45 protein-coding genes (2 of these 45 running past the window's edge) are annotated in these 57,671 nt (G+C 65.1%); 27 read left to right on the top strand and 18 right to left on the bottom strand.

Annotation, left to right across the window (positions count from 1 at the left end):
• On the bottom strand, positions 1–426 hold the start of the coding sequence (locus tag AC56LR_RS00665; protein WP_497126336.1) for a tetratricopeptide repeat protein. Its footprint begins 840 nt before the window's first position; 426 of the gene's 1,266 nt are visible here — the first part of the coding sequence; it begins with the start codon at positions 424–426; the stop codon falls past the left edge of the window.
• Positions 423–2,219: a CHASE2 domain-containing protein gene (locus AC56LR_RS00660; protein WP_497126334.1), complete on the bottom strand. Its 1,797-nt coding sequence runs from the start codon at positions 2,217–2,219 to the stop codon at positions 423–425. Before AC56LR_RS00660 ends, AC56LR_RS00665 begins: the two co-directional genes overlap by 4 nt.
• A gap of 323 nt (positions 2,220–2,542) precedes the next feature.
• Here AC56LR_RS00660 and AC56LR_RS00655 point away from each other — a divergent pair, with 323 nt between their 5' ends.
• From AC56LR_RS00655 to AC56LR_RS00630, 6 genes are all read left to right on the top strand, one after another.
• A complete protein-coding gene (locus AC56LR_RS00655; RefSeq protein WP_497126332.1) occupies positions 2,543–3,898 on the top strand; it encodes a FecR family protein in 1,356 nt (451 codons plus the stop codon).
• A gap of 352 nt (positions 3,899–4,250) precedes the next feature.
• Complete coding sequence (locus AC56LR_RS00650; RefSeq protein ID WP_497126330.1) at positions 4,251–6,230, top strand: DUF4214 domain-containing protein; 1,980 nt, start codon at positions 4,251–4,253, stop codon at positions 6,228–6,230.
• A 235-nt stretch (positions 6,231–6,465) separates the two neighbouring features.
• Positions 6,466–8,274 carry a type I secretion system permease/ATPase gene (locus AC56LR_RS00645; protein ID WP_497126328.1) on the top strand — a complete coding sequence of 603 codons (1,809 nt, stop codon included), beginning with the start codon at positions 6,466–6,468 and terminating at the stop codon, positions 8,272–8,274.
• Positions 8,274–9,626: an HlyD family type I secretion periplasmic adaptor subunit gene (locus AC56LR_RS00640; RefSeq protein WP_497126326.1), complete on the top strand. Its 1,353-nt coding sequence runs from the start codon at positions 8,274–8,276 to the stop codon at positions 9,624–9,626. The genes AC56LR_RS00645 and AC56LR_RS00640 overlap by 1 nt, the downstream gene beginning before the upstream one ends.
• A 1-nt stretch (position 9,627) precedes the next feature.
• Positions 9,628–10,983 carry a TolC family outer membrane protein gene (locus AC56LR_RS00635; protein ID WP_497126324.1) on the top strand — a complete coding sequence of 452 codons (1,356 nt, stop codon included), beginning with the start codon at positions 9,628–9,630 and terminating at the stop codon, positions 10,981–10,983.
• A gap of 171 nt (positions 10,984–11,154) precedes the next feature.
• Entirely contained in the window at positions 11,155–11,733 is a 579-nt protein-coding gene (locus tag AC56LR_RS00630) for a DUF4214 domain-containing protein (protein WP_497126322.1), read from the top strand.
• A 73-nt stretch (positions 11,734–11,806) separates the two neighbouring features.
• Here the strand turns inward: AC56LR_RS00630 and AC56LR_RS00625 are convergent, their stop codons facing one another.
• Positions 11,807–12,697 carry a sulfurtransferase gene (locus AC56LR_RS00625; protein ID WP_497126320.1) on the bottom strand — a complete coding sequence of 297 codons (891 nt, stop codon included), beginning with the start codon at positions 12,695–12,697 and terminating at the stop codon, positions 11,807–11,809.
• Between the two features lie 140 nt (positions 12,698–12,837).
• On the opposite strand from AC56LR_RS00625, the gene AC56LR_RS00620 reads away from it, so the two are divergent.
• The 3 genes from AC56LR_RS00620 (at position 12,838) to dnaE (ending at position 20,792) form a co-directional block, all read left to right on the top strand.
• Positions 12,838–13,956 carry an acyltransferase family protein gene (locus AC56LR_RS00620; RefSeq protein WP_497126318.1) on the top strand — a complete coding sequence of 373 codons (1,119 nt, stop codon included), beginning with the start codon at positions 12,838–12,840 and terminating at the stop codon, positions 13,954–13,956.
• 316 nt (positions 13,957–14,272) lie between these two features.
• Positions 14,273–17,188, top strand: coding sequence for an Ig-like domain-containing protein (locus tag AC56LR_RS00615; RefSeq protein WP_497126316.1), 2,916 nt, complete (start codon positions 14,273–14,275; stop codon positions 17,186–17,188).
• 106 nt (positions 17,189–17,294) lie between these two features.
• Positions 17,295–20,792: a DNA polymerase III subunit alpha gene (dnaE, locus tag AC56LR_RS00610; protein ID WP_497126314.1), complete on the top strand. Its 3,498-nt coding sequence runs from the start codon at positions 17,295–17,297 to the stop codon at positions 20,790–20,792.
• Between the two features lie 13 nt (positions 20,793–20,805).
• Here dnaE and AC56LR_RS00605 read toward each other — a convergent pair whose 3' ends face one another.
• Positions 20,806–21,861 (bottom strand): DUF5694 domain-containing protein, encoded by a 1,056-nt coding sequence (locus AC56LR_RS00605; protein WP_497126312.1) that lies wholly within the window; start codon positions 21,859–21,861, stop codon positions 20,806–20,808.
• A 112-nt stretch (positions 21,862–21,973) separates the two neighbouring features.
• The gene (locus AC56LR_RS00600; protein WP_497126310.1) at positions 21,974–22,819 is read right to left on the bottom strand and encodes a glycosyltransferase family 2 protein; all 846 of its coding nucleotides are present in this window, start codon (positions 22,817–22,819) and stop codon (positions 21,974–21,976) included.
• Between the two features lie 57 nt (positions 22,820–22,876).
• Here AC56LR_RS00600 and AC56LR_RS00595 point away from each other — a divergent pair, with 57 nt between their 5' ends.
• The gene (locus AC56LR_RS00595; protein WP_497126309.1) at positions 22,877–24,142 is read left to right on the top strand and encodes an O-antigen ligase family protein; all 1,266 of its coding nucleotides are present in this window, start codon (positions 22,877–22,879) and stop codon (positions 24,140–24,142) included.
• The gene (msbA, locus tag AC56LR_RS00590; protein WP_497126307.1) at positions 24,132–25,853 is read left to right on the top strand and encodes a lipid A export permease/ATP-binding protein MsbA; all 1,722 of its coding nucleotides are present in this window, start codon (positions 24,132–24,134) and stop codon (positions 25,851–25,853) included. The genes AC56LR_RS00595 and msbA overlap by 11 nt, the downstream gene beginning before the upstream one ends.
• A 151-nt stretch (positions 25,854–26,004) precedes the next feature.
• Here the strand turns inward: msbA and rfbD are convergent, their stop codons facing one another.
• Positions 26,005–28,269 (bottom strand): dTDP-4-dehydrorhamnose reductase, encoded by a 2,265-nt coding sequence (rfbD, locus tag AC56LR_RS00585; RefSeq protein ID WP_497126305.1) that lies wholly within the window; start codon positions 28,267–28,269, stop codon positions 26,005–26,007.
• Between the two features lie 246 nt (positions 28,270–28,515).
• On the opposite strand from rfbD, the gene AC56LR_RS00580 reads away from it, so the two are divergent.
• Positions 28,516–28,752 (top strand): hypothetical protein, encoded by a 237-nt coding sequence (locus tag AC56LR_RS00580; RefSeq protein WP_497126303.1) that lies wholly within the window; start codon positions 28,516–28,518, stop codon positions 28,750–28,752.
• 18 nt (positions 28,753–28,770) lie between these two features.
• On the opposite strand, the gene AC56LR_RS00575 is transcribed toward AC56LR_RS00580, so the two are convergent.
• Positions 28,771–29,847, bottom strand: coding sequence for a substrate-binding domain-containing protein (locus tag AC56LR_RS00575; RefSeq protein ID WP_497126301.1), 1,077 nt, complete (start codon positions 29,845–29,847; stop codon positions 28,771–28,773).
• A gap of 122 nt (positions 29,848–29,969) precedes the next feature.
• Here AC56LR_RS00575 and AC56LR_RS00570 point away from each other — a divergent pair, with 122 nt between their 5' ends.
• The 7 genes from AC56LR_RS00570 to AC56LR_RS00540 all read left to right on the top strand — a co-directional run bounded on the left by AC56LR_RS00570 (position 29,970) and on the right by AC56LR_RS00540 (position 39,277).
• Positions 29,970–31,616 carry an OFA family MFS transporter gene (locus tag AC56LR_RS00570; protein WP_497126299.1) on the top strand — a complete coding sequence of 549 codons (1,647 nt, stop codon included), beginning with the start codon at positions 29,970–29,972 and terminating at the stop codon, positions 31,614–31,616.
• 107 nt (positions 31,617–31,723) lie between these two features.
• Positions 31,724–33,427: an NAD(P)H-dependent oxidoreductase subunit E gene (locus AC56LR_RS00565; protein WP_497126297.1), complete on the top strand. Its 1,704-nt coding sequence runs from the start codon at positions 31,724–31,726 to the stop codon at positions 33,425–33,427.
• A gap of 6 nt (positions 33,428–33,433) precedes the next feature.
• A complete protein-coding gene (fdhF, locus tag AC56LR_RS00560; RefSeq protein WP_497126295.1) occupies positions 33,434–36,235 on the top strand; it encodes a formate dehydrogenase subunit alpha in 2,802 nt (933 codons plus the stop codon).
• Positions 36,232–37,101, top strand: coding sequence for a formate dehydrogenase accessory sulfurtransferase FdhD (locus AC56LR_RS00555; protein ID WP_497126293.1), 870 nt, complete (start codon positions 36,232–36,234; stop codon positions 37,099–37,101). The genes fdhF and AC56LR_RS00555 overlap by 4 nt, the downstream gene beginning before the upstream one ends.
• 2 nt (positions 37,102–37,103) lie before the next feature.
• On the top strand, positions 37,104–37,805 hold the full coding sequence (locus tag AC56LR_RS00550; protein WP_497126291.1) for an ABC transporter permease: 702 nt from the start codon (positions 37,104–37,106) through the stop codon (positions 37,803–37,805).
• Positions 37,802–38,455 carry an energy-coupling factor ABC transporter ATP-binding protein gene (locus AC56LR_RS00545; protein WP_497126289.1) on the top strand — a complete coding sequence of 218 codons (654 nt, stop codon included), beginning with the start codon at positions 37,802–37,804 and terminating at the stop codon, positions 38,453–38,455. The genes AC56LR_RS00550 and AC56LR_RS00545 overlap by 4 nt, the downstream gene beginning before the upstream one ends.
• A gap of 15 nt (positions 38,456–38,470) precedes the next feature.
• Positions 38,471–39,277, top strand: a complete 807-nt coding sequence (locus AC56LR_RS00540; protein WP_497126287.1) for an ABC transporter substrate-binding protein — start codon at positions 38,471–38,473, stop codon at positions 39,275–39,277.
• Between the two features lie 20 nt (positions 39,278–39,297).
• Here the strand turns inward: AC56LR_RS00540 and AC56LR_RS00535 are convergent, their stop codons facing one another.
• Positions 39,298–40,083: a sensor histidine kinase gene (locus AC56LR_RS00535; RefSeq protein ID WP_497126285.1), complete on the bottom strand. Its 786-nt coding sequence runs from the start codon at positions 40,081–40,083 to the stop codon at positions 39,298–39,300.
• A 340-nt stretch (positions 40,084–40,423) separates the two neighbouring features.
• Here AC56LR_RS00535 and AC56LR_RS00530 point away from each other — a divergent pair, with 340 nt between their 5' ends.
• From AC56LR_RS00530 to AC56LR_RS00520, 3 genes are all read left to right on the top strand, one after another.
• A complete protein-coding gene (locus AC56LR_RS00530) occupies positions 40,424–40,843 on the top strand; it encodes a response regulator (RefSeq protein WP_497126283.1) in 420 nt (139 codons plus the stop codon).
• A gap of 77 nt (positions 40,844–40,920) precedes the next feature.
• Positions 40,921–41,577 (top strand): MEDS domain-containing protein, encoded by a 657-nt coding sequence (locus AC56LR_RS00525; RefSeq protein ID WP_497126281.1) that lies wholly within the window; start codon positions 40,921–40,923, stop codon positions 41,575–41,577.
• Between the two features lie 16 nt (positions 41,578–41,593).
• Positions 41,594–44,041, top strand: a complete 2,448-nt coding sequence (locus AC56LR_RS00520; protein WP_497126881.1) for a hybrid sensor histidine kinase/response regulator — start codon at positions 41,594–41,596, stop codon at positions 44,039–44,041.
• A 33-nt stretch (positions 44,042–44,074) separates the two neighbouring features.
• On the opposite strand, the gene rng is transcribed toward AC56LR_RS00520, so the two are convergent.
• From rng to AC56LR_RS00475, 9 genes are all read right to left on the bottom strand, one after another.
• A complete protein-coding gene (gene rng / locus AC56LR_RS00515; protein ID WP_497126279.1) occupies positions 44,075–45,538 on the bottom strand; it encodes a ribonuclease G in 1,464 nt (487 codons plus the stop codon).
• A 193-nt stretch (positions 45,539–45,731) separates the two neighbouring features.
• Positions 45,732–46,349, bottom strand: a complete 618-nt coding sequence (locus AC56LR_RS00510; RefSeq protein ID WP_497126277.1) for a Maf family protein — start codon at positions 46,347–46,349, stop codon at positions 45,732–45,734.
• 5 nt (positions 46,350–46,354) lie between these two features.
• Entirely contained in the window at positions 46,355–46,825 is a 471-nt protein-coding gene (rlmH, locus tag AC56LR_RS00505) for a 23S rRNA (pseudouridine(1915)-N(3))-methyltransferase RlmH (RefSeq protein WP_497126275.1), read from the bottom strand.
• A gap of 18 nt (positions 46,826–46,843) precedes the next feature.
• Positions 46,844–47,521: a ribosome silencing factor gene (rsfS, locus tag AC56LR_RS00500; protein WP_497126272.1), complete on the bottom strand. Its 678-nt coding sequence runs from the start codon at positions 47,519–47,521 to the stop codon at positions 46,844–46,846.
• A complete protein-coding gene (locus AC56LR_RS00495; protein WP_497126270.1) occupies positions 47,521–48,195 on the bottom strand; it encodes a nicotinate-nucleotide adenylyltransferase in 675 nt (224 codons plus the stop codon). Before AC56LR_RS00495 ends, rsfS begins: the two co-directional genes overlap by 1 nt.
• Positions 48,192–49,103: an oxygen-dependent coproporphyrinogen oxidase gene (gene hemF / locus AC56LR_RS00490; protein ID WP_497126267.1), complete on the bottom strand. Its 912-nt coding sequence runs from the start codon at positions 49,101–49,103 to the stop codon at positions 48,192–48,194. The genes AC56LR_RS00495 and hemF overlap by 4 nt, the downstream gene beginning before the upstream one ends.
• A gap of 150 nt (positions 49,104–49,253) precedes the next feature.
• A complete protein-coding gene (gene purD / locus AC56LR_RS00485) occupies positions 49,254–50,519 on the bottom strand; it encodes a phosphoribosylamine--glycine ligase (protein WP_497126264.1) in 1,266 nt (421 codons plus the stop codon).
• Positions 50,520–50,534: 15 nt separating this feature from the next.
• Positions 50,535–51,260 (bottom strand): YebC/PmpR family DNA-binding transcriptional regulator, encoded by a 726-nt coding sequence (locus AC56LR_RS00480; protein ID WP_497126262.1) that lies wholly within the window; start codon positions 51,258–51,260, stop codon positions 50,535–50,537.
• A 129-nt stretch (positions 51,261–51,389) separates the two neighbouring features.
• Complete coding sequence (locus AC56LR_RS00475; protein ID WP_497126260.1) at positions 51,390–52,166, bottom strand: copper chaperone; 777 nt, start codon at positions 52,164–52,166, stop codon at positions 51,390–51,392.
• Positions 52,167–52,403: 237 nt separating this feature from the next.
• On the opposite strand from AC56LR_RS00475, the gene AC56LR_RS00470 reads away from it, so the two are divergent.
• The 4 genes from AC56LR_RS00470 to AC56LR_RS00455 are packed head-to-tail and all read left to right on the top strand — an operon-like array spanning position 52,404 to position 54,872.
• On the top strand, positions 52,404–53,324 hold the full coding sequence (locus AC56LR_RS00470) for a DMT family transporter (protein ID WP_497126258.1): 921 nt from the start codon (positions 52,404–52,406) through the stop codon (positions 53,322–53,324).
• Positions 53,321–53,743: a methylglyoxal synthase gene (locus AC56LR_RS00465; protein ID WP_497126256.1), complete on the top strand. Its 423-nt coding sequence runs from the start codon at positions 53,321–53,323 to the stop codon at positions 53,741–53,743. Before AC56LR_RS00470 ends, AC56LR_RS00465 begins: the two co-directional genes overlap by 4 nt.
• A gap of 14 nt (positions 53,744–53,757) precedes the next feature.
• Positions 53,758–54,732, top strand: a complete 975-nt coding sequence (locus AC56LR_RS00460; protein WP_497126880.1) for a quinone oxidoreductase family protein — start codon at positions 53,758–53,760, stop codon at positions 54,730–54,732.
• Complete coding sequence (locus AC56LR_RS00455; protein ID WP_497126253.1) at positions 54,729–54,872, top strand: hypothetical protein; 144 nt, start codon at positions 54,729–54,731, stop codon at positions 54,870–54,872. Before AC56LR_RS00460 ends, AC56LR_RS00455 begins: the two co-directional genes overlap by 4 nt.
• A gap of 177 nt (positions 54,873–55,049) precedes the next feature.
• On the opposite strand, the gene AC56LR_RS00450 is transcribed toward AC56LR_RS00455, so the two are convergent.
• Positions 55,050–55,700, bottom strand: coding sequence for a DUF4136 domain-containing protein (locus AC56LR_RS00450; RefSeq protein WP_497126251.1), 651 nt, complete (start codon positions 55,698–55,700; stop codon positions 55,050–55,052).
• 188 nt (positions 55,701–55,888) lie between these two features.
• On the opposite strand from AC56LR_RS00450, the gene pepN reads away from it, so the two are divergent.
• Positions 55,889–57,671, top strand: the 5' portion of a protein-coding gene (pepN, locus tag AC56LR_RS00445; RefSeq protein ID WP_497126249.1) for an aminopeptidase N. 863 nt of this gene lie beyond the right edge of the window; 1,783 of the gene's 2,646 nt are visible here — the first part of the coding sequence; the start codon lies at positions 55,889–55,891; its stop codon lies off the right edge, out of view.

The following is a 57,671-nucleotide window of genomic DNA, read 5'->3' as shown; positions in this document are numbered from 1 at the left end:
GTTGTCGTCGATGCCACGGCCGAAATTGATGCCGGCCGAGCTGGCCGGGGCCACCGGCTTGCAGCCGCTGTCGCGCGCTTCGCCGATCAGCTCCAGGATTTCGCGGGTCGGCGAAAAACGGGTCTCGATGGTGGCGAACAGGCGTTCTGCCTCGTCCGCATTGCCCAGGCTGCACTGGATCAGCGCCAGGTCGATCAGCGCGCCGGCGTGCTGGGGGGCCTGTTCGATCAGGCGCGCCAGGGTTTGCGAGGCGTCGGTCTTGCGGCCTTCGGCCAGCGACTGCAGCGCGTTCTGGTAAAGCGCGTCCTGGTGCGCACCGGCGGCGTTTTCCGATGGCGTATCGGTGCCGATGTCCTGGGCCGGCGCCAATGCCGGCGCCCAGGCCAGCAAGCCGGCGAGAAGATGAACGGGAAACCGCGGCATCATGCGAGCGGCCCTGGTGCGGCAGCCGCTGCCGCCTGGGGCGTGGCCGGATGGTTCATGCTGGAATCGAAGGTATACAAAGGCGTTGGTTTTTCTTTACCGCGCAGCAGGCGCTCGCCCAGGGCGAGGAAACGGTGCCGGCGCGCACGTTCGACGGCGCCGGGGCCGATGATGACGTTGTGGGGGAAATCGCGGGCGACCTGCTCGAGCCGGGCCGCCGTGTTGACGCTGTCGCCAACCGCAGTATAGATGCTTCTGAAGCTGGTGCCAAAGTCGCCGGCCATCGCGATCCCGCTTTCGATGCCGATCCGCACACGCAGCGGCTTGAAACCGGCGCGTTCGCGCCGGCGGCTCAGGGCGGCCACCCGGCGCGTGATGGCCTGGGCGGCGTCCAGCGCCAGGTCGGCATGCTGCTCCATCGGCAGCGGCGCACCCCAGAAGGCCATCATGCCGTCGCCGGTGTATTTGTCGAGGGTGCCCTGGTGGTCGATCACGGGACCGGTCAGGCAGTCGAGGAAGTCGCGCGTGAGTTGCGCCGCCTCGGCCACCGGCAGGGTCTCCACCTGGCCGGTATAGCCTTCCATGTCCGCCACCAGCGTGGTCACGTCGCGCTGGCGTGGGCGTAGCGGGTCTTCTTCTTCGCTGCGCAGCAATTCCTCGACCACGGCCGGGGCCACGTACTGGCGCAGCGTCTGCAGCAGGTGGCGCGAGCGTCCTTGCGCCACCTGCCACTGGTAGGGCACCGCCACCGCCAGCAGGAACAGATTGGTGGCCAGCGGCCCCACCGGGGCGAAATCCGGGTCGTGGGCGCTCACCACATAGGCCAGCGCCAGCCACACCGCCGATCCAACGGCAAGCAGTCCGACGCTGGCGGCGGCCGACAGGCGCGGGAACAGCAGCATGCAGGCCACGACCGAAACCAGCGCGTACAGGCAGGCGATCAGGCGCCCGGGCCAGGGCGCAGGCAGCTTGCCTTCCTGGCGGTCGAGCAGGGCGGACAGGATCGTCGCCTGCACGCCCAGGCCCGGGCGGCTGGCCGCCAGCGGGGTCTCGACCCGGTCGGCCATGCCCAGCGACGAGGAGCCGACGATTACCAGGCGCCTGGCCGCACTGGCGGGCACGATGCGCTGGGCCAGGATGTCGGCCGCGCTCACCACGGTGTATGCCGACCAGTCGCGCCGGTAGGGTACGCGCATCAAGCCAGTGTCCTCGATTTGCAAGGGACCCTTGCCCGCGCAGCAGTTCACCAGGGCCAGCGCCAGCGCCGGATAGTGGCGGCCATCGAACCGGGTGACGAGCGGCACGCGCCGCAGGGCGCCATCGGGGTCGGGGATGAAACCGATTGCGCCGATGTGCGGCGCCTCGGCCAGGGCAGGGTAGTTGCCGACGTAGCCGGTGGCGGGAATGCCGCTCTTATATAGTGTGGTGGCGCCGCCCAGGCGCCCGTCGCGCACCCGCTGCTGGGCGAAGTCGAAGGCCTGGGCCGGCACCACCGGGCCATGCCGGGCCAGCAGGGCCAGGCGCATGTCCCCTGGCGTGCCGCTGGCGGATGGCAGCACGATGTCGAGGGCGACCCCGCGCGCGCTGTATTCAGTCAGGAGGATCTCGACCAGGTGGGCCAGGCGCTCACGGGGCCATGGCCAGGGGCCGAGTTCGGTCAGCGAGGCCTCGTCGATGTCGACCACCAGGATGCGGGGTTCGGGCGTATCGCTGACTTGCATGCGCAGGAAAGCGTCGCGCAGGCGCTCGTTGGGCAAAAACAACAAATCAACGCCCGTGCGCGCGGCGTTTGCCATGCCGTTGCTTGGCAACGACAGTTGCGCCAGGTTTCCATACTGCGACCACAGGGTCACCAGGAAGGCCAGCGTAGCAATGACCCAGCGTCCGCGGGGTCGGGCTTGTGATCTCGGTTCAGCCACGCGCAGCAGTGTACAGGCGTACTTTCAGTTAAACGAATAGGGCAGTATAACGCGCGTAGTTGCTGCTGTGCATTGTTTTAATTGAACTACTACGAAATGTAATACTTTGGAACGAGCCCATCCTTTCCGATAAAATGTGACAGTCATCACAGAACCGCCTGCTGCCCGCACGGTACATTGGAAGGAAAAGGGGAATCATCTTGCAAAAACTATTACTTACTGCGCTGCTCGTCGGCGCGGCGCATGCGGCCCATGCGGCCGATGCGGGCAAGATCATCTTCGTTGCCGGCAATGCCAAGGCGGGCGAGGCCTCGGCGCGCGAAGGCGCGGCGGTAGCCGAAGGCCAGATGCTCAGCACGGGCGCCGACGGCTTCATCTATGTGAAGACGGTCGACAACGGCCTGTTCATCCTGCGCCCGAACACCAGGGCGCGGATCGTCACCTACCACATCGACCAGAAGAACCCGGCCAACACCCGCATCAAGCTCGAGTTGCTCAGCGGTGTCGCGCGCAGCAAGTCGGGCGAGGCGGTGAAACTGGCGCGCCAGAACTTCCGTTTCAATACCCCGGTGGCGGCGATCGGCGTGCGCGGCACCGATTTTACCGTCTTCACCAATGACGACACCTCGCGCGTGGCCGTGATTTCCGGCGGCGTGGTGGTCAGCGGCTTTTCCGGAGGCTGCCGCCCGGATGGCGCCGGTCCCTGCGAAGGCGAGGCCAGCCGCGAGCTGAGCGCCGCCCAGCGTGGACAGCTGGTGCAGGTGCAGCGCGGCCAGGCTGCCCAGGTCTTGCAGAGCAGCCCCTTGTCGCCGGACCAGGTCTCGCCGCCGCGCGGGGACGAGCCGCTGGCCAAGAGCGTGACCGGGGCCAGCTCGGCGCAAGCCAGCGCCAGCGTGGAAGCAATGAAAAGCGCCGGCTTGAATTCCGCTATTGAAAAGCTGGCGATCGCCAACCCCGCCCCGCCAGCACCACCTGCTCCACCGGTCCCGCCCGGGGTGCCCGTGCCACCGCAGCTGGTCGAGGTGGGTCCAGATTTGCCGGAGCGCACCGCAATCTGGGGACGCTGGCAAACGGTCATGAATCGCTACGCCAGTATTAATTTCTCAGAACTTGGGAAAAGCAACGAATTGCTGGGGCTATACGGCTATTTCGCGCTATTCCGCTCGTCTGGTAAGGATTATGTCGCGCCGAATAACGGTACGGTAGGATTTGGATTGCGTGGCAGCGAAGCTTATGTAACAACCGAATATGGCTTCGGCAGTACCGTCGTCGCACCGGCGACCTTATCCAACGGCAGGCTTACGATCGATTTCGGTGCCCGTACCTTCGAGACAGGCATGGATGTTACTACCTTCACCGACGAGGTCGTCCGCATCCGCTCCGACGGCACCGTCACCGGCGACGGCCGCATGTTCGGCAATGACGCAGGAGGGCGCCATGGCGTGGTCAATCTTCATGGCCTGCTGTCGAACGAGCGCGGCGGTACTGCCGCCACTATTTTCGAAGGCCGACTGGACAACACCAGGACGGTGAATGGCGCAGCCACCTGGCGTTGAGCGTATTGACGGTTCCCGCTAAAAACCCCGGCTGGTCCGGGGTTTTTGTTTGCTTCGAATCACAGTTATTTACATTAATGAATGTGCAAGCGGTCTATATGTAATAGCAAGCAAATTGACTCTTTTTTTGTAAAATCTTTAATAAATTTCATTTGTAACGCGTAGATTCTGGTCGAATTGTATGGATTTTGTCGATTTATGAAAAAACTTTGTCGGGAATGTGATGGTCGTCACATATTGGCCGGCTGCCTTCTGTCATGATGCGGTCCGTTGGGCTTACAGGTGTGAAATCTGCACTCTGCAACTTTGATTCAACACTCGATCGATCGAACTTTCTTTTTTGGAGCAATACATGGCAATCGTCACCGCACACGTTCAGGCTGTTCAGCAACTGTACGTCGCTTATTTCAACCGTCCGGCTGACTACGCTGGCCTGGACTACTGGACCAACGTTGTCGCAGCTCAAAAAGGCTCGACCACCGCTGTGTCGGCTGCTTTCGCTGCCGAAGCAGAATACAAGACTGCCTTCGCAGGCATGACCAACGCACAGATCGTCAATCAGGTGTACCAGAACCTGTTCGGCCGCGCTGCTGAGACCGCTGGCCAAACCTACTGGGCTGACCTGATGACCTCGGGCAAGATCACCATCGACAAAGTCGTCGCTGAAATCGCCAAGGGTGCACTGACCACCGACGCAGAAGCCTATGAAAACAAGGTTTCGGGCGCAAGCGCCTTCACCGCCCAGCTGGATACGGTTGCTGAACAGAACGGTTACCGCGGCGCCGACGCGAACGCCCAGGCTAAAGCATTCATCACCAGCATCACCACCGACGCATCGCTGGAAGCAGCTGTTGCTCCTGTGGCCCTGGCCACCACGGTGACCAAGGTCGTCGCCGCCGGTACCCCATTCACCGTCGTAGGCGCCCTGCAAAGCCTGGACGCTGCAGTCGCGGCCAAAGCGTCGTTCCTGGTCACCGCTGACGGCGACGGCAAAGCTACCACCAGCGCCACCGATCTGACGCTGAAAGCGTCGGTCGATGCAGCTGCCCTGAAGGTCAAGGAGCTGCTGGGTACGCCAGCTGCTGGCGACGCCATCGAAACCATCTACGCCGACGGTTCGGCTGCAGTCAAGGCCGCCATCATCGCCGACCAGCAAGCCGCCAACGCCAAAGCCCTGGCCGACGCGCAAACTGCCGCCAACACCGCCAACGGCAATGTCGCCAAGGTCGCTGGCCTGCAGTCGGCAATCGCTAACGCAGCCGCTGCCGTGACCGCAGAAACCGCCGCCAAGGCAACCCAGAAGGCCGCCGGCATCGATCTGGCAACCAAGCTGGCGACCTACAATGCAACCAACGGCGCTAGCGCGACCGTTGCTGCCGACGGTACCGTCACCGGCCTGATCGCCCTGAACAGCAGCGGCGCACTGGTGCTGGCATCGGGCGTGACCGAAACCTCGAAGCCAGGTGTGACCGCGCTGCTGAACGCATCGATCGCCCAGGAAGCCGCTGACGCGAGCGTGATCAAGGCAGGCAACTTGGTGACCGTGACCCAGAACACCGTCGACTACCTGGACACCACCAGCGCCGAGAAGACCGAACTGACCGACCTGAAGGCGCAGTTCGTCGATGTCACGGTCGCTGCTGGCGCACTGCCGACCGAAGCCCAGATCGCCGAGCAACTGGCCATCTTCAAGGCCAAGGACACCACCACCTCGAGCACCTTCGAAACCTTTGAAGCTGCCGTGAACGCGTTCTACGCACAGACCGACGCTGGCGACAACCCGCTGGTCGAAGCAATGACTGCCGCCACCGCAGCAGTGACCACCGCGAACACCAACATCAAGAACTTCAACGATGCCCTGGCAGCACTGGCCAAGGCTGAAGCCCTGGTCGTGCAGAGCGATGCACTGCAAGTGGCCGTGACTGCCGCCAACAACGCCTTTACCACCCGTAACTACGTCATCAACAACGTTGATACCGCGTCGGAAATCGGTTCGTCGTCGTCGGACATCTTCAAGGCAGTTGGCGCGGATGGCAAGCTGATCACCACTGTCAACGCGGAAATCAACCTGTTCAACCTGCAGGGCGTCGACCAGCTGTTCATCGGCTCGGCCTACACCCTGAACCGTGGCGCACTGACCACCGGTAACAACGCTGTCCTGGAAGCCTTCGTGACCCAGAGCGGTTCCAACACCGTGATCTCGCTGGAGAAGTCGGTGTTCGGTTCGAGCGCTGCTACCCCGGAAGTCGTCACCATTACCCTGATCGGCGTGGACGCAACCACCATCCAGCTGAACAACGGCATCATCACCTCGGTCGCTCCGACCGTCTAAGTAAGCTGCCTGGGCAACCAGGCTGATTACTGAAGAGCAAAACCCCGTCTTCGAAAGAAGGCGGGGTTTTTACATTCCGACGCAGCTTTGCCACAATTGCGTTACTACAGTAACAATTAAATGTGACGTGCGTCACAAATTCTAAGCATTTTCGTTCATAATATGAGAGCATTCAATTTCCAACAAGAAGTACTTCGAGTAGTAATCACTGCGCTTCCAAGCCACCGTAGACCATATGACCAAATTCCTGGATCCACAAACTGAAATCGGCCGTGCCCTCCTGGCGTTCAAGCAGACGTTCTGGACCATTGGCGTCTTCAGCGCCATCATCAACCTGATGATGCTCGTGCCTTCCCTCTATATGCTCCAGGTCTATGACCGGGTGCTGGCCAGCCGCAACGAGATTACCCTGCTGATGCTGACCTTGCTGATGCTGGGCGCTTACCTATTCATGGGGGGGCTGGAGCTGATTCGTTCCTTCGTACTGGTGCGTGTCGGGGCGCGATTCGACATGATGCTCAACAAGCGTGTCTACACTGCCTCGTTCGAACAGAACCTGAAGCAGGCTGGCGGTAATGCCGGTCAGACCCTGAACGACCTGACCAACCTGCGCCAGTTTCTCACCGGGAATGCCTTGTTCGCCTTCTTCGACGCGCCGTGGTTCCCGATCTATCTGTTCGTGATCTTCATGTTCCAGCCTTCGCTGGGCCTGTTCGCCCTGTGCGGCACCATCATCCTAGTGATCCTCGCCTATGTGAACGAGCGAGTGACCAAGAATCCGCTGTCCGAAGCCAATACGATGGCGATCTCCGCCAGCACCCTGGCGACCAACAACCTGCGCAATGCCGAGGTGATCGAGTCGATGGGCATGTTGCCCAACCTGATCGGGCGCTGGTTCAAACTGCACGGCAAGTTCTTGAATTTGCAGGCGGAAGCGAGCCAGAAGGCCGGCACCATTGGTGCCGTTACCAAATTCTTCCAGACCGCCTTGCAGTCGCTGGTACTCGGCTTCGGCGCCTTGCTGGTCCTCGAAAACAAGATTACGCCGGGCATGATGATTGCCGCTTCAATCCTAGTGGGCCGTACGCTGGCGCCGGTGCAGCAGGTGATCGGCGTCTGGAAGAGCTGGGCGAGCACGCGCAGCGCTTTCGACCGCCTGACCAAGCTGCTGGAAGCCAATCCTGCACGCCCGGCCGGCATGGCGCTGCCTGCACCGCAGGGCCAGCTGGTGCTGGAAGGTGTCACTGCCTCGCCACCGGGGATGCGCAATCCAGTGGTGAGGAACGTGTCTTTCGGCATCAATCCTGGCGACGTGCTGGGCGTGATCGGCCCTAGCGGTTCCGGCAAGTCGACCCTGGCTCGCCTGCTGGTCGGTGTCTGGCCTGCCATGATGGGCAAGGTGCGCCTGGATGGCGCCGACATCTACAGCTGGAACAAGGCCGAGCTCGGTCCTTATATGGGCTACCTGCCGCAAGACATCGAGTTGTTCAGCGGCACCGTGAGCGAAAACATTGCCCGCTTTGGCGACGTGGATCCGGAAAAGGTCGTGCAGGCGGCCAAGCGCGCAGGTGTGCACGACATGATCCTGCATTTCCCGGAAGGTTACGATACGCGCCTGGGAGACGGCGGCGCGGGCCTGTCGGGTGGGCAGAAGCAGCGCTTGGGCCTGGCGCGCGCCATGTATGGCGATCCGTCGCTGATCGTGCTCGACGAGCCGAATTCGAACCTGGACGAAGCCGGCGAAGCGGCGCTGACTGCTGCCGTGAGCGACCTGCGCCAGCGCGGTAAGACGATTGTCCTCATTACCCACCGTCCAAGTGCGATCGGCATCACCACCAAGCTGCTCTTGATGCGTGAAGGCGCCGTCCATATGTTCGGCCCGACCGCGCAAGTGCTGGCGGCCCTGCAGGAAGCCAATGCCAAGGCCTTGCAGGCTGCGCAGGTGCAGGCGGCCCAGGCCGCCCAGGCCGCGGCCGCCGGCAAGCCGCAGCCAGAAAGCGCCCAGGAAACGCAGTCGGAAGTTACTAGCGGAGAGACCAAATAATGAAGTTGTTGAAGAACCAAGCAACCGAGGTTGTTGCCCATGACGCCTCGCCCCTGGAAGTGAACACCGATGCGCGTGCGTTCAGCCGGCTCGGCTGGATCATCGTCCTGGTCGGTGTCGGCGGGTTCCTGCTGTGGGCCTTGCTGGCGCCGCTGGACAAGGGCGTGCCCTTGAGCGGCACCGTGGCCAAGGAATCGAATCGCCAGGCGGTGCAGCACCAGTCCGGCGGTACCGTCCAGGAACTGCTGGTGCGTAATGGCGACGTGGTCAAGGCCGGCCAGACCCTGGTGCGCATGAATTCGGTGATGGCCAAGTCTGGCGTGCAAGCGACCGAGAGCCAGTACCTGGCTGCGCTTGCAGCCGAAGCGCGCCTGTCGGCCGAGCGCGATGGACGCAAGCAGATCACCTTCCCTCCGGAGCTGGAAAAGCGCCGCAACGAACCACAGGTTGCTGACCTGATCAGCCTGCAAAATGCGCTGCTGTCGTCGCGCCAGGCCTCGCTGCAAAGCGAAATCGGTGCGCTGGACGAAAGCATTGCCGGCTTGAAGCTGCAAATTCGCGGTCTGGAAGAATCGCGCAACAGCAAGAAGGAGCAAGTCGCCTTCCTGAAAGAGCAGCTGGGCGGTATGCGTGACCTGGCCAAGGAAGGTTATGTCGCGCGAAACCGCCTCCTCGAACTGGAACGTACCTATGCGCAGCTGGGCGGATCGATTTCCGAGGACATCGGCAATATCGGGCGCTCGCAGCGCCAGGTGACCGAGCTTACTCTGCGAAAAATGCAGCGCATGCAAGACTACCAGAAGGAAGTGCGCACCCAGCTGTCGGATGTGCAACGCGAGGCCCAGGGCCAGGGCGCGCGCCTGCAGGCGCAGAACTTCGAGCTGTCGAATGTCGAAGTCAAGTCGCCGGCTGACGGCACTGTCGTCAACCTGGCCGTCTTCACCAACGGCGGCGTGGTCGCGCCGGGCTTCAAGATGATGGATATCGTACCGACCAACGATGCGCTCGTGGTCGAAGGCCAGCTGCCGACCAACCTGGTGGACAAGGTGTATGCCGGACTGAAGGTCGAACTGATGTTCTCGGCCTTTAATACTAACCGCACGCCGCATATCGAAGGCGAAGTCGTGAGCGTAGCGGCCGACCGTAACGTGGAGGAGCGTACCGGCATGCCGTATTACGTCGTGCATGTAAAGGTAACTCCGGCAGGCACCAGGAAAATTGCCCAGCACAAGATGGACATCCGGCCGGGCATGCCCGTGGAATTGTTCGTCAAGACCGGCGAGCGCACCATGATGAACTATCTGCTCAAGCCGCTGATGGACCGTGCCCAGACGTCGATGAGCGAGGACTGATATGCGCCCAACCATCACGATCCGTAACCGAAAGGCGAGCGTGCGCGCCGGCATACTCGCAGTGTTGCTGGCCGCTACCGGCGGCGCCGGCGCAGTTACACTGCAGCAGGCCTTCGACGCCGCCATCAAGCACGACCCGGTGTTCAGGATGCGCTTTTACGAGAACGAGTCGGGCAAGGAAAATCGCATCCTGGGCCGCGCACAGCTGCTGCCCCAAATCGCGGCGAATTACAACTACGGCAAGAATGTGGCCGATCAAGAATACCTGCGATTGGGCCTGATCCCGACCACCGATCACCCGAAATACACCAGCCGCTCGGCCGTGGTCCAGTTGCGCCAGCCGCTGCTCAACATGGAAGCGATCGCGCGCTACCGCCAGGGCAAGGTGCAGTCGGCGCAAAGCGAGGAGGCCTACGAGGCTGGCATCGACGAGGTGTCGATTCGCGTCGTAACCGCCTACCTCGACGTGCTGTTCGCCCAGGACCAGCTGGCGCTGGCCCGGGTCCAGCGCGATGCCAATGTAGAGAGCCAGAAGGTCAACCAGCGCCTGTTCGAAAAAGGCGAGGGTACCAAGACCGACATGCTGGAAACCCAGGCCAGGCTGGACCTGGCCGAAGCGCAGTTGATCGAGTCGCAGGACAACCTGCTGGCGGCGCGCAACACGCTGCACGGCGTGATCGGGATGGATCCTGGCGAGCTGGACCAGTTAGGCGACAATTTCCGTCCTCCCGAGCTGAACCCGGCCTCGTTTGAGGACTGGCGCAAGCTGGCGCTCGAGCGCAATAACGTGCTGGCTGCGTCCCGGCTGGCGGCCGAGAATGCACGCCTCGACATCAGCCGCAACCGGGCCGGACATTATCCGCGCATCGACTTCGTCGGCGTCTACAGCAAGAACGACAGCGAATCCATCACCAACCTGAACCAGCAGCAGACTAACCGCCAGCTGGGCTTGCAGGTGAACATCCCGATCTACCAGGGCGGGGCGATCAATGCGGCCACGCGCCAGGCAGCGGCAGGGTATGGACGTGCCCAGGCAGAGCTGGAAGCGCGCACCAATGAAGTCGTCGTCGAGTTGCGAAAAGCCCACAGCCTAGTAGCGAGTAGTGCCCGCAAGATAGATGCGCTGATCAAGGCGGTCGATTCCGGCAAGCTGCTGATGAAAGCCACGGAGCAATCCATCAAGGGCGGTGTCCGCATCAACCTCGACCTGCTCAATGCCCAGCAACAGTTGTTCACCAGCCAGCGCGACCTGGCCCAGGCCCGCTACTCCTACCTCGTGGGGCTGATGCGCCTGCGCGCCGCCGCCGGCACGCTGCAGTCGGACTCGGTACGCGAGATCGCCGCCTACTTCCGTTAAGCCGGAGCAAGCATCGAACGCTCGATGCTTGCTTCGCGTCATCGTCTCGCAAGTTGATTTATCTTTCAGGAAATATCGCCTAAAAGCAAGTAACTGCGCACTGTTCAGCAATCCGTACCACGAATCGCCAACCTGTTGTAGCATCGATTTTCCAACCACATGGAGGTCGATATGGCAGACGCTAACACCACCGCGGTACAGAAACTCTATATTTCCTACTTCAGCCGCCCGGCTGATGCCGCGGGCCTCACATACTGGACAGGCGCCCTGTCCGCCAACCCGAACGCCCTGCAGGAACTGTCACGCCAGTTCTCGATTTCGCAGGAATACCGCACCACGTATGCGGGGCTGGACAACCGCGCCAAGGTGGTCGAGGTCTACGACAACCTGTTCAGCCGTGCGGCGGAAACGGCCGGGGTCGACTACTGGGCCAACCTCCTCAACAACAACCAGTTCACCATCGACACCATGGTGACTGAGATCGCTGCAGGCGCTCAAGACAACGACCGGGTGGCATTCAACGGCAAGGTGGCGGCCGCAAGCGTATTTACCGCGCGCCTCGACCTGCCGGCCGAAAAGACCGCATACTCAGGCGCGGCGGCGAACAAGATCGCGGTGGACTGGATTGCTACCATCAAGGACCTGATGACGGGCGCAATGGCCCAGGATATCGGGGTGGTGGATGGTGTAATCGCGCAGATCGTAGGAAGCGGGCCGTCGGGAATCGACGACGCAGGTTTCTTTGTCTGAGAACATGCGCGGACCTGGCGTCCGCGCCCACTGAAATATTATTTCAAACGCAGCGTCGCGTTGAAAGAAAATTTCAGAGTTGGTGTGCCGGGCCTGCGCCGCCGGCTTCGTTCGCGGAACGGAGCGCCGGCGCGCAGTGCGGGCACGATTCGCCGTAGACATAGTCCGGCGACAATTGCTGGCGCGGCGTGACCACCGCGCGGCAGGCAAAGCACTGCACGGTTTCGGTCGGCTCGAGCTTCGGGTTGAGGGCGGTGCGGTAGTCGAATACGAAACAGTCGCCGGTATAGTGCTCGCCGCCGACTTCCTCGAAATACTTCAAGATGCCGCCGTCGAGCTGGAACACGCGCTCGTAGCCGATTTCCTTCATGTGGATCGCCGCCTTTTCGCAGCGGATACCGCCGGTGCAGAAGGTCACGACCGTCTTCCCGGCGAGCTCGTCCTTGTGTTTCGCCGCCACTTCCGGGAATTCGGTGAACTTGTCGATGCGGTAGTCGAGCGTGTTGTTGAAGGTGCCGACGTCGACTTCAAACGCATTGCGCGTTTCCATCATCACCACCGGCACGCCCTCGTCGTCATGGCCCGCATCCAGCCAGCGCTTGAGCGTGGTCGGATCGACCGCTGGCGCGCGCCCGAGTTCCGGCTTGATGAGCGGCATGCGCATCGTGATGATTTCCTTCTTGATCTTTACCAGCATGCGCTTGTGCGACTGCTCGCTGGACAGGCTTTCCTTCACCTCCAGGTCCGCCAGGCGCGCGTCGCTGCGCACCCAGGCCAAGTACTGGTCGATGTGTTCGCGCGTCCCCGACAGGAACATGTTGATGCCTTCCGGCGTCAGCAGGACAGTACCCTTCAGCCCGAGCTCGTTGCACAGCGCCTGGTATTGCGGGCGCAGGTCGTCGAGGTTTTCGAGGGTGATGAATTTGTAGGCGGCGATGTTGACGAATTGGGCTGCGGAGGACATGGCAGGAAGCTTGACAAGACAGGCCGATATTATAAGCCAGCCGCGGCCTTTCGCGGCGATTCCCCCGGGGAAGCTGCCGGGATTGGCATTACAATACGTGGTTTTGTACAACAGGGCGGCCGCGCCCGGCCAGGGACCACATGCATTCGCTGAACATCCAGTACAACCCGCGCCTCGACCAGCTGCGCTGGCTTGCCGCGTCCCTGGTCTTCCTGTTCCACTTCCACCTCGAATACCGCGGCCTGGGCGCGCCCGGGCTCACCAGCCCATGGTGGGCCTTGATCACCGAAGGGCATACGGGGGTCGGCCTGTTCTTCACGCTGTCGGGCTTCCTGTTCATGCAGATCGCGCTGCACCAGGGGCAGATCGTCTACCGCGATTTCCTGCGCAACCGTCTGCTGCGCATCCTGCCGCTCTACCTGGTGATCTTCCTGCTGGCGACCTCGATCGGCCGCGACAAGTTCGCGCCGCAAGACCTGCTCTATCTGTTCGCCTCGAACCTGGGGCTGGCGCCCACCTCCGGCACCGTGATCACCGGCGCGGCGTGGACCATCTCGCTGGAATTCCTGTTCTATATGGTGTTCCCGTTCCTGGCGCGCTTCACGATGGAGCGCGGCATGATCTATCTCGGCGGCTGGCTGGTGCTGCTGGCCTTCTTCAAGGTGGCCGCCTACACCGTCAATGACAACAGCACGCTGATGTATTTCTCCACCTGGGTCGGCCGCTTCGACCAGTTCCTGATCGGCATGGCCGCCGCCATGCTCCACGCGCGCTGGCACCGGCAGTTGGCCCGCCTTGCCCCGGTGCTGCTGGTGGCCGCAGTCGCCCTGGTGATGGGGGACACCGCCTGGATGCACCGCGTCGCGCCGTTTGGCGCCACGCCGAAGTCCGGGTTCTGGGTGTTCTGGTCGATGCTGGAAAGCGCCGGCTGGGCCGCGCTGATCCTGGCCTGGGTCTCGTTCGCGCCGCGCCTGCCGGGCGTGATCGAACGCGCGCTCAGCCAGGGCGGCAAGGTCAGCTTCTCGTTCTACCTGCTGCACATGGCCCTGCTGCACATCCTGGCCCAGCGCATCGGCCTGGTCAGCCCGACCGGCACGCCCTGGGTCGACGCCGCCATCATGCTGGCCGTCGCCTACGGCGCTACCTGGATGCTCTCGACCCTGTGCTACCACATCGTCGAGGAACCTTTCCTGCGCATGCGGCGCAGCTATGGGGCCGGGCGCGAAGCCACCGCGCCCGGCAAGGCCCGTGTCTCGTAACAATCAACTTCAGGGTCAGGTCTGACATTCGGACACGAGCCCAGCCTTACCCCAGTTGAGCCCGTGTCCGAATGTCAGACCTGACTCCGATTTTGCGATTTTGCCGCGCGCGAGACAGCCGCATTGGCGAAGGCAGCCGGCCGAGATGTGACATCCCCTGTGAGGAGAGGTTTCCAAGATTTAACATTCGTTGTAAAAATGCATTTACATTCTATCTTCATAGAATTAATGCTGCATTGAAAGTTGCGATAAATTAAAATTCGCCCTTTGCTCTTTTGATAAAAAGAGTTTTGCGAATTTTTACGGCTCCTTCTCGATGAACCTTATTCCACGTAGCGCTGCCCTGATCCTTGCCCTCCTGCTGGCAGGATGCGGAGGCCCCGATTCCGTCAACAGCAAGGCCGACCGTTCCGACCTGGCCGGCACCTCCCTCGGCGCGCCCGGCACGGGACAAGTGGCCGGAGGTGGCGGCGCTTCGACCGGGCCGACGACCCAGCTGCTGGTCAATCCCGGTTTCGAAGGCAGTACCGGATGGCAGGCCACGGCCGACGTGCTGACGATGGACCCCGAGTTCTCGTTCCAGGGCACCGGCTTTGCCTACCTGGCCGGCTACAACAACGCCAACGACGTGGTGTACCAGGACGTCGCCATCCCAGCCGGTGCCACCTCCGCGATCCTGCGCTACTGGTATGGCATCACTGCGAGCGACGCGGCCAACCTGGCGCCGGGTGGCGACAAGATGACGGTGGAAGCAGTCGATCCAGCCACCGGGCGCGTGCTGTCGGCACTGGCCGTGCACAGCAACGCGGTACTGAATACCTCATGGACCCAGAGCCCCGGGGTCGAGCTCGCGGCCTACCAGGGCAAGACCATCCGCCTGCGTTTCACCGGCACCAGCGATGGGGCGGGCGTCAGCCATATCCTGCTCGATGACGTGACCTTGAGCGCCGCCGTGCCGGCCACGCCGGCCCCGAGCCCCGTGCCTGCGCCCGGGGCAGCGCAGTCCATGAGCTTCCCGACCAACCGCAGCGCCTACACCATCAACCTGTCGGCCAACGGCCAGATCGTGATCGTGGACGCCGCGGGCCGCACCCAGTCGCCGATCGCCGGCACCAAGCGCCTGAATTTCCTCGATTCGACCGTCGCCCTGGACCTGGACGGCGTGCCGGGCCAGGTCTACCGCATCTACCAGGCCGCCTTCAACCGCCAGCCGGACATGGAAGGCCTGGGCTACTGGATCGACCTGGCCGAGCGCGCGCCGCTGTCGCTGGACGCAGTCGCCGGCGGTTTCGTGGGCAGCGCCGAGTTCCGCGACCGCTACGGTAACCTGGACAACAAGGCCTTCGTCGAGCGCGTCTACCAGAACGTGCTGCACCGCCTGCCCGATGCGGCCGGCCTGGCCTTCTTCGTCGGGCACCTGAACACCGGCGCCATGACCCGCACCGCGGTCATGACCTCGTTCTCGGAATCGAAGGAAAACAAGGACCAGGTGCTGCCGCTGATCCAGCGCGGCATCGCCTACAAGCTGCCCGCCGCCTCGTGCAAGGCCGGCGAAGTGCTGGCCAATAACGCATGCGTGGCCAAGCTGGCCGTGGTGTCGATGGACCCGCCCAATGGCGCGATCAATGTCGCCACGCTGACGAGCCTGATGGCCGGCTTCAATTCTCCGCTGGCGGCCGTTTCCCATCTCAACAACGGCAAGATCACCATCTCGCCGGCGCTGCCGGGCCGCATGGAGCAGGTGAACGGCAACGCGTGGAGCTATGGCTGGCCGCAGGGACAGGCCGAGAACCTGCAACTGCGCCCGAACACCCGCTACACGATCACCCTGCAGCAGGGCTTGCAGGCGGCATCGGGCGCCACGCTCGATGCGCCGGTCACCTGGTCGTTCACGACCACTGCCAGCTGCTCGACCGGAACGCTGCAAAACGGCGTCTGCGTGGCCCCGCCAAGCAGCTGCCCGTCGGGTCAGGTGCTGAGCAACGGCGCCTGCGTGCCGTCGAGCGGGACGCCGAACCCGACCCCGACGCCGAACCCGACCCCGTCGCCGCCGTACACCGGCCCGGCGCCGACCGGCTGTCCTTATCCGCTGACCGTGGTGGGCAATGTCTGCACCAAGGGCACCACGCCGGCCAACTACCTGAACATCGTCGCCACCAGCCCGGCCTACGGCACCGTCCTGCGCAGCGCCCCGGCCTTCGGCGCCGGCGTGGCCCGCACCGTGTCGATTACCTTCGACAAGGACGTCAATCCGGCCACCGTGGGCTCGACCGCTTTCGTCGTGAGGAACGAGTCGATGGGACGGCAGTTCCAGGGCACGATCGCGGTCGCGGGACGCACCGTGAGCTTCACCACGACTTCGACCACCGGCTTCCCGCCGGACAGCTACACCATTACGCTCAACAGCCAGATCAAGGATACCGGCGGGCGTTCGCTGCCGGTGCCCTCGCTGACCGTGTACTTCCATGTGGCCGGCGACCTGACGGTCTATCCGCAACCGGGCATCGTCGATGTCCCGCCTGAATCGCCGGTCTCGGTGGTGTTCAGGGAAGGTGTCGCGGTGGATGCGAATTCGATCAACGCGAACACGCTGAAAGTGGTCAACCTGAACAACGGCGCCCAGGTGAGCGGCAGGTTCGAGATCCGTTCCGACCAGGTGCGCTTCCGTCCCGACCTGATGGCCTCCTACACCTGGTACGAGGTCACCTTGAGCACGGGCGTGCGTACGACCAGCGGCACGCCGCTGTCGAGCGAATTCAAGTGGAGCTTCCGCACCTCGTCGGCCCCGTTCGTGCCGTATCCGGACCCGACGCCGTCGCCCAACCCGACCCCGACCCCGACGCCAACGCCGACCCCGACCCCGACGCCCACTCCGACGCCGACCCCGCCGCCAACGTCGGGCGGTGTGCCCGACAAGGACGGCTGCTATACCCCGCAGCGCAATCCGTCCTGCCTGGCCAGTGCGGCGAGAATGGAAGGCACCAATTACATTGTCACCTACACCAACAACTGTATTGCCCACGTGTTCGCCCGGTTCTGTAACAAACGGCAGAACGGCACCAACTTCTGCGGTGCGGCCGGCATCGACAAGGGACAGTCGACCTCGTGGTCGACGATCAACGGGTCGAACGGGACCTTCGCGTTCACCGGCTCGTCCATTCCGAACAAGGACTTTGTCTGCTCGGGCAAGGATCCGGTGATGACGAAGTACAAGCAGGATTATCCGGACTGATCTGGCGGGTTCGGATGTGTGGGATGGGCTCTCTTGCCCATCCTCCGATGCTTAAACGCAACGACTTCACCGCCAGCCCATCGCCCGGCCGGGGTAAAATGTCGGCATGACTTCCCCGACTTTTACCCACCTGCGCATCCACTCCGAATACTCGATCGTCGACGGCCTTGTCCGTATTGACGACCTGGTCGGGGCGGCCGCAAAGGACAAGCAGCCGGCGCTGGCCGTGACCGATCTGGCCAACATGTTTTGCCTGGTGCGCTTCTACAAGGCGGCGCGCGGGAAGGGGATCAAGCCGATCGTCGGCGTCGACGCCTGGATCACCAACGACGACAACCGCGACAAGCCTTCGCGCCTGCTGATCCTGGCCAAGAACCACACCGGCTACCTGCAGCTGTGCGACCTGCTTTCCAAAGCCTGGCTCACCAACCAGTGGAAGGGCCGCGCCGAGATCCGCGCCGAGTGGCTCGAAGCCCTCGCCACCAGCACCTCCACCCTGGAACCGGACGCGCCGCAGGACAATGCCCTGATCGTGCTGTCGGGCGCCGGCTTCGGCGACATCGGCCAGGCCATCGATCAGGGCGATATCGTGCGCGCCGAACGCGCCGCCGAGCGCTGGGCCGCCCTGTTCCCGGGCCACTTCTACATCGAGATCCAGCGCGCCGGCCAGCCCAACCAGGAGCAGCAGGTGCGCCATTCAGTGGCGCTGGCGGGCCGTCTCGGCCTGCCGGTGGTGGCGACCCACCCGGTGCAGTTCATCAGCAAGGACGAATTCATCGCCCACGAGGCGCGCACCTGTATCGCCGAAGGCGAGATGCTGGCCAACGCCAAGCGCGTGCGCCGCTTCAACGAAGAGATGTGCTTCAAGTCGCAGGACGAAATGGCGGAACTGTTCGCCGACCTGCCGGGCGCGCTCGCCAATTCGGTGGAAATCGCCAAGCGCTGCAACGTCACCCTCACGCTGGGCAAGCCGCAGCTGCCCGATTTCCCCACGCCCGACGGCATGAGCATCGGCGACTTCCTGATCGCCGAGACCAAAAAAGGCCTGGAAGAACGCCTGGTCCAGCTGTATCCCGACCCTGGCAAGCGCGAAGCCGAGCGTGCGCGCTACGAGGCGCGCCTCGAGTTCGAGAACAACACCATCATCAACATGAAGTTCCCGGGCTACTTCCTGATCGTGGCGGAGTTCATCCAATGGGGCAAGAACAACGGCGTGCCGATCGGCCCGGGCCGCGGCTCGGGTGCGGGCTCGCTGGTGGCGTATGCGCTCAAGATCACCGACCTCGATCCGCTGAAATACAACCTGCTGTTCGAGCGCTTCCTGAACCCTGAACGCGTCTCGATGCCCGACTTCGACATCGACTTCTGCCAGGAAAAGCGCGAACTGGTCATCCAGCACGTGAAGGACTTGTACGGCCGCGACGCGGTCTCGCAGATCGCCACCTTCGGCACCATGGCCGCGAAAGGCGCGATCCGCGACGTCGGCCGCGTGCTCGATTTCGGCTACAACTTCTGCGACGGCATCTCGAAACTCATCCCGTTCAAGCCGGGCAAGCAGGTGTCGATCGCCGAGGCGATCGAAGAAGAACCGCTGCTGAAAGAACGGCTGGAAAACGAAGAAGAGGTCAAGCAGCTGCTGGAGCTGGCGCAGCAGGTCGAGGGCATCACCCGCAACATCGGCATGCACGCCGGCGGCGTGCTGATCGCGCCGGGCAAGCTCACCGATTTCTGCCCGCTGTATTCGCAAAGCGGCGACACCGGCGTGGTCTCGCAATACGACAAGGATGACGTGGAGGCCGTGGGCCTGGTCAAGTTCGACTTTTTGGGACTGACGACGCTCACCATCCTGGACCGCGCGGTGAACTACATCCGCGCGCTCGATCCGGTGGATGCCGGCTTCAACCTCGAGACCCTGCCGCTGAACGACCGGCCTTCGTACAAGCTGCTGTCGGACGCGAAGACCGTCGCGATCTTCCAGCTGGAGTCGCGCGGCATGCAGGGCATGCTGAAAGATGCGCGTCCCGACCGCTTCGAGGACATCATTGCGCTGGTCGCGCTTTACCGTCCGGGCCCGATGGACCTGATCCCCGACTTCTGCAAGCGCAAGCACGGCGAGAAGTTCGATTATCCCGATCCGCGCACCGAGTCCATCCTGTCCGAGACCTACGGCATCATGGTCTACCAGGAGCAGGTCATGCAGATGGCGCAGATCGTCGGCGGCTATTCGCTCGGCGGCGCCGACATGCTGCGCCGCGCGATGGGCAAGAAGAAGGCCGAAGAGATGGCCGAGCACCGCGAGATCTTCCGCGCCGGTGCGGCGAAAGACGGCTTGAGCACCGCCAAGGCCGACGAGATCTTCGACCTGATGGAGAAGTTCGCGGGCTACGGCTTCAACAAATCTCACGCGGCCGCGTATGCGCTGCTGTCGTACCACACGGCCTATCTGAAGGTGCACCACACCGCCGCGTTCATGGCAGCCAACATGTCGCTGGCCATGGAAGACACCGACAAGATCAAGATCCTGGTCGAGGACGCGCTGGACGTCTGCAAGCTCACGCTGCTGCCGCCGGACGTCAACGAATCGCAGTTCCGCTTCACGCCGGAAGGCCAGCCGAAATCCGTCACCGGCAAGCAGGTGAGCAACATCCGTTACGGCCTGGGCGGCGTGAAGGGCGCGGGGCAGGGCGCGATCGAAGCGATCATCGCCGCGCGCACCGAGGGTGGTAAGTTCAAGGACCTGTTCGACTTCTGCCTGCGCGTGGACCGCAAGCAGATCAACCGCCGCACCATCGAATCCCTGATCCGCGCCGGCGCCATGGATTGCTTCGGCGTCGACCGCGCGATTTTGCTGGCCTCGGTGGGCTTCGCGATGGAAGCGGCGGGCCAGGCCGCCGCCGCCGCCAACCAGGTCAGCCTGTTCGGGGGCGATGACTCCGACCTGGTCGCGCCACCGGAATACGTGAAAGCCACGCCCTGGACCGACCGCCAGAAGCTGGCCGAAGAAAAGATCGCGCTCGGCTACTACCTGTCCGGCCACATGTTCGACTCGTATGCGGGCGAGGTGCGGCGCTTTGCCAAGACCAAGCTGAAAGACCTGGAGCCTTCGCGCGACCCGCGCATGCTGTGCGGCGTGATCACCGGCGTGCGCACCCAGATGACCCAGCGCGGCAAGCTGCTGATCGTCTCGCTCGACGACAAGACCGGCGTCGTCGAAGTCACCGTCTACAGCGAACTGCTGGAGCAGAACAAGAACATCTTCAAGGAAGACGAGTTCCTGCTGGTGGTCGGCAAGGTGTCCGAAGACCGCTTCAACGGCGGCCTGCGCATCACCGCCGAAAAAGCCTATGACATCGCCGCGGCGCGCATCCAGTATGGCTTCAAGCTGGAGATGGATGTGGACACCAACCTGAACCTGGCCAAGCTGGCCGAGGTCTTGCAGCCGCATCGCCAGCAGGACGGCATGCCGGTGAGCTTGCGCATCAAGCCGCAGGGGATCGAGGCCGTGCTGCAATTGGGTGATGAATGGCGCGTGGCGCCGTCGGATACGCTCAAGCAGCAGCTGGAGCTTGTGGTGGGGGCCAAAGACGTCGCGGTCGAATACTGACCTTTGCGCAGCCTCAGCGCAGCAGGGGCGCCGCGTCGACGACGCGCACGTCGTGCATCTGGTGCAGGTAGGCTTCCAGGTAGCCCTTGTGCGAGGCTCCGACGAGCACCAGTATGCGGATACCGGGCTGCATGCCCAGCAGCTCGCGGATGTTCGCCGCCATGCGCAGGTTGCGGGTTTCCCAGTAGCCGAGATAGTTGCGGCCGAAGCGTTGGGGCGAAGGCTCCTCGAGCGCCGCGCCAAAATCGCTGTCGAAGGCCAGCTTCGCTTCCCCTGGTGCGTTGGCGGCGCGGTACATCGCCAGCACGTCTTCGGGCGTCCCAAGGCGCGCCCGCAGCGCCTCGTCGTTGCGGCGGCGCTGTGCGGTCGCCGGGTTGTCCCAGGCCTTCATGATCGCCTCGCCGGCGGCCTTCTGGTCCGGGCTCTCGCTGTCCGCGGTGTGGTCATCCATCGGGTAGACGCGCTCGTGGCCCAGGCGCGCCGCCAGCCGGGCGGCGATCAGGTAGCTTTCGTTGCGCTGGCCGGCCTGCTTGTTCAGGCGCTCGACCAGCGCCGTGTCGAGGCCATCGCCTGCGCGGCGCTCGGCCTCGGGCAGGCGCAACCACTGCACCAGCGCCGAGGCGCGCTCGCCGCCGGCCAGGAACACGGCCGCCAGCTGGCGACGCTGCGCGGGGGAGGGCGCCGCGGGCCAGGCGGCCAGCAGGCGTTCGGCCTGCGCCGTCGCGGCAGGCACGTCCAATCCGGTCGCCGCTTTGGCGGGCGCCGGGTCCCAGCAATACGACTTGACCGTGTCCTGGTAGCGCTGCGGATAGCGCCGCAGATAATCGCACTGGGCGCCCGACAGGTCTTCCACGGCGATCGCTTGCGGGCGCCATCCGGCCAGCCGGTCGTGGAGCAGGCGCAGGTTGGCAGGGTCGAACGCGGGCGGCAGGGTCGAAAGATGCGCCGTGCCCAGCACCAGCACCTCGTTCACCGGGCCGGCCGCCGGGCCTTTCAGCCTGGCGGGATCGAATCCGGGCTGGTAGCCGTGTGCGGCGGCTGCGCCTGACAGGGCTGCGAAGAAGAGCATGGAGATCAGCTGACGCACCGGACACTCACTTTCTGTGGTTGGTTGACGGGTGTCCGATAGTTCCACGCCGGCAGGAGAGCGTCAATGCGCCGCGCATGACACAGGGGGCAGCTCAGCGTGGGGCGGCGAAATCCTCGCCCGCATGCTGTCGCAGCCCGCGCGTGGCCTGCGTGGTCTTGTTCGCGGCCCGCTCCAGCACCAGCTTGCGGTTGCTCGATTCCTCGTCGCGCTTGGCCTCGCGGTGCCACAAATGCAGCACTTCCGTCGCAAACGCCCCGTCCTTGCGCAGCACGCCGGCGTGGAACAGGCGCACCACCAGGTCCGAATCCTCGTGGCCCCAGCCGACAAAACTCTCGTCGAAGCCGTTGACCTTGTCCAGGTCCGCGCGCCACACCGCCAGGTTGCAGCTCTTGATGCGGCGCCAGCTGAAGCTGCGCCGCTCGCGCCCGGCGTCGGGAAGCCGGAACAGCAGCTGCAGCACCTTGTTGATGTCGCCGCGCAGGCGGTAGCGCAGCTTGTCCGCCAGGCTGATGGCCGGCAGGTCGATATGTTCGGCCAGCGCCTTGTGCGTCAGTTCAGGACTGAGCAGGATGCGGCTGCCCGACACCAGGAAGCCCGGCCGCGCAAGCAGCCGGTGGCGCGAGACGAAGTCGCGCTGCGGGATGCAGTCGCCGTCGAGGAAAATGATATAGTCGCCGGTTGCCGCCAGCGTGCCGCGGTTGCGCGCCATCGCGGCGCGAAAGCCATCGTCCGGCTGCCACACGTGTTTCAAGGGCACCGGGGAGCGCGGGCGCAGGCGATCGAGGGTTTCCCGCGTGTTGGCAGTGGAGCCGTCATCAGCGATAATGATTTCGAAATTCTGGTCGTCCTGCATGAAGCAGGCTTCCACCACCGCCGACAGGGCGTCCGGGCGGTTGTAGGTAGTGATGACGACAGAAATGGTTTGGTTTTGCTGCATGGGTATCCGATAAAATCACGCGCTCAGGGTCGGCAAGATTATCCTACAAGAACATGAATGAACAATAATCAGACGAAAATCGGGGTGCCGATGCAGCGCTGGGTCGGTTTCCTGGTTTTCCTGTTCCCTTTCCTCAGCCTCATCACCCCTTCCGGTATCGGCTTTTCCAGCATCGTTTTCCTGCTCGCCGCGCTCTTCGTCCCGCGCAAGGCCTGGGGCGCGCTGGCGCCGCACTGGCGCGACATTCGCTGGGTGGTGGCGGCCTTCGCCCTGAATTTCCTGCTGGCGGTGGCGTTCGTGCTGGCACGGCCGGAAACGCAGCTCGAATACCTCGACAATCCTTCGCGCATGCTGTTCGGCCTGAGTGCCGCGGCGCTGGTGGTGCTGGCGCGCCCGCCGCGCGCCACGCTGTGGTGGGGCGTGGTACTGGGCGCCGTCTGCGCGCTGCCCTTCGTGGGCTACCAGCGCATCGTGCTCGGGATCGACCGCCCGGGCGGCTGGCTCAACGCCATCACCTTCGGCGACCTCGCCCTGTGCCTCGCGCTGGTGGCGCTGGCCGCCGCCGTCGACTACCGCCACAGCACCCGCAAGGCCATCCTGCCGGCGCTGGGCGCGGTGGCCGGGCTGGCCGGATGCGTCATGACCGGCACCCGCGGCGGCTGGATCGCGCTGGCGCTGGCCGCGCTGCTGTTCCTCACCTATGCCCACCTGCTGCGCAGCCGGCGCGTGCGCCTGCTGCTGGTGGGCAGCTTCGCCCTGTTCGCCTCGACCTTCTTCATTCCCGCGACCGGGGTGCAGGCGCGGGTCGGGCAGGGCGTGGACGACGTGCGCACCTGGCTCGACGGCGGCAGCGCCTTTACCAATGTCGGCGTGCGCCTGGAGCTGTGGAAGGCCGCCGGCTACCTGATCGAGGAGCGTCCGCTGTTCGGGCGCGACCCGGCCATGGTGCGCGCCGGGCTGCGGGAGCTGGCGGCGCAAGGCAAGATCCAGGAAGTGATCCTGCCGGCCGAGCACCTGCACAACGACGCCCTGCAGGCGCTGGCCACCGGCGGCGTGTTCGGCCTGCTGGCCTGGATCGGCATCCTGGCCATGCCGTTCGCCTTCTTTGCGCGCGTGCTCGGGCGCGAGGCCCACAGGGCCAAGCCGCAGTTTGCGCCGGCTTTGGCGGGCATGCTGGTGGTGCTCAGTTACTTCAGCTTCGGCCTGACCGAAGTGATCTTCTGGTCTTTGAAAGGCAGCATGTTCTATGCGCTCATGGTGTTCCTGCTCATGGGCTTCTGCCTGAACCTGAAAGACGGATTGGACAAACAAATTGGAAAATAAAGTTATCGTCAAACGCCTGCTGGCGGTCGTCAAGCCTTACCAGACGCGCTCCTGGCTCGCGCTGCTGTCGATGGCGCTGACCGCCGCCACCCAGCCGCTATTGGGCTGGGCGCTGCAGCTCTTGATCGACCTCGGCTTCAAGGACAAGGTGCCGTTCAGCCTGTGGTGGATTCCCGGCGTGCTGGTGTCGATCTTCATCCTGCGCGGCGTCGGCACCTTTTCCACCGCCTACCTGAACAACTGGGTCACCAGCCGCGTGCTCAACGACCTGCGCGCGATGGTGTTCGACCGCGTGCTGCGCCTGCCGGTGGCGCGCTTCCACGAAGAGTCGACCGGCAAGATCATCAACACCGTGGTGGCCGACGTGCGCCAGGTGGTCGACATGCTGCAGTCGGTATTCGTGGCCTGCGTGCGCGACACCCTGGTGGTGATCGGCCTGCTCGCCACGCTGCTCTATCTGAACTGGAAGCTGACGCTGGTGGCGATCGTCGTGATTCCGCTCACCGCCGTGATCGTGCGCACCACCACCGGGCGCCTGCGCCGCCTGAACCGCGACAACCAGCGCGTGACCGCAGAGATGACGCAAGTGGTCGAGGAAGCCACACGTGGCCACCAGGTGATCCGCGTGTTCTCGGGCGAGCGCTACGAGCGCGCGCGCTTCCATGCGCGCAGCGAAGCCCTGCGCGGCTTCTCGCAGCGCATGACGGTGGCCTTTGCCGCCACCACGCCGATCACCCAGATCGCCACTGCAATGGCGCTGTCGCTGGTGATCGTGCTGGCGATCCAGGCCGACATGACCCAGGGCCAGTTCGTCCAGTTCGTCACGATGATGCTGATGCTGCTCACGCCACTGAAGTCGCTGGCCGAAGTGAACGGCCCGATGCAGCGCGGGATCGCCGCGGCCGAGACGGTGTTCGGCCTGATCGACGCCCCGGCCGAGCTGGATACCGGCACGCGCGAGCTGGGACGCGCCCAGGGCCACCTGCGCTTCGAGAACGTTTCCTTCCGCTACCCCAACGCGATGAACCTGGCCCTGAACGACGTGACGCTCGACGTCAAGCCGGGGCAGACGGTGGCGCTGGTGGGCATCTCCGGCGGCGGCAAGTCGACGTTTGTCAACCTGGTGACGCGCTTCTACGATCCGGAAGGCGGCCGCCTGACTTTGGATGGCGTGCCCTACCAGGACATCCGCCTGGCCAGCCTGCGCGGCCAGCTCGCGATGGTGAGCCAGAACGTGGTGCTGTTCGACGATACGCTGGCGGCGAACATCGCCTACGGCTTCGAGACCATCGACTACGAGCGGCTGGCCGCGGCCGTGAAGGCGGCACACCTGGTTGACGTCGTGGCCAAGCTGGAAGAGGGCGTGGACACGCGCATCGGCGAAAACGGCATGCGCCTGTCGGGCGGCCAGCGCCAGCGCGTGGCGATCGCCCGCGCGATCTACAAGGACGCGCCGATCCTGATCCTGGACGAAGCGACGTCCGCGCTCGACAACGAGTCCGAGCGCGCCGTGCAGGCCGCGCTGGAAACCCTCATGGCCGGCCGCACCACCATCGTGATCGCGCACCGCCTGTCGACCATCGAACGGGCCGACCGCATCGTGGTGATGGAGCATGGGCGGATCGTCGAGCAGGGCACGCATGCCGAGCTGCTCGAGGCGAATGGGATGTATGCGAATTTGTACCGCTTGCAGTTCGTGGCCGAATCGTAGGGCGGGCGGGGTAATTTCGGGCAATGCCCGGAATTACGAACGCCCGCGCGTTCAAATTACCTTGCTTCTGCCCGCGCGGTTATTCATGCCCCAACTACCACCGCGCGGGCAGGAAACCTGCCCACCCTACAAAAGCCGGCAGGGTCCCAACTTAACTCGCGTAATGCGCCGCCTCCCCCGGCCGCTCCGCATCCCGGCCATGCGCCCGGTCCTGCATCGCTTCCAGATAGCGCCGCAGCGCGTCGTCCAGCGACGGCAGCAGCATCGAACGCTCGCTTGACAGCGCGCTGAAGCCCGGCCGGCGCGCGGCGAAACCGCAGTCCGCGGACGACACCACTTCCAGCCTCGACGCATCCACTCCCGCCGCATCGCAGGCGCGCCGCGCCAGGTCGGCCCAGCTCAGCGCTTGCCCATTGGTCAGGTGCCACACGCCGCGCTCGCGGTCGATCAGCAAATCGAGCGAGACGTTCACCAGGTCCGGCACATAGGTCGGCGAGACCACCATGTCGCCCGCGGCCTGGAAGGACTGGCCGGCTTCCAGCGCATTGAGCGCCTGGGTCACGAAGTTGTGGCTGTCCCAGGGGCCGAAGAAGGCGCTGGTGCGGATCACGAGGGCCTGCGGGTCGGCTTCCAGCACGCGCTGCTCGGCCTGCATCTTGCTGCGGCCATACACGCCCAGCGGGTTGACGGCATCCGACTCGACATAGGGCGCGCCCTTGGCGCCGTCGAACACCAGGTCGGTCGAATAGGTCATGAAGCGCAGCTGGTGGCGGATGCAGGCCAGGGCCAGCACGGTCGGTCCGAGGGTGTTCTCGCGCATGCAGCGATCGAGATCGCCTTCGGCTTCGTCCACGCGCACGTAGCCGCCCGCGTTGATGATGGCCCAGGGCCGGAAGCGCGTGATGGCCGCTTCCACCGACTGCGGATCGGTGATGTCCATCTCCTGGCGCGTGAGCACGTGGTAGGCCAGGTTGCGCTTGTCGCAGATGCGCGCGAAGGCCGAGCCGAGGGTGCCGGTGGCGCCGGTGATCAGGATCGGCTGCACGGTGTTCGACTTGAACTGGCTGCGGATCGCGATGTCGGCCACCGCGGTGCGGGTCGCCACGGGCTTGCACAGGAAGCGCCCCGGGCGGCGCCACCAGCCTTCGCCCTGCAGCACGGGGCTCGACAGCGGACGGCTGGTGGCCAGCTCGCGCATCAGGGTGGCCAGGGCCGTCGGGCGCGGCTCGCCGCCGCGCACGTCGAAGGGGCCCGGCTCGTAATAGCCGCGGCATTCGGTCACCAGGCAGTTCCAGTCATAGGAGCCGAGCAGCGCCCAGACGGTGACGGCGCGGATGTCTGCGCCCTGCTGGCGCGCCTTGCGCGCGGCGTTCCAGATCTCCACCAGCCAGCGCAGCTGGTCTTCGCGGTTGGCGTCGATGTGGGCTTCGGTGATCGCGATCGGCAGGCGGTAGCGCTCCCAGGTCTCCATCAGCAGCGGCGCGATGCCGGGCGTGGGCGTGGCCAGCGCGCGCGGGGTTTCGATGTCGGCGTGCGGGATGCCGCGGTACACGTGGCGGCGCGATTCCGGATAGCGTTCCGGCCGGTGGTCGAGCCAACGCTCGCTGGTGGCGTAGTAGTTCACGCCCATGATTTCGGGCGGGCAGGGGTTGTCGCGGAACCAGAGCAGCTCTTGCGCGGTGGCCTGCGATTCGAGCAGGTAGCTCCACAGCGCATGCTGCTCGTCCACCATCCCGCACAAGAGGTCCCAGGCCAGCCAGCGGCGGTCGTTAAAGAAGGTCGCGATCTCTTCCATCTCCGGGGTACCATAGGTCTTGGAGAGGTCGTCGGTCTGGACCAGTTTCGCGTCCGGGTTGACGGCGCGGATCGCGCGCATGCAGAGCACGATGGCGCGGCACTGGTTGAGCAGGGCGCGCACGAAGGTCGCTTCGTCGCCGCCGTGCGGGTACCAGACGCCTGCCAGTCCGGAAAAGCGCGCCGTGGTCAGGGGTTCGTTGACCGGGGTGTAGTACTCGACCCAGGGGTAGCGCCGGGCTACCGCGCCGGCGTACTCGGCGAGCTTTTCGGGAAAGGCGGGATCGACCAGGCTGGTATGCCGTGGGCCGCTGCCGTGGTGGATCAGGCCGACGATCGGGGTGACGCCCAGTTGCTGCAGTGCCGGCAGGCGTTCGTCGGACCAGGACCAGTCGGCCGATTCGATGCCGTCGGGGGCGGTACGTTCCCATAGCACCGGATAACGGATCGCCTTGATGCCGAGCGAGGCGAAACGCTCGATGTCCTGCAGGCGGTCTGCATGGCCATTGCGTTCCATCTGGCTGAAGTAATTGTCGCGTACGCGGTTGACCGTGCATTCCAGTCCGCCCCAGAGCGCCAGCTCGGGCGTACCCGCTGCAGCGCCTGCCGGTTGGGAATTCATCTGTGTGTTCATGTTCTGACCCGCGTTTGTGAAGACAGGCATCAGCCTAATTGGGCAGTAGAACGAGTTGTGTGAAATAGCGCACATATAGGGACGTTTTCGGACCAGTCCTACTTTTTGAGTGCAATTTCTCGGTTTCTGGAGCTAACTTCTGCGATCAGGAAACTACTGCTGACATCTGGGAACAGCATGGGGTGCGCCAGGCGCTGGCGCCCGTGGGCGACAATCGGGGCATAGGAGGAAGTCATGTATATGGTGTATTGGACGGTCGTCGAAGACGACAACTGCACGCCGCACGAGAAATTGTTCGAAACGGCAGAGATGGTCGAGGCGATGCAGCAGATGGAAACCCTGCGCCGGCGCCAGCGCGAGGGCGAAAACTTGCGCTTCATTACGATGGCGTCCGAGCATCCGGACCTGGTCGGCCACCCCGGCGTGGACGTCACCGGTCCCGGTTACAACTGGAAGAAGCGGCGCCGCTGAACTTCAGGCCGGGGCACTCTAGGCCGCCAACCCGAACGCCTCCCCAATCGACACCACCTCTCCCGTCCCCTGCGCATCGTAGCCCGGCAGCGCCGCCACCAGGGCGTGATACGAGGGCGCGCGCATCAGCGCCAGCAGTTGCCCCATGGCCGGCTCGTCGAGCGCGTCGCGCCGCACCGCGAAATAATAGACCTCGCGCTCCAGGGAGATGAAGTCGAGCTTGAACTGCGCGGCGGCGGCGCGCATGCCGACGCCGGCATCGGCCATGCCGCTGGCGATGAAGGCCGCCACCGCCGAATGGGTGAACTCGGCGCTGTGGAAGCCCTGGATGGCGTCGACCGGCAGGCCGTCGGCCGCCAGCATCATCTCGAGCAGCATGCGGGTGCCGGAGCCGGCCTGGCGGTTCACGAAGCGCACGCCGGGCGCGGCCAGGTCGGCCAGGCCGCGCAGGCCGAGCGGGTTGCCGCGCGCCGTGATCAGGCCCTGCTCGCGGCCCGCCACGCGCACCAGGCAGTGCTGGTTCGGGTCGAGCCAGCGCAGGTACCAGGCCGCGGTCTGGGCCTGGAAGCGCCCGATCGGGATGTGGAAGCCAGCCAGGTCGCATTCGCGCCGCGACAGCGCCACCACCGCGTCGGTACTGGTGCGGTAGCGCGAATCGATCGGCAGGGCGTCGCGGTCGACGCAGTCCATCAGGGCCGCCACCGCGAAGCCGTGGCTGGCGTCGAGCCGCAGCGCGCGCAGGCGCCCGGCCGTGATGCGCACCAGTTCCGCCTCGAGTTCCGAGGCCAGGCTTTGCAGCGTGGGCGACAGGCGGGCGGCGATGCGGCGGTCGGCCCAGACCAGCTTTTGCGCCAGCGGCGTGAGTACCGTGCCGCGCCCGCGCCCGGTCTGCAGCAACTGCTGGCCGAACAGCTCCTCGGCCGAACGCAGCAAGCCCCAGGCATAACGGTAGGACAGCTTCACCGACTTGGCCGCCTGCGCGATCGAACCGGTGTCCTGGATCGACAGAAGCAGGCCGAGCAAGTCGCCGGTGTCGAGCGGCGCTTCCCCCTTGATGCTGATTTCCCAGTGCGGGCGAATATGAATGTTAAGCATATGCTCAAAATAGCCTATTTCTAGCCAGAAAACATCATGTTAGTCTCGCCGAAATAACAAAATTTGACGAATAAATATGCTTTAAAAAGCATATTCCGATACCTATAAAATCTGGAGACAACATGGCGCTATTCGGTTTTCTTGACAAGGAACACACAATCGCGGGGCCGGGCTTCAACCGCTGGCTGGTCCCGCCGGCCGCGCTCGCGATCCACCTGTGCATCGGCATGGCCTACGGATTTTCCGTATTCTGGCTGCCGCTGTCGAAAGCGCTCGGTATCACCGAATCGCTGGCCTGCCCGGCCGAGATGAGTTTCATGGCCCAGGTATTCGCGACCACCTGCGACTGGAAGATCTCGATGCTGGGCTGGATGTACACGCTGTTCTTCGTCTTCCTGGGCCTGGCGGCCTGGCTGTTCGGCGGCTGGCTCGAGCATGCCGGCCCGCGCAAGGCCGGCCTGGTGTCGGCCGTGTGCTGGTGCGGCGGCCTGGTGATTTCGGCGCTGGGCGTGTATACCCACCAGATCTGGCTGATGTGGGTCGGTTCCGGCGTCATCGGCGGCATCGGCCTGGGATTGGGCTATATCTCGCCGGTCTCGACCCTGATCAAATGGTTCCCGGACCGCCGCGGCATGGCGACCGGCATGGCCATCATGGGCTTCGGCGGCGGCGCGATGATCGGCGCCCCGCTGGCCGACAAACTGATGAAATACTTCGCCACCCCGGCCTCGGTCGGCGTCTGGGAAACCTTCCTGGCCCTGGCCGCGATCTATTTCGTCTTCATGGTGGCAGGCGCGATGACCTACCGCGTGCCCGCCGCCGGCTGGAAGCCGGAAGGCTGGACCCCGCCCGTGCAGACGTCCAATACCATGATCACCGCGCGCCACGTGCACGCCAGCCGGGTCTGGGGCATTCCGCAGTTCTGGCTGATCTGGGGCGTGCTGTTCCTGAACGTCTCGGCCGGCATCGGCATCCTGGGCATGGCCTCGCCGCTGCTGCAGGAAGTGTTCGGCGGCCGCCTGATCGGCGTCGACCTGGGCTTCAACGACCTCGACACGGCGCAGAAAGGCCAGATCGCGGCGATCGCCGCCGGCTTCACCGGCCTGCTGTCGCTGTTCAACATCGGCGGGCGCTTCGCCTGGGCATCGTGCTCCGACTACATCGGCCGCAAGGCGACCTACTTCATTTTCCTGATCCTCGGGTTCATACTGTATGCGTCGATTCCCTCGATGGCGCACGCCGGCCAGCTGGCCCTGTTCGTCGGCTTCATCTGCATTATCCTGTCGATGTACGGCGGCGGCTTTGCCACCGTGCCGGCTTACCTGGCCGACCTGTTCGGCACCCAGATGGTCGGCGCGATTCACGGCCGCCTCCTGACGGCGTGGGCTGCCGCGGGCGTGCTGGGTCCGATCCTGATCAACTACATCCGCGAGTACCAGATCGCCAACGGCGTGCCGAAGGCGCAGGCCTACGACGTGACGATGTACGTGCTGGCCGGACTGGTGGTGGTGGGCATCGTGCTCAACGCGATGATCCGTCCGCTGGACGACAAGCATTTCATGACGGATGCCGAACTGGCTGCGGAGAAAAAACTGGCGCACGAGAAGGAAATCACGGCAACGAGCGGCACCCGTGCCGGCAACGGCAGCGGGTCGGCCGCCGTGGCGAACAACCCGGCCGTGACGGCGTTTGCCTGGATGGCAGTGGGCATTCCGCTGATATTCGGTATCTGGGTGACGCTGCAGAAGGCGTCGGTGCTGTTCAAGTAGCGGGTTTGTAGTGTGATCTGACCGCGTGGGAAAGTTGCTTGCCCACGCGGTCAGGCACCGATCGAACTGACGAATCACGTAACACGGATCAAATATTGGGACACCCCATGAACCACCCCATCATCCCGATCGCCCTCTCCGGCGCCAGCCGCCAGCGCAAGCGCGAAGCCCCCAAGGGCCGCCGCGTCGACCCGCAAGCCCTCGCTCAAGTGCAGGCCCTGCTCGGCGCCGAGTCGCGCCAGAGCGACCTCCTGATCGAGCACCTGCACAAGATCCAGGATGCGTTCGGCTGCCTGTCGAGCCAGCACCTGGCCGCGCTGGCGCAGGAAATGCGCCTGGCGCAGACCGAGGTCTACGAGGTGGCCAGCTTCTACCACCACTTCGACCTGGTGAAAGAGGGCGAGGCCGCCCCCGCCGTCTTGACCGTGCGCGTGTGCGCCGGCCTGTCCTGCGAGATGGCGGGCGCCACGGCGCTGCTGGAGAAGCTGCCGGCGCTGCTGGGCCGCGACGTGCGCGTGCTGGCGGCGCCCTGCATCGGCCGCTGCGAGCAGGCGCCGGCGGCGGTGGTGGGGCAGCATGCGGTGCCGCATGCGAGCGTGGAAAAGCTGGTGGCCAAGGTCGCCCGCGGCGAAACGCGTGAACCGATTGGCGGCCACATCGACTACGCCGCCTACCGCGCCGCTGGCGGCTATGCGCTGCTGCGCGCCTGCATCGCCGGCCAGCACGAGGTCGAGGGCGTGATCGGGACGCTGGAAGCCTCCGGCCTGCGCGGCCTGGGCGGCGCAGGCTTCCCGCTGGGCCGCAAATGGCGCATCGTGCGGGGCGAAGCAGGCCCGCGCCTGATGGCGATCAACATTGACGAAGGCGAGCCGGGCACCTTCAAGGACCGCGTCTACCTCGAGCGCGACCCGCACCGCTTCCTGGAAGGCGCCCTGATCGCCGCCTGGGCGGTCGGCATCGAGGCCATCTATATCTACCTGCGCGACGAATACCACGGCTGCCGCGCCATGCTCGAGGCCGAGCTGGAACAGCTGCGCGCCGATCCGCCGGTACAGGGCATGCCCCCGATCATCCTGCGCCGCGGCGCCGGCGCCTATATCTGCGGCGAAGAATCGGCCATGATCGAATCGATCGAAGGCAAGCGCGGCATGCCGCGCCTGCGTCCGCCCTATGTGGCGCAGGTCGGCCTGTTCGGCCGTCCGACGCTGCAGCACAATTTCGAATCGCTGCACTGGGTGCGCGAGATCCTCGAGCGCGGCGCCGACTGGTTCGCCGGCTTCGGGCGCAACGGCCGGCGCGGCCTGCGCTCGTTCTCGGTATCGGGACGGGTGCGCGATCCGGGCGTGAAGCTGGCCCCGGCCGGCATCACGATCACGCAACTCATCGAGGAATACTGCGGCGGCATGCAGGAAGGGCACGCCTTCTATGCCTACCTGCCGGGCGGCGCCTCGGGCGGCATCCTGCCCGCATCGATGGGCGACATCCCGCTCGACTTCGATACCCTGCAGCCCTATGGCTGCTTCATCGGCTCGGCCGCGGTGGTGGTGCTGTCCAACCACGACAGCGCCATGGCCGCCGCGCGCAACACGCTGGCCTTCTTCAAGGACGAATCCTGCGGCCAGTGCACGCCCTGCCGCAACGGCACGGCCAAGGCGCTGGACATCATCCGCAAACCCGTCTGGGACGTGCCGCTGCTGGGCGAGCTGTCGCAGGTCATGCGCGACGCGTCGATCTGCGGCCTGGGCCAGGCGGCGCCGAATCCCTTCGACTGCGTCATCAAATACTTCCCGCACGAGCTGGCTCAAAGGTAAACCGCCATGAACGCGAACACCCCTACCGTTACATTCGAACTCAATGGCCGCCAGGTCGCGGCGCTGCCCTACGAGTCCCTGATCGAAGTCGCGGCGCGCGAGGGCATCGAAATCCCGCGCCTGTGCTACAAGGAAGGCTTCGAGGCCGTCGGCAACTGCCGCTCCTGCATGGTCGAGATCGACGGCGAGCGCGTGCTGGCGCCATCGTGCTGCCGCGCGCCCGCCGCCGGCATGAAGGTGCGCACCGACAGCCCACGCGCGGTCGCCGCCCAGAAGATGGTGCTCGAGCTGCTCCAGTCCGACATGCCGGAAGCCGAATACACCCGCAAGAACGAAGTCGATATCTGGGCCGACAAGCTCGGCGTGGGCAAGTCGCGCTTTGCATCGACCCGCGCGCAACCGCAGATCGACGCCACCCACGCCGCCATCACCGTCAACCTCGATGCCTGCATCCAGTGCACCCGCTGCGTGCGCGCCTGCCGCGACGAGCAGGTCAACGACGTGATCGGCCTGGCCTTCCGCGGCGAGAACGCGAAGATCGTGTTCGACCAGGACGACGCGCTGGGCGCCTCCACCTGCGTGGCCTGCGGCGAATGCGTGCAGGCGTGTCCGACGGGCGCCTTGATGCCGGCGCGCGAAGTGGCGCTGCACATCCCCGACAAGCAGGTCGATTCGGTCTGCCCTTATTGCGGCGTCGGCTGCCAGCTGACCTATAACGTCAAGGACAACAAGATTTTGTTCGTGGAAGGGCGCAACGGCCCGGCCAACCTGGGCCGCCTGTGCGTCAAGGGCCGCTACGGCTTCGATTATGCGCACCACCCGCACCGATTGACCCGCCCCCTGATCCGCCGCGAAGGCATGCCGAAAACCGGCGACTTCACGATGGACCCGGACCGCGTGCTGGACGTGTTCCGCGAAGCGAGCTGGGAAGAAGCGCTGGCGCTTGCCGGCGGCAAGCTGGCAAGCATCCGCGACACCCACGGCGGCAACGCACTGGCCGGCTTCGGCTCGGCCAAGGGCAGCAACGAAGAAGCCTATCTGTTCCAGAAGCTGGTGCGCACGGGCTTCGGCACCAACAACGTCGACCACTGCACCCGCCTGTGCCACGCCTCCTCGGTGTCGGCCCTGCTGGAAGGCATCGGCTCGGGCGCGGTCTCGAACCCGGTGATGGACGTGACCCGCGCCGAAGTCATCGTCATCATCGGCGCCAACCCGACCGTGAACCACCCGGTGGCCGCCACCTGGATCAAGAATGCCGTGAAACTGGGCGCCAAGCTGGTCGTGCTCGATCCGCGCCGCTCCGAGCTGGCGCGCCACGCGCACCGCTACCTGCAGTTCAAGCCCGATACCGACGTGGCCCTGCTCAACGCCATGATGCACGTGATCGTCAGCGAGAAGCTGGTCGATGCGGACTTCATCGCGAGCCGCACCATCGGCTACGACGAGCTGGAAGCCAACGTGGCCGAATACAGCCCCGAAGCGATGGCGCCGATCTGCGGCATCGACGCCGAGACCATCCGCTACGTGGCGCGCCTGTACGCGACCTCGAAGGGATCGATGATCCTGTGGGGCATGGGCGTGTCGCAGCACGTGCACGGCACGGATAACGCCCGCTGCCTGATCGCGCTCAGCCTGATGACCGGCCAGATCGGCCGTCCGGGCACCGGCCTGCATCCGCTGCGCGGCCAGAACAACGTGCAGGGCGCGTCCGACGCCGGCCTGATCCCGATGATGCTGCCGGATTACCAGCGCGTCGACAATCCGGTCGCGCGCGCTCGTTTTGAGGCCGCCTGGGGCGCCACGCTCGACCCTAAGCCGGGCCTGACCGTGGTCGAGATCATGGACGCGATCGATGCCGGCCAGATCCGCGGCATGTACATCATGGGCGAGAACCCGGCCATGTCCGACCCGGACGCCAACCACGCGCGCGCCGCGCTGGCGGCACTCGAACACCTGGTGGTGCAGGACATCTTCCTGACCGAGACGGCCTACCTGGCCGACGTGATCCTGCCGGCGTCCGCCTTCCCGGAAAAGACCGGCACCTTTACCAATACCGACCGCCTGGTGCAGCTGGGCCGCCAGGCCATCGACCCGCCGGGCGATGCGAAGCAGGACCTGTGGATCATCCAGCAGATGGCGCAGCGCCTCGGCCTGGGCTGGAATTACGGCCATGTGTCGGAAGTGTTCGACGAGATGCGCCGCACCATGGCCAGCATCGGCGGCATCACCTGGGAACGCCTGGAGCGCGACGGCGCCGTGGTCTACCCGTGCATGCACGAGGGCGACGACGGCCAGCCGGTGGTGTTCACCGAAATCTTCCCGCGCGAGGGTGGCAAGGCGCGCTTCGTGCCGGCCGATATCATCCCGGCCGACGAACGTCCCGACGCCGAATACCCGCTGGTCCTGATCACGGGCCGCCAGCTGGAACACTGGCACACGGGCAGCATGACCCGCCGGGCCACGGTGCTGGACGCGATCGAACCCGATCCGGTGGCGCTGGTGCACCCGCTCGACATGGAACGCATGGGTATTCAACCCGGACAGCCGGTCACGATCGCCTCGCGCCGCGGCGAAGTGGTGCTGTATGCGCGGGCCGACGACAGTTCGCCGGTCGGGGCGATCTTCGTGCCCTTCTGCTACTACGAGGCGGCCATCAACCGCCTCACCAATGCGGCGCTTGACCCGTTCGGCAAGATCCCGGAGTTCAAGTATTGCGCGATCAAGCTCACGCCGGGAGGGGAGGTGGTGCAGCAGGGCAGCTACGGTGGCGGCCAAATCCTGGCCGGCATGGCACAATTGGCAAGATGAACCACCAAGACCTGCCACGCTACCGACCAGAACTGTCAAACGCCAGCGCCCGCCTCACCCACGAGGTGAGCACGCTGGACGAGCGCGGCCGGCAATCCACCATTGCGATCCCCGCCGAACGCCCGCTCACGGTGTATGTGGACAAGCGCGAGATCGTGACCCTGATGACGCTGGGCGGCGCACCCGAAGCGCTGACCCTGGGCTACCTGCGCAACCAGCGGCTGGTGCGCAGCCTGGAAGACATCGTCTCGATCCAGGTCGACTGGGCGGTCGATGCGGTGGCCGTCAGCACCCGCAGCGGCATCGCTGACGTCGAGGAGCGCACCGCGAAGAAGGTCGTCACCACCGGCTGCGGCCAGGGCTCGGTGTTCGGCGGCCTGATGGACGAAGTCGACCAGATCGCGCTGCCCGTTGATGCGCGCCTGGCGCAGTCGGTGGTCTACCGTATCGTCGAGACCATCCGCACCCAGCAATCGATCTACAAGCAGGCCGGCTCGGTGCATGGCTGCGCGCTGTTTTCCAGTGACGGCACGCTGCTGTATTTCGTCGAGGACGTCGGCCGCCACAACGCGGTGGACGCCATCGCCGGCCTGATGTGGCTCGATGGTGTCAGCGGCGGCGACAAGGTGTTCTATACCACCGGGCGCCTGACTTCCGAGATGGTGATCAAGGGCGCCCAGATGGGCATTCCCTTCCTGCTGTCGCGCTCGGGCACCACCCAGATGGGCCACATGGTGGCCGAAAAGGTCGGCATGTCGCTGCTGGCGCGCTGCTCCGGCAAGCACTTCCTGCTGCTGGCCGGGCATGAGCGGCTGATCTTCGAGCCCGACCTGCTGGAGCCCCCGAACGCGCCCCGGACGGTGTAAACGTGCTGGACGCGACCTCGCACGCCTTCGCGCTGCTGTTCTCCGGCGACGCGGCCTTGTGGCACATCGTCTGGGTCTCGCTCAAGACCAGCATCCTCGGCCTGTTGCTGGCCGCGCCGCCGGCCATCTTCCTCGGCTATGTGATCGCGCTGCACCGCTTCCCGGGCCGGCGCCTGGCGATCTGGCTGGCCCAAGCCGCGCTGTCGCTGCCGACCGTCCTGATCGGCCTGCTGCTCTACCTGCTGCTGTCGCGGCGCGGGCCGATGGGCGGCCTGGAATGGCTGTTCACCCAGCAGGGCGTGATCCTCGGCCAGATGATCATCGGCCTGCCGGTGCTGCTGGCCTTTACGCTGGCGGCGGTGCAGGCGGCCGATCCACGCTATGCCGAAACCGCCGTGGCGCTGGGAGCATCGCGCTGGCGCGTGATGACGACGGTGCTGCACGAGGCGCGCTTCGGCGTCATGGCCGCCGTCATCAGCGGCTTCGGGCGCGTGATTTCCGAGGTGGGCTGCGCGCTGATGGTGGGCGGGAACATCGAAGGCCAGACCCGGACCATTACCACCGCCATCGCGCTCGAGACCAGCAAGGGCGATTTCGCCCAGGGCATCGCGCTGGGCATCGTCCTGGTGGCGCTGGCGCTGGTGATGAACGGCGCGCTGGTACTGCTGCAGGGCGAAGCCCATGCGGCCGGAGGCAGGCCGTGACGGCGCTATTGACGGTGCACGGGCTGCACAAGCGCCACGGCGAGCGCACCCTGTTCGACATCGACACGCTGACCATCGACACCGCCAGTGCCTACGTGCTGACCGGCGTGAACGGCGCCGGCAAGTCCACCTTGCTGCGCACGCTCGCGGGCCTGGAGCGCTGCGAGGCCTGCACGGTCGACTTCGATGGCAGCAAGATGCCGCTGCATCCTTATCCGCCGGCGCTGCGCCGCGCCATCGTCTTCGTGCACCAGCACCCGATCATGTTCTCGACCAGCGTCGCCCACAACATCGCCTACGGCCTGGCCGCGCGCGGCGACGAGCGCCGCAGCATCGCCGCCGCGGTCGAGGAAGCGATGGACTGGGCCGGCGTGGCCCACCTGCGCGACACGGCGCCCAACCGCCTGTCCGGCGGCGAGAAGCAGCGCGTGGCGCTGGCGCGGGCGCGCGTATTGCAACCGCGCCTGCTGCTGCTGGACGAGCCCACCGCCAACCTCGACGGCCCGGCGCGCGAGCAGGTAATCAGCCTGATCCCGACCCTGCTGGATGCCGGCAGCAGCGTGGTGATGGCCTGCCACGACCGTGACCTGATCGGGCTGCCCGGCATCCACCGCCTGAAGCTGCGCGACGGGCGCCTCGAACTTCGCTGACCACCTGGAGAACACATGCAACGCCGCGCCTTCATCACCTTGCTATTCTCGGCCACCCTTGGCATGCCGCTGGCCCACGCCCAGGACGTGCTCAGGCTGTCCACCACCACCAGCACCGAGAATTCGGGCCTGCTCAAGGCCCTGCTGCCGGCCTTCGAGGCGAAGACGGGCATGAAGGTGCACGTGATTGCGGTCGGCACCGGCAAGGCGCTCGAACTGGCGAAGAACGGCGACGTCGACGTGACGCTCGTGCATGCGCGCGCGCTCGAGGATCAATTCGTGCTTGATGGCTGGGGCCTGGACCGGCGCGACGTGATGTACAACGACTTCATCGTCGTGGGCCCATCCGGCGACCCCGCCGGCATCAAGGGCGGCAAGGATGCCGTCGCGGCGTTCCGCAAGATCGCCGCCAGCGGCGCGCGCTTCGTCTCGCGCGGCGACAATTCCGGCACCGACGTGATGGAAAAGGGCTATTGGCAGGCCGCTGCCACGAAACCGGCAGGCGCCAATTACGTCTCGGCGGGCCTGGGCATGGGCGAGGTGCTCAACATGGCGGCCGAAATGCGCGCCTACACGCTGACCGACCGCGCCACCTATGGCGCCTACCGGGCGAAAACCGGCCTGGCCGTGCTGGTCGAGGGCGACAAGCGCATGTTCAATCCCTACGGGATCATCGCCGTCAATCCGGCGAAGCACCCGGGGGTGAACTACAAGGGCGCGAAGGCGCTGGCCGACTGGATCACATCGAAGGACGGGCAGGCGCGCATCGCCGCCTTCAGGCCTGAAGGCGAGCAGCTGTTCTTCCCGTCGGCCGGCCGCTGAAATGTGTTCAGGCCATGCTTCTATCCGATCGCAGGGGCGTCGCAGAGAGCGGCAGGAGGGGAAATGATGGGAAGGTGCATCGACACTGCCGTGCCATGGGGCCGGTCGCTGGTCACGGATAAGCTGCCGCCGTGGGCGGCGAGGCGTTCTTCGAGTTCGAACAGGCCGTAGCTGTGCGATGCGCGCGGCGCCGACGGGTCGAAGCCGATGCCATTGTCGGCCACCACCATCTCGAGGGCGCCATGTGCGACGCGGACCGCGACCTTGACGCGGCTGGCCAGCGAATGGCGAAACACGTTGTTCAGGCATTCCTGCAGGACGTGGTAGACGGTGAGCACGGTGTCTTCGGGAAGCGCCAGCTCGGCCACGGTGGTGGCGTCGAGCTGGCAGCTGATACCGCTGGCGCGGGTGAATTTGCGCACTTCCATGTCGAGCGTTGCCTGCAGACCCAGCTCGAGGCCGGAAGGACGCAGGTCTCCCATCAGCTGCTTGACCGTGCGCAGCGTCGTGTCGACATTGTCGAGCGCGGCGCCGGCCCAGTCGTGCAGCCGCCCTTGGCGGCCGGCCGTGTGCTGGTACAGCATCACGATGTCGATGCGCAGCGCCAGCAGGTTCTGGGCAAGGGAATCGTGTATTTCGGAAGAGATCCGCTTGCGCTCGGCTTCGCGGTTGGCAAGCTGGCGGGCCAGCAAGTCATGCAGTTTCTGCTCGGTCACGCGCAAGGCGTTTTCGGTATCCTCGCAGGACAGGATTTTTTCGACCAGCGCCTGGTTGACGAGCATCAGGTCTTGGGTAAGTTGCAACATCGCCGTTTCGAGCACGGCTGTGGCAGGCCCGCCGTCGTCGCCCACGCCGTCTGGTGAGGCAGGTTCGCGCTGGCCTCGCGCGCGGCTGCTGCGGCCGGAAAGTTGTGTGCGCATGTGGGTGAGCTTGTTGATCAACCGCAAAACAGGAACAAACATCATCGGATACCGCTCCTCGACCCTACGGACATTGGCGCGCGAAGTCAAGCACAGGCATGGCGGGTGAGGCCGATGGCCAACTACAGGCGGGGGAACCAGCAACACACGGCGAGGTTCGCGCGTCCAGGTGTGACGTCAATCTGTCACTGAGGACACAATTCTGGCAGTCGGGTAAAATATCAAGATGGTGAAAAAAGCCCTGATCGTCGATGATATGCCGCTTGACGTCGAATTGACGCGGCGTGTCCTGCGCAGTTGCGGCGAACAGCACGAGATCGTGGTGGCCTCGGATGGCGAAGAAGCGCTGCGCGAACTGGACCGGACGCAGGATTTCGATGTCGTCCTGCTGGACCTGAAACTGCCCAAGATCGACGGCTTCGAGGTGTTGAAAGAGATCTCGTCCAAACCTTTCATGTCCGACATCCCGGTGATCGTCCTGTCGAACACCCGCAACGAAACCGACCGCATGCGCAGCCGCATGCTGGGAGCCTGCGAATTCGTCGAAAAGGCGATGGACTACGCGGAGTTCGATGCGAACCTGCGGCGTACCCTGGCCCAGTATGGTTTTGCCCTGCCTGAGCCGGTGGATTTTCGCCACAGCTAATTACGTTCGGTTAATTGTTGGTGAGTAAGCATGGTCGGCGTGTCATACTCCCTTCGTCCCTCATTGTCGTCATTCCTATGTCCAAGCTTCGCACGCCAGTCAAGCTGGCCGGTTCCAGCCTCACGCGTTCCTGCCATGCCTGCGCCTTCTTCCATACCAAGGAAGAAGAATACCGGGTGCTCATGCCTTTCATCCAGGAGGGTTTCGAGAACGGCGACCGCGCCTTCCACATCGTGAGCCCGGCGCTGCGCGCGGACCATCTGGCGCGCCTGGAGCAGGCCGGCATCGATACCGCCGCGGCAGAAGCGCAAGGACAGCTCGACGTGCGCACCTGGGACGAGACCTACCTGCAGGACGGCCGTTTCGACCAGCGCCTCATGATCGAGACGCTGCTGAAACTCATTGCGCCGGAAAACAGCCCTCCCGGGAAAATCTCGCGCAACATCGCCAGCATGTCCTGGGCCCTGGAAGACCGGCCCGGCGTGGACGATATCGTCGAATACGAAGCCCGCCTGAACCAGGCGCTTCCGGCGCAGCACGACCCCGTCGTCTGCACCTACGACCTGTCCCAGTTCGACGCCACGGTGGTGATCGACATCCTGCGCACCCACCCGATGGTCATCATTGGCGGCATCCTGCAGGAAAATCCGTTTTTCGTTCCGGCTGAACAAATGATTGCGGAATTGGAAGCGCGCAAGGCAGCAGGCGCGCTGCCGGCCGCGGCGACGGTCTAGGATTGTATTGAACAGCATGCAGATTCCCGGCAGGCAGGAACCGGAGCTTGACCGCCTGCGGCAGACCACGCGCGACCTGGTCGCCATGACGACCCTGCCGGCGATCTGGGGCGAGCTTCCCCCTGCCGGCGTGATCGAGAGCCTGGCCGGCGTCCTGCTCAAGACCCTGGACCTGGACCTGGCCTATATCCGCTTGCCCGGCAAGGGCGACATCGACGAGGTCGAAGCCGTCCGCAGCAGGCAACCGGGCGCCGGAGCGCTGTTCCGGCCGACGGCGCGGGCGATGCTGGACGCCATGCGGGCTGCGCAGGGCGCCACCCCTGCGATCATCCCCCATCCGGCGGGCGGACGGCCCCTGCAGGCCAGCGTGGTGCACTTCGGGATCTCGGGCGAACTCGGCACGGTCATGGTCGCTTCGCAGCGGCCTGGTTTTCCTTCCGAAAACGAGCGCCTCCTGCTGGGCGTGGGCGCCAACCAGACGACCGTCGTGCTGCAGCGCTACCAGGCCCGGCGTGCACTGGAGCGCAGCGAATCGCGCTTCCTCGAGTTGGCGGACGCAGCGCCCGCCATGCTCTGGGTCACCGAGCCCGATGGCAACTGTTCCTTCCTCTCGCGCGGCTGGTATGCATTCACGGGACAAGCCGAGGGAGACGGCCTGGGGATCGGCTGGACCACGGCCATCCATCCGGACGACCGGGCCGCCGCGGCGCAGGCCTTCCAGGATGCCAACGGGCGCAAGACCGAGTTCAGCCTCGAGCACCGGGTCTCGCATGCCGACGGCGGCTACCGCTGGGTCATCGATACCGGACGCCCGCGCTTTTCCGCGACGGGCGCCTTCCTCGGATTCGTCGGCAATGTGCTGGACATCGACGATCGAAAGCAGGCCGAGCAGGCGCTGCACGACACGCAGGACATGCTCTCCGCAGTCTTCGAGGCATTGCCGGTGGGAGTGGCAGTGGCTGACCAGGACGGCAAGCTGCTGCTGTCCAACCAGGAAATGCACCATTACCTGCCGACGATGACCTTGCCGTCGCTGGACGACGCGCGGCACGAGCGCTGGAAGTCCTTCCACGACGACGGCCGGCCTTATACGCGTGAGGAATTCCCGGGCATGCGCGCCTTGCGGGGCGAGCGGGTCGTGCCGGGGATCGAAGCGCGCTATGTCAAAGACGATGGCACCGAGATCTGGACGCAAATCGCCGCGGTTCCCCTGAAGGACGGCAAGGACCTTCCCAAGGGCCTGGTGTCCGTGATTACCGACATCGATGCCTTCAAGCGTACCGAGGCGGCGCTGCGCCTGTCCGAGGCGAACCAGCGCGCCCTGTTCGAGGACCTGGCCAAATCGAACCGCAACCTGAGCGAATTCCTGGCCGTGCTGGCCCACGAACTGCGCAATCCGCTGGCCCCGATCCTGACCGGCCTTGAAATCATGCGCATGCGCGCCGACAGCCTGGAGACCGTCACTAACGTGCGCGGCATCATCGAGCGCCAGGTCAGGCAGCTCTCGCACCTGATCGACGACCTGCTGGATATCGCCCGCGTCACCAACGGGAAAGTCGACATCAAGCGCGAAGCGGTCGATTTGAAGTCGATCGTCGCCAATGCCGTCGAGACCAGCCTGCCCCTGATCGAGAAAGGGCGCCATGTGTTCAGCATGACGCTGCAGGATGGGCCGCTGCCGGTCAATGCCGACGCCACCCGCATTGCCCAGGTCGTGGGCAACCTGCTGACGAATGCGGCGAAGTACACGCCGCCGGGAGGCAGGATCAGCCTGAGCGTCGGACAGGATGGCGCCGAGGCCATCATTTCGGTGGCCGATAACGGCATCGGCATTCCGGCCGATTCGCTGGAATCGGTGTTCGACATGTTCAGCCAGGTCGGCCGCAACATGCAGCATTCCCAAGGGGGGCTGGGGATCGGCTTGTCGCTGGTGCGCCAGCTCGTCAGCCTGCACGACGGCACCGTGACGGCCAGCAGCGACGGCGCCGGCCAGGGCAGCACCTTTATTGTCCGGCTGCCGATCGACACCAGCAAGCTGGCGGCCGCGCCGGGTGCGCAATCGCCCGATGACGCTGCCCGGGCCGGGAAGAGCTTGCGCATCCTGGTCACGGACGACAATGTGGATGCCGCGTTCACCCTGGCTTCGCTGCTCGAGATGCAGGGCCACGAACTGCGCATGGCGCACGACGGACAGCAGGCATTGCAGCTGGCCGCCGAATTCCAGCCCGATGTCGTCATCCTCGACATTGGCATGCCGGAGATGTCGGGCTATGAGGTGGCCTGCCGGCTCAGGAAGATCGCCGGCATGGAGCGCCGCACCATCGTGGCCGTGTCGGGATGGGGCGCGAAAGATGACCTGGTGCGCTCGAAGGACGCGGGGTTCGACATGCATTTCACGAAACCCGTCGCGCCGGCGCGGCTGAACGACTTCCTGGATTCGCTGCCGGCTCGAGCGCCACGGTAAGCGCGGCAAGGCGCCCGGCGCGCGCCGCGGGAATCACATCAGGATGACGTCGTACTGTTCCTGGTGATAGCCTTTTTCCACCTGCAGCGAGATGCGCTTGCCGATGAAGTCGCCCAGCATCGCCAGGTGCTGCGATTCTTCCTCCAGAAACAGGTCGATCACTTCCTGCGAGGCGACGATGCGGAATTCGCGCGGGTTGAATTGCTTGGCTTCGCGCAGCAGCTCGCGCAGGATCTCGTAGCAGATGGTGCGCGAGGTTTTCACTTGGCCGCGGCCAGCGCAGGCCGGGCAGGGCTCGCACAGGATGTGGGCCAGCGATTCGCGGGTGCGCTTGCGGGTCATCTCCACCAGTCCCAGCGCCGAGAAGCCGCTCACCGACACTTTGGTGCGGTCGCGCGCGAGCGTTTTCTTCAGCTCGGCCAGCACCTGGTTGCGGTGCTCGTTGTTCTCCATGTCGATGAAGTCGAGGATGATGATGCCGCCCAGGTTGCGCAGGCGCAGCTGGCGCGCGATCGCATGCGCCGCTTCCAGGTTGGTCTTGAAGATGGTGTCGGCAAAATTGCGCCCGCCGACATAGCCGCCGGTGTTGACGTCGATGGTCGTCATCGCCTCGGTCTGGTCGACGATCAGGTAGCCGCCGCTTTTCAGGTCGACACGGCGTCCCAGCGCGCGCAGGATTTCTTCTTCAACGCCGTACAAATCGAAGAGCGGGCGCTCGCCGGTGTAGTGCGCCAGGCGCGCCAGCACGCTCGGCGTATAGATTTGCGCGAACTCGACCAGCATGTTGAAGTTCTCGCGCGAGTCGATCTGGATGGTGGCCGTCTCGTCGTGCACGAAGTCGCGCAGCACGCGCTGGGCCAGGTTCAGGTCCTGGTAGAGCAGGGAGGTCGGCGGGCGGGTGCGCGCGCCCTGGACGATCGAGCCCCAGGTCTTGCGCAGGTAATCGACGTCGGCGGCGATGTCCACGTCCGAGGCTTCCTCGGCCTGGGTGCGCACGATGTAGCCGCCTTTTTCTTCCTTCGGCAGCAGGTTCTGCAGGCGGGTGCGCAACTGGTCGCGGTCGGCTTCCTTCTCGATTTTTTGCGAGATGCCGATGTGCTGGTCCTGCGGCAGGTAGACCAGCATGCGGCCGGCGATCGAGATTTGCGTGGACAGGCGTGCGCCCTTGGTGCCGATCGGGTCCTTGATGACCTGCACGGTCAGCACCTGGCCGTCGAACAGCAGCTTTTCGATGGGGGTGGGAGTGGTGGCGGCGCCGTCGTGGCTGCGCGCTTCCCAGATGTCGGCCACGTGCAGGAAGGCCGCGCGTTCCAGGCCGATGTCGATGAAGGCCGACTGCATGCCCGGCAGCACGCGCACGACCTTGCCCAGGTAGACATTCCCCGCCAGCCCGCGCGTCAGGGTGCGTTCGATGTGCAGTTCCTGCACCGCGCCCTGGAGGACCAGCGCAACGCGCGTTTCCTGCGGAGTGATGTTAATGAGGATGTCTTCGTTCATGGGACCAGTCGCGCGGTATTGTTCAGGGTGCCATGATACACGGTGGGGTGGCCGTCTGGCGTAGGGTGGGCGGGTCTCCCGCCCGCGCGTTCAAATCACGCATGCATTGCGGCGACACATGGGCTGGTTGAACGCGCGGGCAAGGAACTTGCCCACCCTTTGAGTCGCGTCAGATTTGATGCCGCCGACAGGGTCAGATCTGATAACCCGCCTTGCGCAGCAAGATCGCCGTCTCGAACAGCGGCAATCCCATGATCCCCGAATGGCTGCCCTCGATATGCTCGACGAACAGCGCGGCCAGGCCCTGGATGCCGTAGCCGCCGGCCTTGTCGTAGGGCTCGGAGCTGGCGCAATAGGCCTTGATCTGGGCCGGGGTGAGTTTGGCGAAGCGCACTTCCGACACCTGCGTGATCTGGTCGGCGATGCGTTCGGCATGGATCGCCACCGAGGTCAGCACCTGGTGGGTGCGGCCCGAGAGGCGCTCGAGCATGGCGACCGCCTCTTGCGTGTCGGCCGGCTTGCCCAGGATCTCGCCGTCGACCGTGACGGTGGTGTCGGCCGTCAGGATGGGGCGCAGCGGCTGGCGCCGCATCTGCAGGACGTTCCAGGCGAACGCGCCTTTTTCCCTGGCCACCCGCGCCACGTAGGTGTGCGGGTCTTCGCCCGGCAGCACCTCTTCGCTGACGTCGACGCCGCGCGCCGGATCGCCACGCACCATCAGCAGTTCGAATTCCACGCCGACCTGGCGCAGCAGTTCGCGCCTGCGCGGGCTCTTGGAGGCGAGATAGATTTTCTTGTCAGTTGGTTTCATCGGGGTCAGACGCGGTGGTACGGATGGTTCTGGGTAATCGACCAGGCACGGTACAGCTGTTCTGCGAGCATGACACGCACGATTCCGTGCGGCAGTGTCATGCTCGAGATGCGGAACATGCCTTCGGCGCGCGCTTTCAGCTCGGGATCGAGGCCATCGGCCCCGCCGATCAGGAAGGCGGTGTCGCGGCCGTCCTGCTGCCAGGTTTCCAGCATCTGCGACAGCCCGACGCTGGTCAGGTCCTTGCCGCGCTCGTCTAACGCGATGATGCGCACGCCCTTGGGCAGCACCGCCTCGATGCGCTCGCGTTCGAGCGCCATTGCGGTGGCGGCAGTCTTGCTGCCCGAGCGCTCGACCGGCTTGATTTCCTTGAGCACGATGCGCAGCTCGGGCGGCATGCGCTTCGTGTACTCGCCGAACCCGGATTCGATCCAGGCCGGCATCTTGTGCCCGACGGCGGCAATGATCAGTTGCATGGAGTCAGAAGACGCAGCTTATTCTTCAGTCTTCTTCACGCGACGGATCACTTTTTTCACTGGCGCTGCATCGGCCGGCGCCGCTGCCTTGGTCACGCGCTTGGGCGGCTTGGCCTTGGTCGCTTCGACGGCGGCGATCTCGGTCTTGCTTGGCATGACCTTGATGGTCTTGCCGACCGGGGCTTTCTTGGCGGCCGGCTTCTTGGCGGCGGCGGCGGGGGCTGCTGCTTTCTTTGCAGCTGCCGGCTTGCGCTCGCGGATCGGCTTGACTTCCGGCTGCGCCTGGGTGGCCGCCAGGTGCTTGGACTTGGCCTTCGGCTCGGCCGCTTCGGCTTCGGCGGTCGACTTGCGCTTGGCCGCGCCCAGCTTCACCGGCTTCTCGCCCCAGATTTCTTCCAGGCGGTAGTACTGGCGGATGGCCGGCTGCATGATGTGGACGATCATGTCGCCCAGGTCGACCAGCACCCATTCGCCGGTGTCCTCGCCTTCCATGCCGACCACGTCGCCGCCGGCGGCCTTGACCTTGTCGCGTACCGAGGCGGCCAGCGCCTTGGTCTGGCGGTTCGAGGTACCCGAGACCACCGCGATGCGGTCGAACAGGCTGGTCAGGTGCATCGTGTCGAACACGGCGATTTCCTGTCCTTTGACGTCTTCAAGGGCGTCAACGACGAGGGTTTGTAGTTTCTTGATATCCATTAGCTTTTATATAAGTTATGTTGTTGAATATAGTCTAGCACTTGCGACGGAAGGCGCGCGCTAATGTCGGCGTTTGTCTTCATGCCCGATCGCAGGGCGTTTCTAACTTGTGTGGCAGAAATATCTACCGCCAGGGTCTCTGCGAGGCAGACTTTGCCGTATGGGGCAAGGCGCACTTCCGCCGGCGTCGCCAGACGCTGCGAGAGTTCCTGCGCTACTGCTGGGGGCAATTTATCCTGATCCAGTTCATATCCCGGGCGTGCAGCCACGCCGAGGTTGCATAGCGCGAACAGCGCATGCCATTCGCGCCAGGTGTCGAGCTTTTGCAGCTGGTCGGCTCCCATCAGGAAGACGATCGATGCTGCTTGTCCAAGTTCTGCGCGCAATCCGCGCAGGGTATCGACGGTATAGGTCGGGCTGCCGCGTTCGATCTCCTGCAAGTCGATCGTCACGCTCGTCTCGAGCCCCGCGAACGGCTGCCCGCCGAAGGCCAGTTCGAGCATGGCGATGCGCTGCGCGTCGCTGGCCTGCAGCGCGCTTTTCTGCCACGGCCTGGCCGGCAGGATGCGCAGTTCGTCGGGCCGCAGCAGCTCGGCGAACAACGCGGCCAGCGCGACGTGGCCATGGTGGACCGGGTCGAAACTCCCGCCCAGCAAGGCGACGCAACGCGTCACGGCGCGAGCCAGTCCCGGTGCACGAGGAAGTCGCTGTAGAGCAGGGCTTCCGGGCTGCCGGGTTCCGGGTGCCAGTCGTAGCGCCATTTCACGATCGGCGGCATCGACATCAGGATCGCTTCGGTGCGCCCGCCCGACTGCAGGCCGAACAGGGTGCCGCGGTCCCACACCAGGTTGAACTCGACATAGCGCCCGCGCCGGTAGGCCTGGAAGTCGCGTTCGCGTTCGCCGTAAGGCGCCTCCTTGCGGCGCTGCAGGATCGGCAGGTAGGCATCGAGGAAGCCGTTGCCGACGCTTTGCACCATCGCGAACGACGCGTCGAAACCGGCTTCGTTGAAGTCGTCGAAGAAGATGCCGCCCACGCCGCGTGCTTCTTTCCGGTGCTTCAGGTAGAAGTAGTCGTCGCACCACTTCTTGAAGCGCGGGTGCAGATCGTCGCCATACGGCGCCAGCGCATCGTGGCAGACCTGGTGGAAGTGGCGCGCGTCGTCGGGATTGCCGTAGTACGGCGTCAGGTCCATGCCGCCGCCGAACCACCAGACCGGCTCCTTGCCTGGCGCGGTCGCCTCGAAAAAGCGCACGTTCATGTGCACCGTCGGCGCGTGGGGATTACGCGGGTGCAGCACCAGCGACACGCCCATCGCTTCCCAGGCGCGTCCCGCCAGTTCAGGGCGCGCGCTTGCTGCCGACGGCGGCAGGCTGGCGCCGGTGACGTGCGAGAAGTTCACGCCGCCGCGCTCGAACACATTGCCTTCTTCGATCAGGCGCGAGATGCCGCCGCCGCCTTCCGGGCGTTCCCAGGTGTCGCGCAGGAAGGGCTTGCCGTCGATGTTTTCAAGGGCCTGCACGATGCGGGACTGGAGATCGAGCAGCCAGGCTTTGACGGCGAGTGGATCGGGGGTGGACATGCGCTTGGGGTGGTGTCGGGGAAAAGGAAGGGGCAGATTGTACACCTGTGGGGGTGTTCTTATTATTGTGGTGCAGGGGAAGCTGATGGTGTGCTGCGAACCTGGGTTCCCGCCTGCGCGGGAACCCACTTGATTTTGCGTGCCGCGAACTTACTTCACCCCACGCCACCCGATATCGCGCCGGTACTGCGCGCCATTGAAGTGGATCTTCTCCACCGTCTCATACGCCTGCTTCTGCGCCATCTTGACGCTGTCGCCCAGCCCGACGACGCAGAGCACGCGGCCGCCGTTCGATTGCAGGGTGCCGCCGACCAGCGTGGTGCCGGCGTGGAAGGTCACGCATTCCGGCGTCTCGGCCGGGATGCCGACGATGGTGTCGCCCTTGCGCGGGCTGTCCGGGTAGCCCGCGGCGGCCATCACGACGCCCACCGCGGTGCGGCGGTCCCATTCGAGTTCGACCGCGTCCAGGGTGCCGTTGCAGGCGTGCTCCAGTACCGGCACCAGGTCGCTTTTCAGGCGCGCCATGATCGGCTGGGTTTCGGGGTCGCCCATGCGGCAGTTGAATTCCAGCGTGCGCGGATTGCCCTCGGCATCGATCATCAGGCCGGCGTACAGGAAGCCGGTGAAGACGATGCCGTCCTTCGCCATGCCCTGGATGGTCGGGTTGATGATCTCGCGCATCACGCGCGCATGCATCGAGGGCGTGACGATCGGGGCAGGGGAGTAGGCGCCCATGCCGCCGGTGTTCGGGCCGGCGTCGGCGTCCAGCAGGCGCTTGTGGTCCTGGCTGGTGGCCAGCGCCAGCACGTTCTTGCCGTCGCACATGACGATGAAGCTGGCCTCTTCGCCGGCCAGGAATTCTTCGATCACGATGCGCGCGCCGGCGTCGCCGAACGCGTTATCGGACAGCATGTGGTCGACCGCACTATGCGCTTCAGCAAGTGTCATCGCCACCACCACGCCCTTGCCGGCGGCCAGGCCGTCGGCCTTGATCACGATCGGCGCGCCATTGGCGTCGACATAGGCGTGGGCTGCCGCGGCATCGGAAAAACTCTGGTACTTCGCGGTCGGAATGCCGTGGCGCTCCATGAAGGACTTGGCGAAATCCTTTGAGCTCTCGAGCTGCGCCGCTTCGCGCGTCGGGCCGAAGATCTTCAGGCCGCGCGAGCGGAACAGGTTGACGATGCCGGCGGCCAGCGGCGCTTCCGGACCCACCAGGGTCAGGGCGACGCCTTCGGCCACCACGAAGTCGGCCAGCGCCGCTGGGTCGGTGATGTCGATGTTCACCAGGTGCGGGTCGAGTTCGGTGCCGCCATTGCCCGGCGCGACGAAGACGGTCTGGACGCGTTCCGATTGGGCCAGTTTCCAGGACAGGGCGTGTTCACGGCCGCCAGAGCCGACTACGAGGATTTTCATGCGAGCGTTTCCAGCTTATTCTTCAATGACCGCGTTGGTGAAGACTTCCTGGACGTCGTCCAGGTTCTCCAGCGCGTCGAGGAGTTTCTGCATCTTGATGGCGTCGTCGCCGGTGAAGGCGGTTTCGGTTGCCGGCTTCATGATGACTTCGGCCACCTCGGCCTTGAAACCGGCCGTTTCAAGCGCTTCCTTCACGCCGGAAAATGCGAACGGGTCGCACAGGACTTCGAAGCCGCCTTCTTCATCGGCCACCACGTCGTCGGCGCCGGCCTCCAGGGCCGCTTCCATCAGCTTGTTCTCGTCCACGCCGGGCGCGAACAGGAACTGGCCGGTGTGCTGGAACATGAAGGCGACCGAGCCTTCGGTGCCCATGTTGCCGCCGTATTTGCTGAAGGCGTGGCGCACTTCGGCCACGGTGCGGACGCGGTTGTCGGTCATGCAGTCGACGATGATGGCCGCGCCGCCGATGCCGTAGCCTTCGTAGCGCACTTCTTCGTAGTTCACGCCTTCGAGCTCGCCCGAACCGCGCTGGATCGCGCGCGTCACGTTCTCCTTCGGCATATTGGCGTCAGCGGCCTTCTCGACCGCCAGGCGCAGGCGCGGGTTGGAAGCGATGTCGCTTCCGCCCATGCGTGCGGCCACGGTGATCTCCTTGATCAGGCGCGTCCAGATCTTGCCGCGCTTGGCGTCGGTAGCGGCTTTCTTATGCTTGATGTTGGCCCATTTGCTGTGTCCAGCCATGTCGAAAAATCCTTAGACGGTATGCAAGAGAGGCCGACATTCTAACATAGGCCCCTCCTGCAAAATCGTCTGGCGGCGTCAGCACAACAGCAAGAAAACCGCAATTGGCTCCGACCGGCCGGGGATACCTCAAGGGAACATTCGCCACGTCCCCCAGGCCACCAGCACCAGGCCCGACACCCAGCCCGCCAGCGTGCCTTCTTTCAGGCGCAGCTCGCACAGCAGCAGCAGGCCCACGGCCGCCACCACGCCCGGGTCGCCCGGCCCGCCTCCCAGGGGCAGCAGGAGCAGCAGCCAGCAGCATCCCAGGCAGATGCGCCCGTGCTCCGCACCCTGCCACAGCGCACCGGCCAGGCCGCCGCGCCACTCGGCCAGCACGCCCGGCAGCGGCGTGCGGCAATAGTCCAGGCACTCGTGCTTGGCCGGCGTCCACTGGTAGACGCCGGCGGCGACCATGGCGAGGCCGGCGCCGGCCGGGTGGCGCACCGCCAGCGTGGCGTCGAGCATGCCGGCGTCGTGCAGGGTCCAGTGGATGAGCGTGACCAGCGCCGCGAAGCCGCACCAGGCCAGCAGGCAGCCGACCGCATACAGCGCGGCGGCAAGGCGCGGCCAGCGCAGGGCCTCGCATTCGTCGGCCAGGCGCGCATACACGAACACGGCGCCGGAGGCCCCGGGCAGCATCAGCCCCACGCACAGGCCCGTCCACATCACGAACACCAGCACCAGCTGCCCGGCCTGCAGCGGCGCCGGCGCCGAACCGGCGAAGTCGCGCAGGGCGCCGCCCGGCGGCGGATGCATACCCTGGAAGGCAAACCACGACCAGCAGGCGCCTACCAGCAGCACCAGCCAGGCCAGCGCCAGCCAGGCCCGCGGGCCCGGGCGCTCATCGACGACGAACAGGCTCATCGCGGACCTCCGCTGCGCTTGCGCCGGCGCGCCGGGCGTTTCAAGGCGGGTGCGCCGTGGACAGGTTCGGTGCGGCTGGTGCTCCGGGGCGTGCCCCGGTTCGCCATGAAGGTGTTCATGCGATCTCTCCTCGTTGTGATTGCTGTGCAAGGTTCGACAGCTTGATGGCCGCGCCGTTCTCCGGCCCGCTCCAGCCTGTCTCCAGCAAGCACGGCTGTTCAACCGTACAATCGTCGGATGAAACCAAGCGCCACCGCCAACGCTGCTGCTCCTTTACCACGCGCGGCCCTTCTTGCCGGCTTGTCGATCGCCATTGGCGGCGCCATCCTGTTCTCCACGAAGGCCGTAGTCGCCAAACTGCTGTATCGCTACCACATCGACGCGGTTACTTTGATCGCGTTCAGGATGCTGTTCTCGTTTCCGGTATTTGCGGCAGTCGCGCTCTGGAAGATGCGGACCCAGCCGCCGCTAAGCAGCCGCGACCGCTGGCGCATCGCCGGGCTGGGCCTGCTCGGCTATTACCTGTCGAGCTATCTCGACTTCTTGGGCCTGCAGCACATTTCGGTCGGGCTCGAGCGCCTGATCCTGTTCCTGACGCCCACCTTTGTCCTGCTCGCCAACGTGATGATCTTCAAGCGCCGCATTGGCGCGATGGAATGGGCGGCGCTGGGGCTGGCCTACTGCGGCATCGTGCTGGTGTTCGTGCACGATCTGGCCGGGGGCTCGGGCAGCACCATCCTCGGCTCGCTGCTGGTGCTGGGCTCGGCCGTCGCCTACGCCCTGTATTTGCTCGGCACCGGCGAGATGGTGCGCCGCATCGGTTCGCTGCGCCTGGTGGCCTATGCGATGTGCGTGTCGAGTGTGGCCTGCATCGGCCAGTTCTTCCTGCTGCGTCCCGCCAGCCTGCTGGTGCAGCCGCCGCAGGTATACTGGCTGTCGCTGGTGAATGGAGTATTCTGTACGATCTTCCCCGTGTTCATGACCATGGCCGCGGTGCAGCGCATCGGCGCCGCAACCGCTTCGCAGGCCGGGATGATCGGCCCGGTCTCCACGCTCTTCCTCGGCGCGCTGATCCTCGGCGAGCCGATCACCAGCGTGCAGCTTGCCGGCACCGGCCTCGTGCTCGTGGGGATCTACCTGCTGTCGCTCAAAAAATGACGCTTCCAACCAAGCCTTCGGAGAATCCATTGGTAAGACCACGCCTGGCGCTGATCGCGCACGACAAGAAGAAGGACGACATGATCACGCTCGCGGGCGAGTACCTCGGCTTCCTCCAGGGCTGCACGCTGTCGGCCACCGGCACCACCGGCGGGCGCCTCGCCAACGAGCTGGGACTGGCGGTCGACCGCAAGCATTCTGGCCCGGTCGGCGGCGACCTGCAGATCGGCGCCATGCTGGTCGAGGGCGAGATCGACTGCGTGATCTTTTTACGCGACCCGATGACGCCCCAGCCCCACGAACCCGATATCAACGCCCTGGTGCGCGCCTGCGACGTGCACAACATCCCGTGCGCGACCAATGTCTCGACCGCGCGCCTGGTGCTGTCGCAACTGCGCGCGGCCACGGCCCAACCATGAAAGGAGACCACATGCTGGTCAAAGCAATCCGCATGGCCGCCACCGGCGGACCTGAAGTGCTGGAGTATGTCGACGTCGAAGTCGGCGAACCGGGGCCGGGCGAGGCGCGCGTGCGCCACCACGCGATCGGCCTGAATTTCATCGACACTTATTTCCGCAGCGGCCTGTATCCGCAGGCGCTTCCGAGTGGCCTGGGCCAGGAAGCCGCCGGCGTGGTCGAGGCGGTGGGCGAGGGCGTGACCCACGTTTCGCCGGGCGACCGGGTGGCCTATGCGGGCGGCCCGGCGGGCGCCTACAGCCAGGCGCGCGTCATGCCTGCGCACGTCCTGGTGCGCCTGCCCGATGCGATTTCCTTCGAGACCGGCGCGGCCATGATGCTGCAGGGGCTGACGGTCCAGTACCTGTTCACCTCCACTTATAAACTGCAGCCGGGCCAGACCATCCTGTTCCATGCGGCCGCGGGCGGCGTCGGTCTGATCGCCTGCCAGTGGGCGCGGGCGCTCGGCGTGAACCTGATCGGCACCGTGGGATCAAGCGAGAAGGCGGCGCTGGCCAGGGCGCATGGCGCGGCCCACGTGATCAACTACAACACCGAGGATGTGGTGCAGCGCGTGCTCGAGATCACCAATGGCGCGAAAGTGCCGGTGGTGTACGACTCGGTGGGCAAGGACACCTTCATCCGTTCGCTCGACTGCCTGCAGCCGCGCGGCCTGATGGTCAGCTTCGGCAATGCCTCCGGCGCGGTGCCGCCATTCGCGCTCAGCGAACTGGCTTCGCGCGGCTCGCTCTACATCACGCGGCCGACGCTGTTCGCGTATGCCTCCAGACGTGAAGAGCTCGAAGCGATGGCGCTCGAGCTGTTCGGCATGGTCGAAAGCGGCAAGGTGAAGATCGACGTCAACCAGACCTTTGCACTGGCCGACGCGGCAGAAGCGCACCGCGCCCTGGAAGGGCGCCGCACGACCGGCTCCACGGTGCTGCTGCCATGAGGGATACCGGAGAAGACCGTCCAGTCCCGCAGCCGGAAGGGGATGGCACGCCGAAGTTCGGGAGGCTGCTGATCGTGCTGGTGCTGGCAGTGTTGCTGGTGGGGGTGATCACCATCGCGTCCGAGGCATATTTCACGTAGGGTGGGCGGGTCTTCCCGCCCGCGCGTTCAAATCATGGTGCTGCTGCCGGCGCGGCTTTTCTCCCGCTGGTTGAACGCGCGGGCGGGGAACCCGCCCACCCTACGAATTGCGGCAAGGCGCGCGTCACCTAATAAAAATGGGGCCTCGCGGCCCCATTCTCGTGAACGGCCTGACGATCAGCCGTTCTGCTGCTTCAACTCCACCCGCCTGGCCACGCCCGACGGCCCCGGGAAGCCTTCGAAGGCGCTCTGCACCAGGGCCGGCATCACCGCCGGCGTCGACATCTGCCGGCTGGTGTTGTGCACGGTGACGTCGAACAGGCGCTTGCCGTCGGCCGCCGACTTGATCCCGACCTGCAGCTCGCGGCGGTACTGGTGCTCGACCGAGACCTGGTAGGCCGGGTTCCAGAACGGATCATGGAAGGGGCTGTACAAGCCGCCCCAATACGGATTGTGGAAGCCCCGGGCGCGGCCGCGGTAGGAATAGCGCAGCGGGTGCACCATCGGCTGGTAGAACGGCGACATCATCGGTTCGAACACGCGCACCGGAACGTCGGTGGTGGCAAAGCGCATCGACACCGTCAGCGCCGGCCTGGCGCCATCCGCGTCGCGGAAACCCAGGCGCGCCAGCTGGCCGCGCACCAGTTCCTGGTAGGCGCGCCATTCCAGCGTGTCGTCCTGCATGGGCGGCACCTCGAAGACATAAGTCTTGTCCTCGATCTGCGCGGGCCACTGGTGGAAGGTGGTCACATCGCTGCGGATCGTGGTGGCGCAGCCGGCCAGCAGCAGCGCGCAGGCCGCCACGGCGGCGGTCATCAGGCGTTTCATGTCTCTCTCCCTGGTCAATACGGAATTTTGCGAGCGTCCAGATTAGAACTTGTTCCGCATTTTCGCAGGATAATTTACTCCTGGTTACGGGGCGTACATTCCGATACATACGCCAAATGGTGCGGGCGCCGGAAAATCTTGTTGGTAAAATAAGCACTTCACCTCACTGTCTATTGCGGACTCCCTCTATGCGCACCGATACGCCCCAGACGATTTACCGGAGTGACTACACCCCGCCGAGCTACCTGGTAGATACCGTGGAACTCGGCTTCGACCTCGACCCCGCGCGCACCGTCGTGGCCAACCGGCTGAGCATGCGCCGCAATCCGGCCAGCGCCCAGCGCGAGATCGAACTCTACGGCGAGGACATCGAACTGGTGGCGCTGCGCCTGAACGGCCGCCTGCTGGCCGATGGCGACTACGCGATCAACGGCTCCTTGCTCACGATCCCGAACGCCCCCGAAGAAGCCACGCTCGAAATCGAAACCGTGTGCGTGCCCGAGCAGAACACCACGCTCAGCGGCCTGTACACCTCGAACGGCAATTTCTTCACCCAGTGCGAGGCCGAGGGCTTCCGCCGTATCACCTATTTCCCGGACCGACCGGACGTGATGGCGAAGTACACGGTCATGTTGCGTGCCGACAAGCAGCGCTATCCGGTGCTGCTGTCCAACGGCAATTTGCTCGAAGAAGGCGACCTGGGCGATGGCCGCCATTTCGCCAAGTGGGAAGACCCGTTCAAGAAACCGTCCTACCTGTTCGCCCTGGTCGCGGCGCAGCTGGTCTGCCAGGAAGAGACCTTCCGCCTGGCGGACGGCCGCGACGCGCTGCTGCAGGTCTGGGTCGAAGACGGCAACCTCGATAAAACCGACTACGCGATGCAGTCGCTCAAGCACAGCATCCGCTGGGACGAGGAGCGCTACGGGCTCGAGCTCGACCTCGATCGCTTCATGATCGTCGCCACCAGCGACTTCAACATGGGCGCGATGGAAAACAAGGGCCTGAACATCTTCAACACCAAATTCGTGCTGGCCAATCCGCGCGTGGCTACCGACATCGACTTCCAGGGCATCGAGGCGGTGGTGGCGCACGAATACTTCCACAACTGGACCGGCAACCGCGTCACTTGCCGCGACTGGTTCCAGCTGTCGCTGAAAGAGGGCCTGACGGTCTTCCGCGACCAGGAATTCACCGCCGACATGATCGGCACCGAGACGGGGCGCGCCGTCACCCGCATCGACCAGGTGCGCACGCTGCGCCAGGCCCAGTTCCCCGAAGACGCCGGCCCGATGGCCCACCCGGTGCGCCCGGACTCCTTCGTCGAGATCAACAACTTCTATACCGTCACGGTCTACGAAAAAGGCGCCGAAGTGGTGCGCATGTACCAGACCTTGCTGGGCGTTGATGGCTTCCGCAAGGGCATGGACCTGTATTTCGAGCGCCACGACGAGCAGGCCGTCACCTGCGACGACTTCCGCCTGGCCATGGCCGATGCCGGCGGGCGCGATTTCACCCAGTTCGAGCGCTGGTACAGCCAGGCCGGCACCCCGGTGCTGTATTTCGAGGCGCGCTACGACGAAGGCGCGCAGACCTATGGCCTGACCCTGTTCCAGTCCTGCCCTCCGACATCGGGCCAGGAGAAGAAGCTGCCTTTCCACATCCCGGTCGCGGTCGGCCTGCTCGACGGCGACGGCAGGGACATGCCGCTCACGCTCGACGGCGAGGAGCTTGGCACCACCGCCGTGCTCGAGCTGACCGCCGACAAGCAGACCTTCGTCTTCACCGGCGTGAAGGAACAGCCGGTACCGTCCGTGCTGCGCGACTTCTCGGCGCCGGTGATCCTGCAGCATGGCTATTCCGACGGCGACCTGCTGCACCTGTTCAGTCACGACAGCGACCCGGTCAACCGCTGGGAGGCTGGCCAGCGCCTCGCCATGGGACGCCTGCTCAAGCTCGCTGGCGAAGCGCCGG

The sequence above is a fragment of the Telluria sp. ZT3P39 genome (assembly GCF_059685935.1).
The sequence above is the reverse complement of the archived record's forward strand: the minus strand, read 5'-3'. Positions and strand labels throughout refer to the sequence as shown.

Coding starts and splice junctions, on each gene's coding strand:
- AC56LR_RS00660 (WP_497126334.1), bottom strand. CDS start 2,219: ATGGCAAACGCCGCGCGCACGGGCGTTGATTTGTTGTTTTTGCCCAAC.
- AC56LR_RS00650 (WP_497126330.1), top strand. CDS start 4,251: ATGGCAATCGTCACCGCACACGTTCAGGCTGTTCAGCAACTGTACGTC.
- AC56LR_RS00645 (WP_497126328.1), top strand. CDS start 6,466: ATGACCAAATTCCTGGATCCACAAACTGAAATCGGCCGTGCCCTCCTG.
- AC56LR_RS00640 (WP_497126326.1), top strand. CDS start 8,274: ATGAAGTTGTTGAAGAACCAAGCAACCGAGGTTGTTGCCCATGACGCC.
- AC56LR_RS00635 (WP_497126324.1), top strand. CDS start 9,628: ATGCGCCCAACCATCACGATCCGTAACCGAAAGGCGAGCGTGCGCGCC.
- AC56LR_RS00630 (WP_497126322.1), top strand. CDS start 11,155: ATGGCAGACGCTAACACCACCGCGGTACAGAAACTCTATATTTCCTAC.
- AC56LR_RS00625 (WP_497126320.1), bottom strand. CDS start 12,697: ATGTCCTCCGCAGCCCAATTCGTCAACATCGCCGCCTACAAATTCATC.
- AC56LR_RS00620 (WP_497126318.1), top strand. CDS start 12,838: ATGCATTCGCTGAACATCCAGTACAACCCGCGCCTCGACCAGCTGCGC.
- AC56LR_RS00615 (WP_497126316.1), top strand. CDS start 14,273: ATGAACCTTATTCCACGTAGCGCTGCCCTGATCCTTGCCCTCCTGCTG.
- dnaE (WP_497126314.1), top strand. CDS start 17,295: ATGACTTCCCCGACTTTTACCCACCTGCGCATCCACTCCGAATACTCG.
- AC56LR_RS00605 (WP_497126312.1), bottom strand. CDS start 21,861: ATGCTCTTCTTCGCAGCCCTGTCAGGCGCAGCCGCCGCACACGGCTAC.
- AC56LR_RS00600 (WP_497126310.1), bottom strand. CDS start 22,819: ATGCAGCAAAACCAAACCATTTCTGTCGTCATCACTACCTACAACCGC.
- AC56LR_RS00595 (WP_497126309.1), top strand. CDS start 22,877: ATGAACAATAATCAGACGAAAATCGGGGTGCCGATGCAGCGCTGGGTC.
- rfbD (WP_497126305.1), bottom strand. CDS start 28,269: ATGAATTCCCAACCGGCAGGCGCTGCAGCGGGTACGCCCGAGCTGGCG.
- AC56LR_RS00580 (WP_497126303.1), top strand. CDS start 28,516: ATGTATATGGTGTATTGGACGGTCGTCGAAGACGACAACTGCACGCCG.
- AC56LR_RS00575 (WP_497126301.1), bottom strand. CDS start 29,847: ATGCTTAACATTCATATTCGCCCGCACTGGGAAATCAGCATCAAGGGG.
- AC56LR_RS00570 (WP_497126299.1), top strand. CDS start 29,970: ATGGCGCTATTCGGTTTTCTTGACAAGGAACACACAATCGCGGGGCCG.
- AC56LR_RS00565 (WP_497126297.1), top strand. CDS start 31,724: ATGAACCACCCCATCATCCCGATCGCCCTCTCCGGCGCCAGCCGCCAG.
- fdhF (WP_497126295.1), top strand. CDS start 33,434: ATGAACGCGAACACCCCTACCGTTACATTCGAACTCAATGGCCGCCAG.
- AC56LR_RS00555 (WP_497126293.1), top strand. CDS start 36,232: ATGAACCACCAAGACCTGCCACGCTACCGACCAGAACTGTCAAACGCC.
- AC56LR_RS00540 (WP_497126287.1), top strand. CDS start 38,471: ATGCAACGCCGCGCCTTCATCACCTTGCTATTCTCGGCCACCCTTGGC.
- AC56LR_RS00535 (WP_497126285.1), bottom strand. CDS start 40,083: ATGTTGCAACTTACCCAAGACCTGATGCTCGTCAACCAGGCGCTGGTC.
- AC56LR_RS00530 (WP_497126283.1), top strand. CDS start 40,424: ATGGTGAAAAAAGCCCTGATCGTCGATGATATGCCGCTTGACGTCGAA.
- AC56LR_RS00525 (WP_497126281.1), top strand. CDS start 40,921: ATGTCCAAGCTTCGCACGCCAGTCAAGCTGGCCGGTTCCAGCCTCACG.
- AC56LR_RS00520 (WP_497126881.1), top strand. CDS start 41,594: ATGCAGATTCCCGGCAGGCAGGAACCGGAGCTTGACCGCCTGCGGCAG.
- rng (WP_497126279.1), bottom strand. CDS start 45,538: ATGAACGAAGACATCCTCATTAACATCACTCCGCAGGAAACGCGCGTT.
- AC56LR_RS00510 (WP_497126277.1), bottom strand. CDS start 46,349: ATGAAACCAACTGACAAGAAAATCTATCTCGCCTCCAAGAGCCCGCGC.
- rlmH (WP_497126275.1), bottom strand. CDS start 46,825: ATGCAACTGATCATTGCCGCCGTCGGGCACAAGATGCCGGCCTGGATC.
- rsfS (WP_497126272.1), bottom strand. CDS start 47,521: ATGGATATCAAGAAACTACAAACCCTCGTCGTTGACGCCCTTGAAGAC.
- hemF (WP_497126267.1), bottom strand. CDS start 49,103: ATGTCCACCCCCGATCCACTCGCCGTCAAAGCCTGGCTGCTCGATCTC.
- purD (WP_497126264.1), bottom strand. CDS start 50,519: ATGAAAATCCTCGTAGTCGGCTCTGGCGGCCGTGAACACGCCCTGTCC.
- AC56LR_RS00480 (WP_497126262.1), bottom strand. CDS start 51,260: ATGGCTGGACACAGCAAATGGGCCAACATCAAGCATAAGAAAGCCGCT.
- AC56LR_RS00475 (WP_497126260.1), bottom strand. CDS start 52,166: ATGAGCCTGTTCGTCGTCGATGAGCGCCCGGGCCCGCGGGCCTGGCTG.
- AC56LR_RS00470 (WP_497126258.1), top strand. CDS start 52,404: ATGAAACCAAGCGCCACCGCCAACGCTGCTGCTCCTTTACCACGCGCG.
- AC56LR_RS00465 (WP_497126256.1), top strand. CDS start 53,321: ATGACGCTTCCAACCAAGCCTTCGGAGAATCCATTGGTAAGACCACGC.
- AC56LR_RS00455 (WP_497126253.1), top strand. CDS start 54,729: ATGAGGGATACCGGAGAAGACCGTCCAGTCCCGCAGCCGGAAGGGGAT.
- AC56LR_RS00450 (WP_497126251.1), bottom strand. CDS start 55,700: ATGAAACGCCTGATGACCGCCGCCGTGGCGGCCTGCGCGCTGCTGCTG.